Consider the following 42494-nt stretch of genomic DNA (forward strand, 5'->3'; position numbering starts at 1 on the left):
AATGGGCTTTGTTCTTTTGGAAAATCAAGACGGAATGCCCCCAAGACTTGAAGATCAGGCGTTGCTGCCGTCACTTTATCCGCCCACAAACGCCAACCCGCATCATCTTGCTGCCAGATAATATCGACTTCACCTTGTTTGATATTCAGCGGAGCTTGGAATACATCGCCGTACGGAAAGACATCATCAATGACGGTGACTTTTGCTTTAGCTTGATTCACATCCCCCGATACGCTGCCCTGTACGTGATGAAACCCGGGTAGGAGCTCCCATTGTGTCATCGCGAGTTCATCCAGTTCAGCCGAGTAGCGTAAGGTGTCTAAACCACCGTTCATTGACAATCGGACATCTTCGACCCGACCTTTCGGTGCTAGTTTGTTAATAAGGTCACTGGTCGACTCTGACTCTGGAGCCAGCTTAATGAGCGGAATGAGTGCTTCAATGTCGAGTTGAGAGAGATTAAGCATCCAGCCGTTTGGTTGCCAATCAAACGCGACGTCTAGCTCTGGCCAAGGGGTATTATCGGTTCTGATCTGAAGTGAGTGGCCATTTACTTTCCAGCCTTGTTTATCTGGTCGAAGATTGAAAATTCCAGACTCAATAAACAGCTCATGATGTCCATCTTCATTCCACACCAACTCGGAAGGCAGCAATTCAACATAAGCATCATGCGGTTGGCTATGTTTGAGCGTTAGCCAAGTATTTAAGCTGACTTTACCCGACTCTGCTCCTGACTCTTCTTGCATGTAAGTGGTCAGCCAAGGTGTGACCGAGACATCTTGAGCACTCACGTAAAACTCACCAGATACATCGCGCAACGAGCCATGATCTTTAAAGTTAGCGCTTACTAACAATGAATTCAGGCGAACATCGGCAATGCTAACCGTGCCTTCGGCTACGTGACGTTTCCCTTGATTGCTCCAACGAAGCTGCTCAATATCTAAACGGCGAGTTTCACCAGACACCGACTTATACCAAATCCGTGAATCGCTAATAGTGAAGTCTTCGAACTGACGTAAAAGAAGTGAGTCGAGTTGGTCAATGAGTTTCACTTCGCTCTTATCCACTTCAGGCTTCGGATCTTGACGATGAGAAGTCGGCAGAATGTCTACCGTGTGAATGTCTAAAGCGAGGTTATGAATGGTAAGGTCTGCAACTACAGGTTTAAGTTGAAAAAGAGATTGAATAAGGTCGAACTCAATTTGGACTTCTTCTACAGCGAAGCGTGCATCTTGCACGTTTGGTAGATTTGCCTCTAAACCCAGTAACGCAATTGAGGGATGATTATTGCGCCACGTCCCTGCGACATTGGCAATAGAAACGTCAAAACCTGTGCCTTGTTTGACCCAGGTTTTGATCTCATCTTGGAAATGGTTAAGTTGCGGCAGTGTGACGCGAAGCGTGGTTACTAATATGGCTAATAACACCAATACAGTAACTAAACTCCACGCACAAAAACGCCCAAAACGGTTAACACCAGAATTCACAAATGTTCCAAATTACATCATTACGACGTCAAACTGTTCCTGAATGTACAGGGGTTCAGCCTGAACTCGCACTTGCTTGCCAATAAATACTTCGAGCTCAGCCAACGCATGAGACTCATCGCCCAATAGCGCTTCAGCAACAAACGGCGATGCGTACACGACAAAATTATCGGCGTCGTAAGCACGGTTCACACGAGTAATCTCGCGTAATATCTCAAAGCATACAGTTTCGACCGTTTTCACGCTGCCACGGCCTTCACAAGTAGGACAGCCAGAACACAAGATATGTTCAATACTTTCTCGTGTGCGCTTACGCGTCATTTCAACTAAGCCAAGCTGGGTAAAGCCGTTGATGTTGGTTTTTACTCGGTCTTTCGCCAGCGCCGTTTCCAGTGAGGTAAGTACTCGCTGACGATGCTCTTCGGATGCCATATCGATAAAATCAATAATGATGATACCGCCGAGGTTACGTAAACGTAGCTGACGCGCAATGGCTTGCGTTGCCTCTATATTGGTATTGAAGATAGTCTCTTCGAGATTACGACGACCAACAAATGCACCCGTGTTGATGTCGATGGTGGTCATGGCTTCGGTTTGATCGATGATCAAATAGCCGCCCGATTTTAGCTCGACCTTGCGCTCTAAAGAACGCTGAATTTCGTTTTCGGTGTCGTACATGTCAAAGATTGGCTTGTCACCTTCGTAAAGCTCAAGCTTATCTGTTAACTCCGGTACATACTCAGAAGTGAATTCTTTCAGGTTCTCGTATTCAAGGCGGGAGTCGACCATGATCTTATCGAGCTCTGTGCCAACAAAGTCACGCAGAATGCGTTGAGCTAAGCCGAGTTCACCGTAAAGTGTTGAACGCGTTTTGTATTTTGAGCGACGCTCCATGACTTTTAGCCACAAACGCTTTAGAAATGCCGCATCTTGAGATAGCTCTTTTTCATCAGCGCCTTCTGCCGCGGTACGAATGATAAAACCACCGTGCTCATCGCAGTAATGGTTCACCACCTTTTTCAAACGCTCACGCTCTTTCTCACTTTCAATACGCTGCGAAACACCGACATGGCTGGCCCCCGGCATAAAAACAAGATAACGCGAAGGTAAGGTGATATCCGTCGTTAAACGCGCACCTTTCGTGCCGAGCGGATCTTTGACCACTTGCACAACAATGTCTTGTCCCTGGCGTACCAGTTCAGAGATATCACGGACTTGAAACTGCTGTTTTTCGTTTTCTGCCACACATTCGGTATGAGGAACAATATCTGACGCATGTAAAAACGCCGCTTTATCTAAACCAATGTCGACGAAAGCCGCCTGCATACCTGGTAACACTCGGCTTACTTTGCCTTTGTATATATTGCCCACAATACCGCGACGCGATTCGCGCTCGATATGTATTTCTTGTAGTACTCCACCTTCAATCATGGCCACACGAGTTTCACTCGGGGTCACGTTAAGCAGCAATTCTGCACTCATGTGCACACCTCAAAACAATTATAAAAATTCTTGAATTAGCTGATCGGTTTCGAACAAAGGTAAGCCTACTACAGCGTGATAACTGCCTTCGATTCGGGTGACAAATCGCCCTCCGAGTCCCTGAATACCATAACTTCCAGCTTTATCGCATGGCTCTCCTGACTGCCAATATTGTTCGATTTCTTCGTGAGTCAGTGGTTTGAACCACACGTCAGTGGTAACGACCACTGAATGTTGTTGTTCCGATGATACAACGCTCACCGCAGTCATCACTTGATGGCGACGACCCGATAAGTCAGTAAGCATACGCTTTGAATCTTCAAAACTTTTTGGTTTTTCTAGCACACGGTCATCGCATACTACGACAGTATCAGAGCCCAATACAACGGAATCAGGCTTAGCCAACGCTAAGCCTGCCTGAGCTTTTTCCAAAGAAAGACGCAACACGTAATCTCGTGCTTGCTCATGAGCTTGTTTGGCTTCCTCAATATCAGGCAATACGATCTCAAAATCATAACCCAGTTGAGCAAGCAGCTCTTTTCTTCTCGGAGAACCCGAAGCGAGAACGAGAGATAGGCTCTTTTTCACCGCATTACCTTACGTGCCAAGCGCGACGAACTCGTCGCATTAATAAAAACATCCATGGCCAAAGTATACAGTTTATTGCCGCCGTCCACAGAGATAATGGATTAAATACTACGTCCTGGTTCAAATATTCCCCACAGAATATCAAAACTTCCAATAACGCAGTAAAAAAGGCAATTAAAATCGACTGTTGCCACAATGCCATGTTGCGAATCAACAGGAAATTCAGCGCCACAAGGTAGATAACGATCGACATCATCATGCCACGAATTCCAAGCGTTGAGCCGATCAAGATATCCCACAATAAGCCTAACACTAGCGCAGTCCCGACGTTCACTCGGTGCGGTAGTGCCAACACCCAATAACACGTAACAAGGAACAACCATGAAGGGCGTAACACATCTAACACACCTGGCCACGGAATGGTTTGCAGTACCAGCGCAACGAAGAAACTGACGCCAATCACCATTCGGCTACTCAATACATTATTGGCCATCGGTTACCTCTTGTTCTTGCTCTAACCCTTCATCTACATTGGACCGCAGTACTTTGTGTTGACGGTCTTCATTCGGCCAAATCAGCAGTAGGTAGCGTAAGCGATCAAATTCCACAACCGGCTCAGCCTTGATTGAGGCGAACTCTTGACGCGTATCGTGATCCACATTGGTAACCGTCGCGACTGGATATCCCTCAGGGTAAATGCCACCTAAACCGGATGTCACCAATAAATCACCAACCTGAATATCTGTGCTGGTTGGAATGTGCTCTAGTTGGATTTCATCCATTTCACCATTGCCCGATGCGATCACTCGGATATCATTGCGGATCACCTGGACAGGAATTGCATTTTTCGCGTCCGTTAGCAGCAGAACACGTGCGTTGTGCGCTGCGACAAACGTGACCTGACCAACAATGCCTTTCTCGTTGATAACAGGCTGACCAACGTAAACACCATCAATACGGCCTTTATCGATCACCACTTGATGACGATAAGGTGAAGTATCCACCGCCATTACTTCTGTCACGACTTTCTTTTCATCACGGACAAATGAAGATCCTAACAACTTACGTAGGCGTTGGTTTTCTTCTTTATATTGGTCGAGCAAGATAAGCTCGCTTTTCAGGCGTAACACTTCTCGCTTTAAGCTGCGATTGCCTTCAACTAATGCCTGATGAGAATTAAAACGTTCAAATACGCCATCGAACATACTACGAGGCAAATTCGCTGCGTACTGAATCGGTGCAACCATACTGTTTAGTAGGTATCGAACGTTGGAAAACGTATCTAGACGACTATCGGCCAGCATTAAGCTCGCCGACACGATGACAGCAAAAAACAGACGTAATTGCAGAGACGGACCTCTGCCGAAAATCGGTTTCATCTTGTTTTTGACCTGATTGCTTCCATGATTATTGAGCCTTACTTGGCAACCTAAAAATACTTAACTAAATACTTTTAGGTATGGAGCATGTTTGAATTACAGAGAGAGCAGAAATGAAGGTGAAGCCCGACATGAGCTTCACCTAAACCTTTATTCTTCAGAGAACAGATCGCCACCGTGCATGTCGATCATTTCTAGTGCTTTACCGCCACCACGCGCAACACACGTTAGTGGATCTTCCGCGATAACCACAGGAATACCAGTTTCTTCCATTAGTAAACGGTCTAGGTCTTTAAGTAGTGCACCACCACCGGTTAGTACCATACCGTTTTCAGAAATGTCTGAAGCAAGCTCTGGTGGACACTGTTCTAGTGCAACCATGACTGCTGATACGATGCCAGATAGCGGCTCTTGAAGCGCTTCTAGGATCTCGTTTGAGTTCAAGCTAAAGCTGCGTGGTACACCCTCTGCAAGGTTACGACCGCGAACTTCAATCTCTTGAACTTCATCACCAGGGTAAGCAGAACCGATTTCGTGTTTGATCTTTTCAGCCGTTGCTTCACCAATCAAGCTGCCGTAGTTACGACGTACGTAGTTGATCACAGCTTCATCAAAGCGGTCACCACCGATACGTACAGACGATGAGTAAACCACACCGTTTAGAGAGATAACGGCAACTTCAGTTGTACCACCACCGATATCGACCACCATTGAACCTGTCGGCTCAGATACGCGTAAACCAGCACCAATTGCCGCCGCCATTGGCTCGTCGATTAGGTAAACTTCACGCGCACCAGCACCAAGTGCTGATTCACGAATTGCGCGACGCTCAACTTGAGTAGAACCACAAGGAACACAAACAAGAACACGTGGGCTTGGCTTTAGGATGCTGTTATCGTGCACTTGCTTGATAAAGTGCTGAAGCATTTTTTCGGTTACGTAGAAGTCAGCAATTACGCCGTCTTTCATTGGGCGAATAGCGGAAATATTGCCAGGTGTACGACCAAGCATCTGTTTTGCTGCGTGACCGACTGCAGCAACGCTTTTTGCAGAACCTACACGATCTTGACGAATAGCAACTACAGAAGGTTCATCAAGGACAATTCCTTGCCCTTTTACGTAAATTAGAGTGTTGGCTGTACCTAAATCGATAGATAGATCGTTAGAAAACATGCCACGAAGTTTCTTAAACATACTCTTCGCTCATCCTGCAAAAATATAGAAGACAAAAATTGCTCTAAATGTACCAATGCCTCGCTGTCACAGCAAGGTATTGGTACACAAACATGAGCAGAAAGCCTCAATTTCTTGCAGTTTCCTAACTTAAGGGCAAAAACCTAAGTTGTTACTGTCCGGTTAACCCTGGCTCACCACGGTAAATCACGCGATCGTTACCTCGATGAATACCAAAGGTGACGACGGAGGATGGGTTTTCTTCGGCAGGAGCTTTTCCGGCAGGTTCTTTTACCCAGTCGTATTTGAGCCATGGGAGATGATTAGATCCCGCGGTAAGATCTAGCCACAATTCCGTTTGCTGACGGTTTGATTCGCTTTCGACCGCGACAATGCTTCTTGAAGTACCTTTGGTAACGACACCTCCACCGTTCAAGCTCACATCTACATACTTAGAGTCAGGCTCATTACCTTTCCATTTATGCTCGAATTTCTCTCTCACACCATAAATAGTAGTTTGACTATCAGAAATGTTTGTCACGAATCGACCATCTTTCCAATATTCCACTGTTAGAGGTACCTGCAATTTAAGTGAATCGGGTTTGTTGTTATCACCTTGCTTACCGCCGACATCAGCCAAATTAACTCGGCCAAAGCGTAAATCCGGCTGGACAAATAGCTCCTTGGTACCAATAGTCACACCAACCTTATCTACTGATGATGAGGAAAGATCAATAGAAATAGACGTATCTGAAGAATTCTCTAAGTAATTTAATGGGCCGTCAGGTTTAGTGACTACTTTATTCCACACCAGTCCACTCGCGCTATATTTCCCGACACTTTGCCCTGAAACATAGGGACCTTTACTACCGTTCAACCAGTTACCAGTGTACGTGCCCGGCGCACTGAACCTATTAACATTGGCATAGTTATCTTCGTACAAGTTAAATTTAGCTTGGTGTCGTGCATCAAAATACGCGTAATTATGTAAGGCACCGTCTCCTTTCGACAATGCTTCAACGTAGAACTGTTTTAACCCAAAAGGCTGTCCCATATAAGCAAATGCTTGGCCATTTGGGTAATCCCATATGTTGTTGTACGAAGTTGTTTGATCGCTACTGTAAACATTGAATTTACTAGGGTAGAAACGTCCAACATTGAGCGTTGCATCGGCAATCTTATACGTGCTGCTTCCCAGATAGGTAGAGAATGCTTCCCCTTCACCACCAACAGGGGCAGTAGCGGTAAACTCGAATGAGCCTACTTCATCAACAGACTGCTTGAAAGACACGGAACCACTAACCCACTTAGCGTCTTCTGGTAGCTTTTCTGTTAGTAACGAGCCATTCACAACATTACCCTTGTTCACACTCGTTGTCGGGTCTGGATAAGTCACTACATGATCAATACTAATATGCGACTCTTGGTAATTTCGGGCAACTTCTCCGTCTGATTGATATGCTGTTACCTGCATTGTGAACTCTTGTCCTGCTGGAATATAGCTTTTGCAATCAGGTAAACACGCACCATTACCACTTACGTTCAGACTTAACTTCTCAGGGAAACTCACAAATGATGCAAAGCCCGCCGAATCCTTCACGTCGTTAACTTTCGCATCGATACGGATTTTACCAACCTCTTTATAATTAACTTTGAGGTAAGCTTTACCATTTGAATCAAAGTAGACATCGGACAAAGACTTAGCAACTTGAGGTTGCAATACGGTATGACCACTCCATTTAGCATTGCTGTCACCCGCTTTTTTGTACCATACCTCAACAGATTTCGTTTTATCGACGGGTGCAATCTCGTGAGTCACTTTCATAGTAACATCTCGGCTTTCGCCCCCAGCTTTTACATGTGATGAGCAGAATGAAAGATGATCTGTACCGGCAGATTGTCTAGCCGAAACCACATCCCCTATGTTTACTCCGAGTACGTTTTGAGAAAACAACACATTACAGTTCTCGACGGACAATTCATCACCGTTATTGATGCGACAACGCGCTCCTTCAAAACCAAACTGAGGTACCGAACTATTCGCGACTCCCATCGTAACCGTACCGGCTTTATACCCCTGTAATAGAAGATCAACTGAATTGTTGAAAGTAATGTCCGTGAGCTTTTCTTGCTCTCCATTTACCCAGTTAGCGACGCTATTGGTGGATGATGGCAGTAAAGTAACTGTCAATGGTTCTAACTCGCCTTCGCTTGCGGCTGCATCTTCTGGATAGGTTTGAGTACACCTTTCATTCATACATGCTTTTAGCGTGACTTTCGAAGGCTGGCACGTACTACCGGATCCTGAATAGTCAAATTCAAAGTGATGGATACCATCCGTTAACTTCTTGTATTTATCTGCACAAACTTGGAAATCATCAATTTCGTGGATATTGGTATATGACCCCGTCGATGCAGTTACAGAAATACGGAAGTTTTCTGGAGCAATAGACTGTCCATAACCATTCATAACATTGAATGATTTGATTAACGTTTCCCAGCGACCACCATCAATTTGACGCTCAATAGAAACCCAAACTCCGCTCGCTCGGTTTTTAACGGTTTTGCGAGAGTCTACAGTCATTCTGTAACGGTGGACCTCATCTTCACCTCGACCATTGTAATAAGTTCCGAATACATCAAGTGCACCAACATCTGTATTATTTTTAATAAATTTATAGCCCCCAAACCAACCTTCTTTGGACTGACCGTTGTACTGGATTGTCTTCTTATAACCTGCTCCGCGAATAGCAATAGATTGTTGGCTACGACCTGGACGGCCATAGTCATTCTCATAATAACTGCCTTCATTCGAGAAGTTACCATACTCATCGATACCAAATGCTAACCAACCGCCGGCAAAACCTTCTAAACCGGGTTTTACACCAAAACCTAAAGGTCCACCAAATGCACCTGTCGCTGGTGGGACATTTGCGTCAGAAAAAACGATACCAACCCCATCTGCACCAGGTCGTGTGGTATTTGAATGAGCATAGTGATTAAACTCCACCTGCATAACGTTATCATCAGATGGGAAGATATAGTTGTAGGCTGATGCTGTTGCTTGATTATATTGGTTGCTTGATAACCTAAACTTGCCACCAGTAATGCTCGGTTTAGCACTATTCTTAAAGCCCATCACAGACCAGTTTGTAAGAGAGCCTGAGTCAAAATCTTCAGGTGGCAACAATTCACATTGAATAGGCTCTGGGTCAGGGCCTGGTGGCGTCATTCCACAATAGTCGTAGAAATCTTTGTATTGAGAGCTCTCACCAACTTCAACGGGACATGTACCTCGAGTTTGAGATGTATCACAGCTCGTATCATTTAGACCGCAATAACCAACCAATTTACCGTTATAAGAGTATGAAGAGTTTGCGGTTCCGCAAAGCGTTGAGTTACTGGCAATACTTACGTCTTTGTGAGTAGGGAAACCAATCGCTTTGGCGTCCGCAAGAATTTTAGCCGACGATAACGCCATTCCCTCATTTTTCACACTCGCAGTACCAAAAACAGAAGAGTTAGTCACGTGCAAGTATTTCTTGGTAGAGACGTCATCACCTACATATGAATTACTAATATTTGCCCCTTCATGCGAGCTGGAAGCGACACCACATACGTAGGAACTTTCGATCACATGAAGATATTTCTTAACATCAACATTACCTTTGATTTTTGAGTTCTTGACCTGACCACCTTCATTAGTGCTCGACACAACACCTGAAACTTGAGAGTACTGAATGTCGACATAGCCTTTCGCTGTAATGTTGCCTCCAACTCGACTGCTGACGATAGCCATGCTCTGGTTACTGCCCTGTGTATTATCAACATTCCCATCCACACTTGAATGAGAAACACTAACGTAGCCTTTAGTAAGAATATCACCAGAAATCGACGAGTTATTGGACACAGCAATCGAAGAACTTCCGTTGCTTTGAGAAGTCAGGCTTCCAGTGACGTTTGAGTTATTTAACTCAATATAGTCACCAGCAGAGATAGACTGGTTAACTTTATAGTTGGTCACCTTAACCGCCTCTTTAGCGCTTATATAACCATCTATTAGTTTGGTAGCACCTGATGTTGTAATTTCCACACCACCATTAGAGGACAATATATACCCTCCTATGGATCCATCTGTAACTGTTATTTGATTCTTAGCCTCGATATATGAACCAACATTAACGGCACTAAATGTTACGCCGCCATTGTCACTTACAACATATCCGCTAATATTGCTTGCGCTGCCACTTATTTGCGTTTTTGCTAAAACGTTCTGCCCAATGTTAGCATTTGTAAGTTTGATTCCATTGGTAGAACTTCTTAATGAGCCTAATATCGTTGATTGATTTAGTTCAATATAACTGCCGTTATCCACGTGACCATAAACGTATAGTCCATTGGCAGTGAAAGAGTTCCTTTCCAGATCTAAAGAAAGGTTCCTACCAGCACTACCAATCGTATTATTTCCCTTAAACGTAGAGTAACCTTCCAAATATAACTGTGATGTGGGGCCTCCGGTAATAATGCTATCGCCATCATTCAACGTAACATTACTTGAACACTTATAAGAAGACAGCCGCCTGCCAGTATAAGAACCGCTATTTGGGCATGGACTATTAGTAGCGACCCATTTCCAGCCCCAGCCTTCCCTAATCAATGTCGGAGTAATATCGTACTCTTTCGCGAGGACGTTAGCCGTACTCGTCATCCATATCAAGGCTAAGAAAATCAGTTTTTTCATTCTTATTATTACTCCCTTACCCAAATCTCTTGCTGTCGCTGAACTTTTGATAAGCCCGAGCCACAAACGGCCAGACTTCTAACAACATATAAACTTATATCTTTACCACTATTGGTATCCGGTAACTGACCAACAGACTTGCATTTTAGAGTCGCCTCACATTTCGGATCTATCAGACTGCTAGGAATAGTGACACTGCCGCTACTTATAGCGGCACAGTTAACAGAAACCGCTGGCGAAAGACCCAGTGGATAAAACTTTGTTAACACCCAATCATTACTCGATTGGGCTGTAAACCATGCTTTTGTACCCAAAAAATCACGAGTTAAACCACTTTGATTAGACCAAGTCACTTTCATTAGTGACGCAGCCAAATACCCCATTACGATAATGACAAAGAGCGTCACAATTAACACATTGCCTTTTTGCTTATTATGGAACATTCAGCACCTGCACATCTTGTTGGTACACACTACTTTCACCGGACTGTTCAAACACGAACCTCAGATGCACGAGCCCGCCTCGATGAAGCGATGTATCGTCATATTTGAAATAACTCTGAGATTGATCATCAACATAAATAAGATTGTCGGCAATTATTTCGCCGTTACGCTGTATCTGTGTGCCTACAAAGCAATATTTCACTGACTTAGATGGATCATAGAGATAGTGTCGATTAGAAACGGAGCGACTAGTTACTGAACTAGCGCCGTTAATGATCTTGTATGATTTATTCGAATCTGGAGAAAGGGCTCCGACATCAACACTATGAGTGGATGAGGTTAAATCACTTAACCGTGTTGGGTTAATCACCATTTTCAAGCCACTATCAAATTCGGGAGCATTATTACCAAAAAAACCCACCACAAACTGTATATCATTACCAGAAATCGCATAAAAACCAGAGTGCTCTATAGGCATAAAAATCAGGCAGTTTTTTTCACTCTCATCAATAAAAAAGCTATTCGGCACCGCATGACGAATCTCTCGAGATATTTTCTCAATAACGAATTGCGCCTGAGTTTGTAGTCTCTGCCTATCAATAGTATCAGCATAGCCCTTTGCTCCTAACTGCAAATAACCAGCAATTCCGAGCATGATAAAACTACTAATCACAATAGTGATGACCATTTCTATTAAAGTGAAACCACAATTTTTCATTAGTAATTTCCCCTTATCGCAGACAGTGTTAAAGGCTGTGTTTGTCCGGCGTAAATAGTCATAGTGACTCGTTTATAAGGCGTGATATCTTCCTGTGAAGGATTATTGACACCCGTTCCATCTGATTCAACGTATTGCACTTTCACTTCAACTCGAAAGTTCTTGTAATCATTTGCCATAGACGTGCCAAGAACGTTACTCAGCTCGTATAACGGCGTAGAGTTACAGCTGGCCTTTGTACCTTGTGTATACCAGCAACCGATATAGTCATCGACATCATTAAAACTAGCTGGGTTTGATTCACCGCTATCTGCCCCAAGACTTGTGGAACAATCCTTACCACCAAGGACAGTCTCACTACAGCGTACTAAACCACCATCAAAGTCGCTGTTTTCATCGAAGCCTCGCGCCAATATCTGAGACATGAAACCTTGGCCTAATGCGGCCGCGCGGGTTTGATAATGAGGGATGGCGGAATCTCGAATTTGAGGGACAAGAAAAGAAGTAAACGCCACCATCGCAATGCCCATTAAAACAATCGCGATGATCATTTCTATTAAAGTCATGCCACTAGATTTCTTCATGAGCATGTTCCTTTAGAAACATAGCCTTGAGTATTAATTTCAACTTGGCAGCGGCTTCGACCATGTTTATCTTCAATTAAGATGTTTACAGCACCACTTACAGGATTGCCGAGAAGGTTAAAATTAATTGTATTTGCGGCACCGCTGATAACGGAAAACTTTGCGGACTTATCGATAACCACGTCACTACGGGCATCTTGTGCACTACCTATTAGTGCGCAGGCAGCAACTGAACCAACACATGAGCTAGAAACTTGCAAACGAAAGTTATCATCAGGTTTCTCAACATTCGACTGCATACGATTCACCTGCACTTGGCGAATCACAGAAATCACACGTTCTTGTAATGCATATGCAGAAAAACTGCCAGAGCCCATAAAACGGCTGGCTGCAAAAAGTGAAAGGATAGAGAGGAGAACAATCACGAGGATTAACTCCATTAACGTGAACCCTAATGCAGAGCTGCGAATTTTCATAACCCAACCTTAGGCTTAGAACAAGCGAGATAAGTATACGATGAAATTATGAGATTAATGATAGGTTTATAATTTTTCGATTCGAAGTGTGAACAGACGAACAAATAACCAATGTCTAGTTATTTTGCCCTTTTGAACGACCAATCTCTTCTTCAATTCGATCGTAAGTTTCTTTATTGCTCAGCGTTTCAGAAACGTGCTCAGCGGTTTGCTTGGTTTGCTCCCACTTTGCTTCGTAAGTTTCTGGCTCGAAGCTGATAAATCTTGGTAATACCACATAACCGATCACACCTAAGATAATCAGCACAACTACAAACTCTATTGCACTAAGACCCGATGATTTACGCATATGAATTATTCCGAGATTAATCAAAATAAAGAGACAAAGGCCAGCCAAAACGACTGACCTTTACAGAATAATCTAGCACTTGTCGCTAGCAATTACAGTTTTGGCAGCCTTATCTGCTGTTGTACCTGTTGCTTCAATGTAACCAACGTAACAACCTACATTTTCCTTAGTACCTGTTGGGTCATATACCCAATCACTATCCGCTTTTTTACCTTTAAATGTATATGCTTTATTGTTATTTACAGTAATTTCATCCCAATCATCAGACAAACCTGTTACAGCAGTTTTTAAGCCTTCAAACGTTGGATAACCAAAAGTTATTTTAATTCCTTCTACTTCAGGCTTATCATCTTCATCAGCTTTACTAGCGTCGATAGTCTCTTTACCTTCTACTGCAGCCTTACCATACGCAATACCGGACGCACCATCAATGGCACCTTTCAAACCTTGCAATGAAGCTTTGCGAGCATCATCTTGCAGGTTAAGGAAACGTGGTGCTGCAGTGACCGCTAGAATACCTAGGATTACAATTACCACTACCAATTCGATAAGGGTGAAACCACCTTGTCTTTTCATTGTTTACTCTCTCTATGTAAGCATGCAGTACAACTGCAAAGTTTTGTTTAGGTCACGCGACCATTTTGGATATTGTCAAAACGGTTTGGGGCAGCAACGTTCACTAAAACTGACCGTGAAGTGGATACTGTATCTACCGCTTGAGCAGAATGACGATTCGCCATTATTCAGTTCATGCTGCAATGAGAAAAACACATTATTGTTTACCCACTATTACAGCCTGTTACTTATGGTAATGATTGCATTATACCGACTTTCATTACCAATTATAGTGATTAGGTGTCAAAAAATTCACTCTGCCGACATTTCGACGTCTATTTTCAGTTGATTAGCAGTTAAGATAACTACAATCGACTGACCATTTTCATAAGTGTAGTGACAGACATAACGATCAGTTTTGATGGCTCCACTGATATCTATTAACTTGTTGGTCATTATTTTACGTTGGGGGTAATGCACCGCTAGCCAATAACCACAATCTAATACACCTTGCTGAGTAAAGGGAGACACTAACCCGTCCTCAGTCATAGTAAGGTTAAAACCATCCATCAGCATATGCTCTGGCTCGCCTTGTACTAGCCAAGCTTGACGATAACGCTGAACACTATCTTGCATCCAAACTCTCGCCAACTTAGCCCCAGTTACTTGTGCTTGCTCGGTCACAGGACGTAATTTGATCGCCAAACCCACCGCCATAATCGTAGCAATAACCCCAAACACAATAAGCGTTGCTCGGCTTTGATTTTCAACCACCTATTAGCCGCCTTTGATGATGTCGAGCATTCCCCACATTGGTAAGAAGATACCCAATGCCAGCACCATGACCATGCCTGCGACAATCACCAAAAGTAATGGTTCTATTCTTGCGGTCAGCGTTTTTAGATCGTAATCGACTTCTCGATCGTAAAAGTCCGACACCTCCAGCAGCAACTCATCAATACGACCAGTTTCTTCACCTACTGCAATCATCTGAATCACCAATGGGGTAAATATTTTACTGTTGATGGCCGTCACTGAAATGGTGCTACCCGCTTCAATTGCGGACTTCATCTCAAGAATTCGGTTTTCTAAAAAACGGTTCCCTAAGGCTTCCCCGGCCAAAGCCAAAGACTGGTTAAGTGGCACCCCTGATTTCAGCATCAACGAGAAGGTTCTGGCAAAACGAGAAAGCTGCGCACGATTAACGATATCGCCTACAATTGGCAGCCGAAGCCGAAACTTATCGAACTTCTCCCGACCATCAGCCGTCGCCACCCACGCTCTGAACACCGTAAACGCGCCAATCATTGCCACAACCAGCAACACCCAATAATTAACAAAGAAATTAGAAGTCGCGATCAAAATACGCGTCGGCAATGGTAGCTCAACCCCAAAGCGCGTGAACATCGATGCAAACTCAGGGATCACCAAGATATTCAATACAAACATGGCGATGGTGATAAAGATAATGACAAACGTTGGATAACGCATCGCCGCTTTAATGCGTTTGCGAGTCTCAAGTTCCTGTTCGTAGTAATTCGCCAGTTGCAATAGCGCTTGGTCAAGCCGACCCGTATTCTCACCGACGTTGATCATAGAAACGAACAGTGGGCTGAATACTTTACTGTGTTGCTGCATCGCAGAAGACAAACCTCGGCCATTACTCAGTTCAGAAACGACATCTTCTAGCGCCTCTTTGAGCTGTTTGTTTTCGCAATTTTGCAACAAGCCACGCATAGAGCGCAGCAAAGGTACGCCAGCTTTAGTCAAACTAAACAACTGGCGAGAGAAAAGAATAATTACTTCCAACGGAATAGCAGGCACAAACAGCTTAGATAAGCTCACTTGGCTTTTTGCCGACTCTTTCTCTAAACGTACATTGAGCGGGATGACCCCTTTATTCATCAATGCTTCCGCCGCAGCTTCTGAGTTCACTGCTTCGATTTTGCCGTTAGTGGATGAGCCGTCTAGCGTGCGGCCTTGATAACGAAAAGTTGGCATTCACTTACCTATATGAAAATGGGATCAGTCTTACCAGAAGCATCACCCTCACCTAGGGTCATCACTTCATCCAAACTGACGGTGCCTTGTAGCGCCAGTTCCATTGCAGAAGCAAGCAGTGGCTTATAGTTTTCTGAGCGGCGCGCGGCTTGCGCAAAGCCAACCGCATCATTGGCGCGCAATTTATCCATCATCTCTTGCTCAAGTTCGAGCATTTCAAACACACCGATTCGGCCTCGATAACCAGTCAAGTTACAGTTTTGACAACCTGCGCCTTTATAAAAAATGGTGCTAACTTGATTTGGGAAACGCCCAGCTAACCACTGCTGGCGAGACTCATCTAAGTGGTCTTCTGTTTTACAATCTGGGCAAACTCGGCGCACAAGACGCTGCGCCACCACGGCTCTGACTGCACTAGCAACCAAGTAACCCGGCGCTCCCATATCGATCATACGTAACGCACTGTCGACAGCATCGTTGGTGTGGAGAGTACTCAATACTAAGTGACCCGTTAGTGCAGCTCGCAGACCAATTTCTACCGTCTCTTGGTCACGCATCTCACCAACAAGAATGATGTCTGGGTCTTGACGTAAAAAGGTTCTAAGAACACGCGAGAAAGTTAGATCGATCTTACTGTTAACCTGTACCTGAGTGATGCGAGGCAGACGATATTCAACCGGGTCCTCTGCTGTAATGATCTTTTTCCCAGGTTCGTTGAGCTCACTCAATGCGCCGTAAAGCGTGGTGGTTTTACCGGAACCTGTTGGCCCGGTAACCAAAATCATGCCATGCGGACGCGCCAGCTGTCGACGTAAGCGAGCAAGCAAGTCTGGCGGCAAGCCTGACTCTTCTAACGGACGCAAACCAGCGGACTGGTTAAGCAGACGCATTACCACAGATTCTCCGTACTGCGTTGGTAACGTCGACATACGAATATCAATTGATTGGCCACGAACTTTGATATTGAATCGGCCATCTTGTGGCAAGCGCTTTTCAGAAATATCTAGGTGTGCCATCAACTTCAGTCGAAGAACCAAAGCCGATGCAATATTCACTTCATTTAAGAGCGTTTCATGCAATACGCCATCAATACGCTGGCGCAAACGCAATACTTGATCGTCTGGCTCAATATGAATATCCGAAGCTCCAACCTGTACCGCATCTTCAAACATGGAATTAACCAGCTTTACAACGGTAACCTCTTCACTATCGGCTTCATCAATACCGTAATCAAAGCTTTGTACATCTTTATGCTCTTCATGCAGCTGCTCAGCAAAGGAGGCGATTTCTTTAGTACGGCGGTAATAGCGGTCAAAGCTTGAAATGAGCTGACGCTCTGAAGCCACAATGAACTCAAGGTTGTATTGGCCCAACAAGTTCATCAATGATTCTTGGATGAACAAGTCCGCAGGGTCACTCATAGCAACGCGCAGTGTGTCCCCATTTCGAGCAACGACCATCGCACGTAAGCGACGTGCGTGTACCTCAGGTAAAATCTGCACGGCTTCGGCATCCACAGGTGCACGACCAAGATCGATCAGTGGCAAACCAAGCTGCTGAGACAAGAAGTCCAACATTTGCTTTTCGGTAATAAAGCCAAGGTCAATTAACGCATCCCCTAGCTTCTGCCCGGTACTGCGTTGTGCGTTTAGTGCTTGCTGGATTTGTTCTTCAGAGACGATACCCTCCTCAACCAGAAGATCGCCCAAGCGTTTTCTCAACTGAATTTTCATTGTGCGCTCTCCAACTCTTTCAAGATGCTCAAACGGTCACGGATAAATGCTTGCGATTGATTCGAAATGCCAACTTTACCCAGAGCTTGGTTGTAAGAGTTGATCGCGGCAGTAAAAGCCAGGGCGCGCTCTTGTTGAATAGCCAAACCTAACCACCAGCGCGCGTTTTCCGGCTCACGCTGAGTTAGGAGTTGATAGCTCTCAAGCGCAATGTCATTTTGCTTGTGTTTTTGTGCCAATGCCGCACGCATCGCCAAGTAATCTCGACTTGGTACTGGAGGCAAATGAACAAGCGGGCTCAGCGCCGCTTCAGGTTGATTAGCTTTCACTAACAACTTAGACAAGGCCAAGCGAAGTACTTGGTTGTTCGTATCTAGGTTGATACCTTCTTGAATAATCTCATATGCTTTACGCGTGTCACCTTTACCAAAGTACAACGCTGATAGCTTTTGACGCGTGTCTGCATTCATTGGCTCATAACGCAACGCCTCGGCATAAGCCGATAACGCCGTTTGCATATCGTTAGCATCGAGTGCTTTTTCCGCTCGACTAACTGCCTTAAGAGAAAGCTGACGATGTGTAAGCTCAACCTGCTCAATACGCATTGAGCTGTTTTCTGATGTCGTGTGGGTTACGGGATCGTATTGCTCCTCGCTCGGCATCGTTGCTAACTGCGCGAGTAAAACTGCATCATCAGAGGCGATATTTATCTCAGATCTTGGCGTGAACCTATCAGTCTCTTGCATGTGAGGCTGTTGCGCTACCGGCTGTGCGGCTGGTTTGGTGTAAACCACTTGAGTTGTATCGGGCGTCATTTTACTCGTTGGCGAGTGAGTGCGCTCCGATGAAACAATTGGTGAGACATTCACAGACGACAGTGGCATAGCGTCGGTTTGAAACTGTGATAGCTCGCCTGAAGGGACTGGACCGCGAGAGACCGCCCAGCTACCAACCGCAAGGCTTAACGAAAAACCGGCGACAAGCCAAAGCCAAGGTTTACTGCGTGAGACACTTGGAATCTCCGCACGAGTAAGCTCTGACGGCGATGTTTTTTCAGCAAGTTCTGATAATGCTTTATTGATGGCACTCAAGGTTGACTCCATCCCCAAAATACGGGTGTTTTAAACTTAGGTTTACGGGCATCAAACGTATCGTGCATAGCGGCGTAAACGTGATGATTTTTTAATAGTGTGCAACGATCATTAAATGCAGCAAGCAACGACTTGTGGCTAATTTGGTTTATCAAGCGCGGAATCCCCATGGATGAACGCCAAATCGCTTTTTTCTGTTCAATAGAAAAAATGTGCGCCCCATTGCCTGCTTTATCTAAACGATTATTGATGTAAGCCACGCCTTCATCGATAGAGAGAGGACGTAACTGGCAGCTAAACGTAATGCGTTGACGAAACTGCCTTAGCTCATGGTTAGCCAATCTTTCATCCAACTCAGGTTGTCCGAATAACACCAATTGAATGAGCTTATCTTGTTCCGTTTCTAGATTGCCAAATAGACGCAATGTTTCTAAAGCTTGTGGGGAAAGAGCTTGCGCTTCATCAACGATCAAGACGGTTTTCTTTCCCAAGGCATGTACTTGAATCAAGTGCTCTTGAATGAGGGAAACGATACGCAGCGGATCATCGTTCTCGATACCCAACTCTCTGGCGACAGCAAACTGCAACTGTTCCCCATTCAACACTGGATTGGGTAAGTAAATAAGCTCAACTTCAGATTCAATCTGCTCGATCAGCTTACGGCATACCATGGTTTTTCCAGTGCCTACTTCTCCCGTCACCTTAATCACCCCTTCTCCCATTTGCACGGCAGCTAGGATGGTTTGGATCGCCTCATAGTGAGGGACTAACCCCAAGAACATTTCTGTATTTGGGGTTAACGAAAAAGGCTGAACTCGGAACCCAAAGTGTGACAAGTACATACTCGAATCACAAACCTATTGAAAAACAGAACCTTTCCCAGCGCTTATTGCGCATCTGGGAACCACTCTTGCAGCAGATCACGAGAGCGCTCTAGCTCTTTCTGCCAAGAGTTCACGCCAACTACGGTCGGTTTTAGCAAGATGACCAATTCTGTTTTCTCAGTTACGTTATTCACGTTGCGGAACAAATGCCCCAGTGCTGGTACATCGCCCAAAAATGGGACTTTAGAAACAAGCTCACGATTTTGCTGTTTCATCAACCCGCCGATAACCACAACATCGCCATCTTTAGCACGAATAACCGAGTCTGATTCACGAATAGAGCTTTTCGCTAATGGCAGTTGGATGTTTTGGAAATCTCCGCCCAAGTTCAATTGCTTCACTTCTTCCGTGACTTCAATAACTGCGGGGTGAACATGCAGGAACACATTGCCTTTGTTATCAATTTGCGGAGTCACATCGAGGGAAATACCCGAGAAGAATGGCGTCAGTTCCACTTCAGGAACTGCATTTGAGTTTTCACCGTTGCCTGCATTGCTCGATAGCTCGGTAACAAAGTACTCATCGGTACCCACTTTGATGACAGATTTTTGGTTGTTGGCAGCGGTAATACGAGGGCTCGAAAGGACGTTCAAGTCACCTTGCGTAGACATGAAGCTCAACACTGCATTGAAGTTACCATCCGAAATAGTCACGTTAGTTTGACCGCCCAATAGCGTGCCAATCGCATCCAATGGTGGTAATGTCGACGCAGGGCGGTTGACTACGATACTACCCGAGTTACCAATTGACGCCGATAAGTTTGACCAGTTGATGCCTTGTTGGTAGCCATCATTCAACGTCACTTCTAGGATTTTAGCTTCAAGAATGACCTGGCGCTGCATGCGCTCCTGCGATACACCTAAGAACTCGCGTACTTCGCGAATATCATCTGGAAATGCTCGAACCGTAATAACTCCCGCTTGTGGCGTTACAACCACACTTTGCCCTTTGCCTGAACCAATTAGATTCGCAACAGCTTGCTGCAGCATCGGCCAGAAATCACTTTCAGTGATGGTTTCAATGCGTGTACCACCCGTAGATGTGGTCGAGCTATCGTTGTTGTTTCCATTGTTAGAGTCTGACGAGTCAGAACTGTCTGAGCTACCACCAGAATTAGACGTACCAGCCGAGGTTACAGAGCCCGTAACAATGCTGGTTAATGAGCGACCAGAACGCTTGAACTGCAGGTAATCGACTGGAATGGTCACCGTACGCATACCTGCTGGGTAGATTTGAATAACTTTGCCAGACTTCACCACGTCATAGCCATACATATTCTGTACGACATTCAGAACTTCATCCAATGTCACATCTGACAAGTTGACAGTGATATTACCTTGTACCGACGGGTGAATCGCCACGCTGTACTCTGTGCCTTTCACCAACGAGGCGAAAAAGCTTCTTGCATCGACCGCATTCGCCTGAATACGAAAACGCTTCGAGGTGCCTTGCTCTGATGCAACGTTCGAGTCTAAATTTGGCATCAAGTCTGCCTCAACAGAAGAAGGGATTTCTTCCAATGTGCGGCTGTTCGCTTGATTGATCGATTCATTGAGCGCTTCTTTAACTTCCACTGGATTCCGATGACCCATTGAACATCCCATTAAAGAAGCAATCGTTATTCCTACAACTAATTTGCGCATATCTGATCGGGCTCTGGTTATTATTGTTTTACGTTTAAATCAAAAAGCTCTAGGTCCCACTGACGGTTACCACGCTTTAAAGTTACAAATTCACTATTAATGCTCGCGACGCGATAACCCTTAAATAGCTCGCCTTTTTCGACAAGTTTGTTATCCATAATCGCGATACAATCAGTACTTGGCTTACACACAATACTGTTGAGCTTAGGCAGTCGGTACCGTTTAACTTTTGGTTTCGCTGACGTTTCAACCGCTGGCTTTTCCCAACCAAGTGGGGCCGTTGGGTCCTGGTTTGCCCAAGCGGTTCCTGCCGCTGCCATAACAAGCAATGAGATGATGAGTTTGTTAACCACCAATAAACTCCTCTCTAGATCCTAGTGTGTAGACTTCTAACACAAGCTTCGCTTTCGGGTACTCTTCGACTTTATAACTAAAGCTGCGCCAGTAATAACTCGCAGGAAGGCTCTCCAATTTATTCAGATAATTAGCAATAGAAAAATAGTCACCAGTCAGTTCCATACGAACAGGATGCACGTAGTAACCAGAGTATTGCGATGCTTCTTTATCTTCCGTTATTGGCTCAGATGGCAAGGTTTGCAGAGACAAAAGGTGAATGCCACTTTGCTGCTCCAACACATTTTCAAGCAGCTCAGCCATTTGCGAAGGTGTAATAAGATGCTCGATGATCTCCGCTAATTGCATCGAAAGATGCTGACTCTCAGCTAACAGATTAGATATCGCGCGATCAATCTCAGCATTTGGATCTTTCTTAAGTTGCGCCTGAATACGTAGCGTATCGATTTCAATCTTTTGATTGGCTTGCTTTAAATTACTTAGTTGCCTCTCATTACTGATGATCTCGTTAAGCTTTGGCTCCAATACCAGCGTAAAGAGCAACATGATCACGACAACTAAACCGCACAATGCGGTGAGCACTTTTTCACGCGTACTCATTTCGCCAAAGCGCCCTTCTAATGAGAGCCAGAATTCGTTCATTTCTCTTTATCCTCGCGCGTTTTTAGTTCAAACGTCACAATATCCTTATCATTTCGACCTATTTTGACGTCGTCAAACGTTCGGCCAACCAAGCTAATTTCATTTTTAAATTGGCTGACCCAATTTGGCACTGAGCTCGGTTTTTTCGCTAGTCCCTTCAGGTCTAAGGTATGGGTATTGATTCGAATTTCGGACAAAGAAATTTCTTGGTTTCCTAGCTTCGCTAATGATTGCATCACGCCAGAGTAACCCGTGCGTTGCGAGTCATCGTATTTCCCGACAGCTTTAAGCGAGTCTCGCTTCGCCTTGACTTCACGCTCTAAGCGGGCTTTAGCTGCCAGCTTATTATTGTCAGGTTGATGCTTACGTAGCTTGACTTGATAACGTTCAAGCTCTGACTTCATGATATCGCCTTTACTTTTTACAATAGCAATCTCATCTTCCAAACCGCTGCTCTGCCAAGTGACATAACCGTAAGAAAATAGAATTGCAGCCGCCGCAACGCCCCAAGATAACACGATATTTTTTAGCGTCAGGAGCTCTTTTTTCGGCTTTAAGTAATCGGGATATAAGTTGACGCGTCGAGTATTTGAAGTAGCCGCAGTGTCAGCCAAAACATGTCCTGATAGCTCATGTTCTGGTGGTAATAACGGTGAAACCTTAGTACTTAAACGGTAGTTCAGAGCCTGAACAAGCTCGCTCTCATCCTCTTCATCGCAGCACACTTTCAATTGATGTAATTGCACGTGGCGTAACTGAGATGAAAGATAATCAATCGAACGTTGCAGTTCTAACGACAGACTGTCCATCTGTAAATCGCTAGACGGAACCCCCGTTAACGGTGGCGTCACACTGCGAATAGAGCGGTGGAACGCAATAGTATTTTCAACAAAAGCGCTTATACGGAAATGACCACGCACACTGCGTTGTAACAATAGGAAGTTTCCTAGTTCACCCGCAGTCTCTCCCCAAATATCGTCTTCAGGAAGAATAGCTTCTAATGGTAACTGGGCTCGGCTGGCCAGTAACACAATCTTATCCAATATTTTTCGCGATAAGACGTATGCTTGCACTTTGGTTGAATTCGGTAACTCGACCGCATCGGCAATAATGTCGATAGCACGCTCAGAGATCAGTTCTTTCAACAAAAATGGTAATGCGGCTGGCCATTCTTGACGCGGCATGACCGGTTTGTCGATTTGGTACATCTGGTAATAGTTATGAGAAAGAACAACCGTTAATGAATCATACGCACTTGCTGCAACGCTCAATGCTTGCTCAACGGCTTTTTCCCAATTGGACTCAGAAATATCAAATTGGTATGGACGACTACTTTTGATTGAAGATGATAAATAAACGGCGTCTGGCTGAATAACCAAAAAGCAGGAGCGACCACCACTAGATGATCGCTTAAGCTTGTCGAATAGTGCTTTGAAATCCATGATTATTATCTTTATTTTTTCCGCCAGCGATTTCGTCTTCCCAATTTAACTTGGGATTCTGATTGAGAATTCGGCAACGCTTGGGGACGAGGAAGAAACTGCTGCTCCGCAGAAAAGTAACGCCCTTGCCCACCATAAACCCCGAGCTCAATTAATGTGTTGAGCTCGTTCTGATTCTCAATTCCCACTGCTATAATTTTAGTTTTACTGTTTGCCGCCGCACCTAGCATACTGCGAACAAATAGCTGGTTTTCATGACGTTGGTCGATTTTTGCTACTAAACTGCGATGAAGTTTAAGGTAACGAATGTCCACTTCTTTTAAATAGTGAGTGCTGACTATGGTACGCCCAGCCTGCCCAACCATTAAGTGGCACCCTAAACCGGCCAGCATTTTAGCGACTGGTCGCATAAAGTCTAAGTGTCTTACAAATTGTGCTTCAACAAACTCAAAACTGAGACACTTTCTCTGCTCACGTGACAACTGTAAGAGTTCATCACGAAACCATTTAAAGTACTCTCGGTTAGAAAATGGCGTTACATTCAAATTGAGCGCATACGATCTTGAGTTATCAAAATTATCCTTAAACTCTCTTAAGAATTTATTAATAACCGACTTATCCATTTGCGCTTCATAACCAACCTGTCTGATCGCAGAAATGAACCGAGACGCTTTAACAATCCCATTCTCAGGATCGCGAATCCGACATGTTAACTCTTCATATAATGATTTTTTATGCGTCGCGTCACTTATTGGGTGCACAGATTGTGCGTAGAGTATCACACTTTCAGGTGTAAGTGCTGTGTCAAATAACGTTCTCCACCTCACACTTCCGCGAGCTTCTTCATCGTGGTTCCATTTTTTGAAGCGACTCCAATTATTGTTATTTTGTAGTTGCGCACTACGCAAAGCAGTCTCGGCTTCATCAATGATTTGGCTGTGTCGCTCACCTTCTTTATAAGTGGTGATGCCAATATGGCACCAGTTGTCTGGATCAAGTGGCTCTGGCGGCATTAACTTTTCTAACTGGCGAATGCATTGCGAGGCAAGGTTAGCCACATCTTTCGCACTTTGGTGCGGTAGAAAAAGCGCAAAATCAGCATCGTAATAACGGGAAAATACAACATCTGGGTATCGTTGAACTAAATTGGACAATAAACTCCCAACTTCAACAATAAACTCATCCGTAATTTGCTTATCTTGCTCTTCTTCAACCAGTTTCCAGTCTTGAATACGCACTAGCAACACGGCGCCGCGAGCCCCACTTTCTAGTAACGCCGATTCCAACTTGCTATCAAATAACACTCGGTTAGCGGTACCGGTTAGCTTATCAAGGAAGGTTTGAGTTCGAATAAAGGTATCAAATCGGCTTCGCTCTTGACGCGCATCTTGTAACTCTTCGATTAATACATCGAGCGCTTCACTGGCGGTGTAAGGCCATTCTTTTTTGTCACCTTTGGCATACTGCTCCACCCTGCCAGCCAGGATCATTCTGCCTCGCTCTTCGAGCATTTCGGAGCCTTCTAATTGCTCTTTAAGCCATGCCACGCCGCGCATTAAGCAGAAGATGATCAATACAACGGCAAGCGTGATCGACCAAAGCGCCTGCATTGAGTAGCTGTAACCTAAGTAAGGGGGAATTGCTTTAAAGTGAATCGTGTAATCTTGATTGTGAGTCAACTGGTACTCAGCCTCAAACAAGACTGACGCTTCCATTTGATGAGAAGTATCTTTGAAGCGATAAACAACGGCGTTGTTGGTCGACAACGTCATTTCGACAATATTGGAAGCCTGCAGCATCTTCGGCATCCAGCGCTGCATAGAATAAGCAGCGTCAGGATCTTCCATCTCCTTGTCGACCACCTCTACGATCCCTTCTAAATAATGGGTGAGATATTCCTGCCCAAGACGTTTAAAAGAGAGGGTGCCACCGACAAACAAGATAAACATGGCGCAGATAACGATCATGGTGACAAAGGCCACCAGCCGTGTGCTTAACTTAAGAGTTGGGGTATACCTCATGAATACCAAATTCCTTTTTTATTCATCATATACCTTATTGAAATATTTATACTTGATAAGAGTTCATCAAACAATCGGATTAGTCTGATAGTGAGAGGCTGGAGCATAAAGAAAATCACACTCATTGATAAGTTTTATTGTTACGCCTAACCTTGCCAAGATAAGCCTGTGAGATCATTAGATTGCGACAATAAAAAAGGCCGCGATATTCGCGGCCTTTTCGATTCAAGCATAAGCAGAATTTAGAACGGGATATCGTCGTCAAAATCCATTGGTGGCTCATTGTACTGCTGCTGTGATTGCTGCGGAGCCTGTTGTTGTGGTTGCTGTTGCTGAGGCGCATTGTACTGCTGCTGAGCTGGCTGTTGAGGCTGACCCCATCCACCTTGCTGCTGCTGTTGACCGCCCATAGGTGCGCCGCCACCTTGAGCACGACCGCCAAGCATTTGCATCACACCATTGAAGCCTTGAACAACGACTTCAGTTGAGTAGCGATCTTGACCACTTTGATCTTGCCATTTGCGAGTTTGCAGTTGCCCTTCAATGTAAACTTGAGAGCCTTTACGCAAATACTCACCTGCTACTTCCGCAAGTTTGCCGAACAACACAACACGGTGCCATTCCGTTTTTTCGCGCTGTTCGCCAGTCGCTTTATCACGCCATGAATCAGAAGTCGCAATAGTAATGTTTGCTACTGCACCGCCATTCGGCATGTAACGAATTTCAGGGTCGTTACCTAGATTCCCCACCAAAATAACTTTGTTAATTCCACGGCTGGCCATGATGTGCTCCGTTTCACTCTGGATATATAAAATTTTAGCGCATTAGAATAGCACGCTTTAATGTTTTGATTAAAGTCTAATACCATTGTGATCTATTGAGTCATCCTCTAGAACCCAAATCGTATTTCAACTTACGTGTGTAGCATTTTTGATTCGCGTTGCAGACATCGTTTCGTGAAGCTTTGAATTCGAACGCATTTATTCAGTAAAGCGATGGTTATGGCCTCTCTTTAATGCCAGTTTATGGCTTCTATTGAACCCAGGGAGATTGGAACACGTGAGAAAGTCGGCTTACGCAAGAAAGCTATTTCTGATCAGTATGGAAGATAATGCGCAAAAAAAAGTGGCGGCACTCGAAAAGTACGTTGATATGAGCATCCCGGTGATTTCAACCGCAGCACTCATGGAAGCCAAGCCACAACACCGTAATAAAATTCTACTGATCGACTTCAGTGAACATAAATCACTTGTTCAATCGATCAAAAACTTGCCTCTTGTATGGAAAAACTTTGAAACCGTTGTCTTCAACGTGCCTAAAAGACTAACCACAGATGAACTTCTTTCATTTGGTCAATTAAAAGGTGTGTTTTATTCTGAAGATACGCTAGAGCAAATTGGAGAAGGGTTAAAAGGCATTGTTAACGGTCAAAACTGGCTGCCGCGTAATGTAACCAGTCAACTTTTACACTATTACCGCAATGTCATTAATACTCATACTGCACCAGCTACGGTAGACCTAACCATTCGTGAGCTACAAGTACTGCGTTGCCTACAAGCTGGCGCCTCGAACAGTCAGATGGCCGAGGAGTTATTCGTCAGTGAATTCACCATCAAATCGCACTTGTATCAGATATTCAAAAAGCTATCCGTAAAGAACCGAGTACAGGCAATCGCCTGGGCAGACCAAAACTTAATGTCATGATGCAATGTGAGCGGCTCTGATAACTGAAATGACGAGTCGCTCATCTTTTTTCCGCACCGAGTCTCACATTTTTTCCTACTTTATTCATGATTCATTGATACCTCTCGTGTTAAAGTTATGCGCAGATTCTTGATAAAAACGAGATAGGATATTCCCCCAATGATAAAAAAATGTCTGTTCCCTGCTGCAGGCTATGGCACACGCTTCCTACCGGCAACGAAATCTATGCCAAAGGAGATGATGCCAGTCGTGAACAAACCGCTTATTGAATACGGTGTCGAAGAAGCAATCCAAGCTGGTATGAACGGCATGTGTATTGTGACAGGTCGTGGCAAGCACTCGATCATGGACCACTTTGATAAGAACTACGAACTGGAACATCAGATTAGCGGTACCAACAAAGAAGAGCTGTTGGTAGATATCCGTGAAATCATTGAATCTGCAAACTTCACTTATATACGTCAACGCGAAATGAAAGGCTTGGGCCACGCGATTCTAACTGGACGAGAATTGGTAGGCGATGAGCCATTTGCTGTTGTTCTTGCTGATGACCTTTGTGTGAACGAGCAAGAGGGCGTACTGGCTCAGATGGTGGCACTATTTAAGCAGTTCCGCTGTTCTATCGTTGCAGTGCAAGAAGTACCAGCCGAAGAAACGCACAAATACGGCGTTATCTCTGGTGAAATGATCAAAGACGACATCTACCGCGTAGACGACATGGTAGAAAAACCAGAGAAAGGCACGGCACCTAGCAACCTTGCGATCATTGGTCGCTACATCCTGACTCCCGATATTTTTGAACTGATCGAAAACACCGAACCAGGTAAAGGTGGTGAAATTCAAATCACTGACGCGCTGCTGAAGCAAGCAAAAGCGGGCTGTGTATTGGCTTACAAATTCAAGGGCAAACGCTTTGACTGTGGTAGCGTTGAAGGTTACATCGAAGCAACTAACTATTGTTTTGAAAACCTGTATCTAAAAGATGAAAAAACCTCTGAGCTAGGTAAGCACGCAACACAAAAAGCAGTATAAAGCATCGTCTTAGTACGAAATTACTGTATCGAAAGCCCAGCACAACGCTGGGCTTTTTACTTTACTGTTTTTTTATCCAGTAATTTTCTTTGCACATTTCTCACACTATGTAATACTTGCCCCACTTGGTTATACATAGAGCAAAAACGATGGATAAAATAGAAGTTCGCGGTGCCCGAACCCATAACCTTAAAGACATTAATCTTACAATCCCTCGCGATAAACTGATTGTCATTACTGGACTAAGTGGCTCCGGTAAATCCTCTCTCGCTTTCGATACATTGTATGCAGAAGGCCAACGACGCTACGTAGAGTCTCTCTCTGCCTACGCTCGTCAGTTTTTGTCTCTGATGGAAAAACCCGATGTCGACCACATTGAAGGGTTATCACCTGCGATTTCTATTGAACAGAAATCTACTTCTCATAACCCGCGTTCAACCGTCGGTACAATTACCGAAGTCTACGACTACTTACGTCTATTGTATGCTCGTGTGGGCGAACCCCGCTGTCCAACGCACCATGCCCCTCTTGCTGCGCAAACCATCAGCCAAATGGTGGACAAAGTCCTAGAGATGCCGGAAGGCAGCAAAATGATGCTATTGGCGCCTATTGTCAAAGAACGTAAAGGTGAGCATGTTAAAACGCTTGAGAACTTAGCGGCTCAAGGCTTTATTCGTGCGCGTATTGATGGAGAAACTTGCGATCTTTCCGATCCTCCAACCCTTGAACTACATAAAAAGCACACCATTGAAGTTGTGGTAGACCGCTTTAAAGTTCGTACAGACTTACAACAGCGCTTGGCCGAATCTTTCGAGACAACACTCGAATTATCAGGCGGAATTGCAGTTGTCGCGCCAATGGATGGCGACGGTGAAGAGATTATTTTCTCCGCCAACTTCGCTTGTCCACAATGTGGTTACAGCATGCAAGAGTTAGAGCCGCGACTTTTCTCATTCAACAACCCTGCTGGTGCATGTGGCACTTGTGATGGCTTGGGTGTTCAACAATACTTCGATCCAAGCCGAGTCATTCAAGATGATTCATTAAGCTTGGCACAAGGTGCGATTCGCGGTTGGGATCAAAAGAACTACTACTACTTCCAAATGCTCACCTCATTGGCCGATCATTATGGTTTTGACCTCCATGCCCCTTTTAATTCTCTGCCAAAGAAAACGCAAGATGTCATTCTAAAGGGCTCAGGTCGTACTGAGATTGAGTTTAAATACATCAACGATCGTGGCGATATTCGCGTTAAACGCCATCCATTCGAAGGTATTCTGAATACCCTAGAACGTCGCTATCGTGATACAGAGTCCAACTCTGTCCGTGAAGAGCTTGCAAAATACATCTCCACTAAATCTTGTTCAAGCTGTGGCGGTACTCGTCTACGCCTCGAAGCACGTAACGTGTTTATTGCTGATACGACACTACCTGAGATTGTTGAACTCAGCATTGCTGATGCATTGGAATTCTTCCATTCCTTGAAACTGGAAGGTCAACGCGCCCAAATCGCTGAAAAAGTGATGAAGGAAATCAACGACCGCCTGCAATTCTTAGTTAACGTCGGTTTGAACTACCTAAACTTATCACGCAGTGCAGAAACCTTATCAGGCGGTGAAGCTCAACGTATTCGTTTAGCAAGCCAAATTGGGGCGGGTCTTGTTGGTGTGATGTATGTTCTGGACGAACCGTCGATTGGTCTCCACCAGCGTGATAATGAACGCTTATTAAAAACGCTCACTCATTTGCGCGATTTAGGTAATACCGTACTTGTGGTAGAACACGATGAAGATGCGATTCGCTGTGCAGATCATGTCATAGATATTGGTCCTGGTGCTGGCGTACATGGTGGTAATGTTGTTGCGGAAGGCACCATGGAAGAGATAGTCGCGAATCCGAATTCTCTGACAGGTCAGTACTTAAGTGGTGTTAAAGAAATCGCAGTACCGAAAGATCGCACGCCGCGAGATCCGAAAAAAACGGTTGAGCTATTAGGCGCAACAGGTAATAACCTTAAAAACGTTAACCTTTCAATTCCCGTTGGGTTATTCAGCTGTATTACAGGAGTATCTGGCTCAGGTAAATCAACGCTGATTAATGATACTTTCTTTAAAATTGCGCATACCCAACTTAACGGAGCGACAACGGCTCAGCCTTCACCTTATAAATCGATTAAAGGTCTAGAGCACTTCGATAAAGTCATCGATATCGATCAAAGCCCAATTGGCCGTACACCTCGCTCTAACCCTGCAACCTATACGGGGATCTTTACACCAATCCGTGAACTGTTTGCAGGCACACAGGAGTCGCGTTCTCGCGGTTACAAACCGGGCCGTTTTAGTTTTAACGTACGCGGTGGTCGTTGTGAGGCCTGTCAGGGTGACGGTGTTATCAAAGTAGAAATGCACTTCCTACCAGATGTTTATGTGCCATGTGATGTGTGTAAAGGTAAACGCTACAACCGTGAAACGCTCGAAGTACGTTACAAAGGTAAAACTATTGATGAAGTGCTAGAAATGACGGTCGAAGATGCACGCACCTTCTTCGATCCAGTTCCTGCCATCGCTCGCAAACTACAAACACTGATGGATGTCGGTTTGTCGTACATACGATTGGGTCAAGCGGCAACAACACTCTCCGGTGGTGAAGCACAGCGTGTGAAACTGGCGCGAGAGCTATCCAAACGTGATACAGGAAAAACCTTGTACATTTTGGATGAACCAACAACCGGCCTTCACTTCCATGATATCCAGCAGTTGCTCACTGTACTGCACAGACTTCGCGACCACGGAAATACTGTCGTGGTGATCGAGCATAACCTGGACGTCATTAAGACTGCGGACTGGATTATCGATCTTGGTCCTGAAGGGGGTCAGGGTGGCGGCGAGATAATCGCTCAAGGCACTCCGGAAGATGTGTCGCAAATCGAGGGTTCGCACACAGCTCACTTCCTCAAGCCTATGTTGAAGTAGAAAAAACAGGTAAAGTATCGAGACCAGCAAGTGCTGGTCTTTTTTCATTCAAAACAACGCAATAACTATGGCTACTATACATGTAAGTGGAACAAAGCTTTCTCCCGAAAAAGTACAGGTTCCCCTCAATCGCAAGTTTCTCATTGCCTTGGCAACACTATTTGTGTTGGCAATGCACTTTTTCATGCCCAACCCCGGCGGTTCGGGGCTTTCGCTTTCGTTCAATGCGACAACTTGGATTGCTTTTAGCTTTGCATTAGGCATTGGGTGTTACCAACTTGCGAATAATCGAGTACTACGTTACTCAAAATTAACCATCGGCTTGTTCATTAGTGCTCTTATCATGACGGTGCCCATTCTGTACCCAAATGCGAATAGCAGTTTGGCAGCCAATAAGCTCATTGGCCTGTGGTGTGGTGTCCTGTTCTTTATTGTCTTACAACAATTTCATTTCAGTAATAAACATCGCCAACGCCTATTATGGTTCATTGTCCTTGCGGTTGTTATCGAAGCCATTTTTGGTTTGACACAATATCTGTATCTCAAACCAAGCAATCCGTTTGGTTACGACACGGTGGCCAATCGTCCTTATGGTATTTTCCAACAGCCCAATGTAATGGCCAGCTTTCTTGCGACAGGGTTGGTGATTGCCAGCTATTTACTTGCACGTCAGCCCTACAAATACGATCGTAAGTTAAGCGATGTTTACCTTCTCTATGCCGTACCAGTTTTAACTTTACCACTAATTGTGGCGTTGGCTTCACGCACTGGTTGGTTAGCCTCGGTCATCGCCGTGTTGTTGGTCATTCCATACATGTACCGCTTTGCAACCAAAGGGCGCTTTATCCGCTGGGTTGTGTCACTTGTAAGTGGGCTCTTACTCTCAGTCGTTGTCATGCATCTTGCCTTTCCTGATGGAGGTGGGTTAGCCGCGGAAAAAGTAAATATGGAGTCTCCTCGAGCGTATACTTTTCCACAAACATTAGACATGGTGATTGAAAAGCCTTTTACTGGTTATGGATATGGCAAGTTTGAATCTGAGTACATGCTGTATACGGCTCGTCAACATGCCCTAAATGAGAATTACCCAGCTGGTTTGCCAGCCATGGATCATCCGCATAATGAGCTACTTTACTGGGGAGTAGAAGGTGGCTTGCTGCCAATACTCGGCATCTTCTTAGCGATGGCACTGGTACTGTATCGAATCTATCAAGCCAAACGCGGAACTCGCCTTGCGTTGCTGGCCTTGTTTATACCTATCGTATTGCACTCGCAACTGGAATACCCTTTCTACCACTCTCTCGTGCATTGGTTGATCTTCGTTATCCTACTGTACTGGGTCGATCAGCGCGTCTCTCGTTATCGACAAGTCGGCTTTAGTAATGTAACCAAAAGCTTGCTGCGTGTTTTTAGTTTGGTACTTCCCGTTGCGTTTACGTTTTACATGGTAAGCGCATTACATACGAACTATGTATTGACGAAGTTTGAGACCACTAGACCAACTAACCCTGATATTCTAAATCAAGTCAGTAACCCTGTAGTTTGGAAAGACAGATTTGATTGGGATGTCTATAGCACGTTTTTAAACCTTGGGCTGTACCAACAAGACGCAACCTTGATTCAGCCTTATATCGATTGGTCGCTAAAAATCATCAAAGATAAGCCTCGCCCTGCATTTTATAATAATTTGATTTTGGCCTACCAAGGCTTAGATGACTCAAGTAAAGCGGAGCAAATTAGAGCTGAAGCACAGTTTTTGTTCCCGAAGATTGATTTCAGTGACGTCAATTACCAACCACCTTCTCAAGCAATCTCTGCCTCACCAACCCCCACTTCAGGAGCTGAGTAAGAAATACCAAAAAGCGAAGGGATGACCTTCGCTTTTCTTTATCTCATTGCTGTATGATTTTATTCAGTGAGTGACTCTTCTAACGCTTTTAAGCACAGCGCAACGTTTTCAGATCGAGCGCCGTAACCCATTAAGCCAATACGCCACGCTTTACCAGCTAATGCCCCAAGGCCAGCACCAATTTCTAGGTTATAGGTTTCTAGCAAGTGAGCACGAACTTTTGCTTCATCAATTCCTTCAGGCACGTAAATCGCATTTAATTGTGGCAACCGATGGGCTTCGTCCACAACAAATTCAAAGCCTAACTTTTGTAAGCCATTTTTGAGTTTTTCATGCATCAGTTGGTGACGAGCCCAAGCGTTTTCTAATCCTTCATTTTTCAGTATCAATAAAGCTTCATGAAGCGCATACAAGCTATTAACTGGCGCCGTATGATGGTAACTACGCTTGCCTTCTCCACTCCAATACCCCAAAACTAAACTCTGATCGAGGAACCAACTCTGTACTGGTGTTGTTCTTGCTTGAATCTTTTCAATCGCGGCAGGAGAAAACGTCACTGGTGAGAGCCCTGGTACACATGACAAACATTTTTGACTGCCAGAGTAAACCGCATCCAGTTGCCATTCATCCACTTTTAACGGCACACCACCAAGCGATGTCACCGCATCAACAATAGATAATGCATTATGCTGTTTCGCCAGCTTACCCAATGCTTGAGCATCACTGACTGCACCAGTTGAGGTTTCCGCATGCACAAAAGCAAGAATTTTTGTATCTGGGTGCTGTTCGAGTGCTTGCTCGACTTTATCAATGGAAACAGGCGTCCCCCATTCATCATCGACGATAACAACTTCACCACCAGCACGGACGACATTTTCGCGCATGCGTTCACCAAATACACCGTTACGGCAGACGATCACTTTGTCGCCTTTCTCGATCAAGTTTACAAAGCAGGTTTCCATCCCTGCACTACCAGGGGCTGAAACCGCAATAGTGAATTCATTGTCAGTTTGAAAGGCATACTTCAATAGCTGCTTGAGCTCATCCATCATACCGATAAACAGAGGATCAAGGTGACCTACAGTAGGACGACTTAGTGCTTGTAACACTTGAGGATAAATATCAGAAGGACCAGGTCCCATTAAAATACGGTGAGGTGGAATAAAGCTTTGGATCGACATGTCAGCTCCTTGATTATCTTTTATCCTGAGCATTCTAAAAGTTCTATTCAATAACATGGCTCAGGTGTAGGGTTCTTCACCCTAATAGATTTTTCCTCTATCAGCAATTAGCCGTAAGTATGGAGGTCAAACCAGTGTCACAAAATCGTTAATAAAAAACACCATAAAGGTTGAAATATTGATTGACATTAAGGCCTCAAAACCGTTCAATGTTTGAGCTTTATGTAGAAGAGGAGCGCTACCCAGGTAGATGATTTGTGGAACCGCAATTCCAACACCAATCATTGAGGGGGAGTAGTGCCGAGGTAAGTCAAAGTTGCAGGATTTGACTTGTCGGTTGAATTGGGCTGAATCCCATCAACTGTCATCAGCGCAGTCTGATGAAGGGCTTCTGAGGGTAAATTTTTCAAATAGCATTCTAAATACCTCTCTTTTTGCTCTGTTCCTTTTCTCACTAAACATTGGATGTACAATTTTTTAGGAAGTCGTGGGAGAACGCAGTGAGCGCATTTAACGTAGCTAAATTCGGTGGAACCAGTGTTGCCAACTTTGAGGCAATGAGTCGTTGCGCCACCATTATCGAAAACAATCCAAATACTCGCCTGGTCGTGAGCAGCGCTTGCTCTGGCGTCACCAACCTATTGGTAGAACTCGCCAACGGCGTTCAGGATCAAACGCACCGTACTGAGCTGCTGCAAAATCTGGCCAACATTCATGACGCCATTTTAACTCAGCTCGAAGACAGCACGAAAACTGCTGCCGAGGTGTATGGCATATTAGATACCGTAACCAGCCTGGCCGAGGCTGCATCTATCCAAGCTAGTGCGAAGTTAACCGATCATTTAGTCGCATGTGGTGAACTCATGTCGACGCACATTCTAACTCAGTTAATGTGTGAGCGAGGCATTCAAGCAGTGCGCTTTGATATCCGCGATGTGCTGCGTACTGATGACAACTTTGGTCGCGCGGAGCCAAACATTGAAGCAATTTCGACGCTTGCGCAAGATAAACTCGTACCACTTTGCCAACAATCCGTTGTTGTTACTCAAGGCTTTATAGGATCTGACGAAGCCGGTAATACAACAACATTAGGTCGAGGGGGCAGCGATTACAGCGCCGCCTTAATTGCTGAGAGCGTTAAAGCGGCAGGGCTAGAAATCTGGACTGATGTTCCGGGTATCTACACAACAGACCCGCGAATTGCACCAAAAGCCTCACCAATTCCCGAGATCAGCTTTAGTGAAGCTTCAGAAATGGCTAACTTTGGCGCTAAAATCCTTCACCCTTCTACGCTAGTACCTGCATTGCGCCACGACATTCCGGTATTTGTGGGGTCATCGAAAGAGCCTGAAAAAGGGGGAACTTGGATTCGCCACCAAGTCGAAAGCTCACCGTTATTCCGTGCGCTAGCTTTGCGTTGTAACCAAACCATGGTAACGCTACGCAGCGCCAATATGTTCCACGCATACGGCTTCTTAGCAAAGGTCTTTGAGATCCTTGCAAAGCATAAGATATCTGTCGATTTGATCACAACATCTGAAATCAGTGTATCGTTAACACTTGATCAAACCGATACATCCGGCGGCGCGCCGCAGCTGCCGCAAGCTGTACGAGAAGAGTTAGAAGAGTTATGTAAGGTAGAAGTTGAACGTGACCTATGCCTCGTTGCCCTAATTGGTAACAACATGAGTGAGAGTAAAGGCTACGCGAAACAGGTTTTTGGCACGCTAGAAGATTTTAACCTACGCATGATTTGTTATGGCGCTAGCCCTCACAACTTATGCTTCTTGCTCCATGAATCAGTATCGAAACAAGCCATACAAAAACTCCACACTGAGTTGTTTGAGAAGTAAGTTCAACTCAATAAAACAAAGGGCTGCGTATCTGCAGCCCTTTGTCGTTTCATTAGTTGTTACATTTGGACGAGGTAAACATCAATTTAACCGTTAATGTTTGGCCCTAACCATTTTTCAGCCTCGATCCTATCCCACCCCTTACGATCGGCGTAACTCTCTAGCTGATCTTCTTGGATCTGTGCGATCGCAAAGTAACGTGAGTCAGGATGAGAGAAATACCAACCAGAGACTGACGCGCCCGGATACATTGCATAGCTGGAGGTTAGAGTCATGCCAATATTCTCTTCCACATTAAGTAGCTCCCAAAGCGGTCCTTTTTCAGTATGCTCAGGGCACGCTGGATAACCTGGTGCAGGGCGAATACCTTGGTATTTTTCACGAATGAGATCATCGTTAGATAAATCTTCATCCGCAGCATAACCCCAAATTTCTTTGCGGACACGCTCATGCAAATACTCAGCAAACGCTTCGGCTAGGCGATCCGCCACCGCTTGAATCATAATTGCGTTGTAATCATCTCCCTGTGCTTTGTATTCATCAGCAAGCTCTCGTTCACCAATACCACCAGTGACAGCAAATGCCCCTATCCAATCATGTTTACCCGACTCTTTAGATGCGATGTAGTCGGATAAACAATAGTTGAATCCTTTTGGTTTCTCGGTCTGTTGTCGCAAGTTACGTAATACTTTCACAACGTCGGTACGAGTTTCATCAGCATAAACTTCAATGTCGTCCCCCACGCTCGCAGCAGGGAATAAGCCACACATTCCACGCGCTTTTAACAGGCCTTCTCGCTCAACTCGATCAAGTAACTCGTTGGCATCTTCGAATAAACGTTTTGCTTCTTCACCAACTTCTTCATGTTGGAAAATTGTTGGATACTTACCTACAAGTGACCAAGTCATAAAGAATGGTGTCCAATCGATGTATTGACGTAATATAGCCACATCAAAATCATCGAAGATATGAATGCCAGGCTTAACAGGCACTGGAGGGGTGTAAGCTTCCCAATCGATAGCAACTTTATTCGCTCGAGCAGCTTCTAATGTCACTGGTTTGGTTCTCGGTTTCTTTCGATTATGTTGATCACGTACTCGTTCGTAATCAGCTTCAAGTTTTTCAACAAATTCAGGGCGACGTTCATCTGACAAAAGAGAAGTACATACGCCCACTGCACGTGAGGCGTTGTTCACGTAAACCACTGGATGCTTGTAATTTTGCTCAATCTTAACTGCTGTATGGGCTTTTGACGTTGTTGCGCCACCGATGAGAAGAGGTAAGTTAAAGTCGAGACGCTCCATCTCTTTTGCAACATGCACCATTTCGTCTAATGAAGGCGTGATCAACCCTGATAAACCAATAATATCGACGTTTTCTTCTTGCGCTACTTTTAAGATCTTTTCGCAAGGAACCATGACACCAAGATCGATAATTTCGTAGTTATTGCACTGCAATACAACGCCAACGATATTTTTCCCGATATCATGTACATCACCTTTGACCGTCGCTAGCAAAATCTTACCGTTTGTTTGTCCCACCTGCTTTTCTGCATTGATGTAGGGCTCGAGATGCGCGACTGCTTGCTTCATCACTCGTGCAGATTTTACGACCTGAGGAAGGAACATTTTACCTTCACCAAACAAGTCTCCGACGACGTTCATCCCATCCATTAGTGGGCCTTCAATCACCTCTAATGGCTTTGAAGCGTTGACACGAGCCTCTTCGGTATCATCAACGATGAACTCAGTTATTCCTTTCACTAACGCGTGCTCTAAGCGCTTTTCAACAGGCCAAGTTCTCCACTCAAGTGCAGAGGCATCCTCCTCTTTACCTACCCCTTTGCCTGCATATTCCGCCGCGATATCTAACAATCTCTCAGTGGCGTCATCATGACGGTTAAGAACGACATCTTCCACAGCCTCACGCAATTTTTCAGGCACGTTATCGTAGATTTCTAACTGACCCGCATTCACAATCCCCATATCCATACCATTTTTAAAACAGTGGTAGAGGAACACCGCGTGAATCGCTTCACGTACATAGTTATTGCCACGGAAAGAGAATGAGACGTTAGAAACACCACCCGAGATCATCGCATGTGGTAAATCACGTTTGATATCGCCAACGGCTTCAATGAAATCCACCGCGTAGTTATTATGCTCCTCGATCCCCGTAGCAATGGCAAAAATGTTTGGGTCAAAAATGATGTCTTCTGGTGGAAAGCCCACTTCATCAACAAGAATTCGGTAAGCGTTGGTACAAATTTCTACTTTGCGCTCACGTGTATCTGCTTGCCCAATCTCATCAAACGCCATCACAATCACAGCCGCACCGTAACGGCGGATCAACTTAGCTTGTTCAACGAATTTCTCTTTGCCTTCTTTGAGAGAGATCGAGTTAACAATGCCTTTGCCTTGGATGCACTTAAGACCGGCTTCAATAACCTCCCACTTGGAAGAGTCAACCATGATTGGTACTTTTGAGATTTCAGGTTCTGACGCACAAAGGTTTAAAAAGCGAACCATACAAGCTTGTGCATCCAACATGCCTTCATCCATGTTGATATCGATAATTTGAGCGCCATTTTCAACTTGTTGACGAGCCACATCGAGCGCTTCATCGTACAGCTCTTCTTTAATCAAGCGCTTAAAACGCGCAGAACCGGTTACATTCGTACGCTCACCGACATTGATAAATAAAGAGTCTTTATCAATCGTGAGCGGCTCTAAGCCAGACAAGCGACAAGCAACGGGAAGTTCAGGTAATTGACGAGGGGCGATATTTTCAACCGCGAGTGCCATTTCGCGAATGTGCTCAGGAGTTGTACCACAACACCCACCAATCAAGTTTAAAAAGCCACTTTGAGCCCACTCTTTAACATGCTTAGCCATATCTTCTGGCGACAAATCGTATTCGCCGAATGCATTAGGAAGCCCAGCATTTGGGTGAGCGGAAACAAAAGATTCTGATATACGCGAGAGCTCTTCAACATAAGGACGCAGTTCATCCGGGCCAAGTGCACAGTTCAAACCAAACGAAATCGGTTTAACATGACGTAATGAGTTGTAAAACGCTTCTGTGGTTTGACCGGATAATGTTCTACCGGAAGCATCAGTAATAGTCCCCGAGATCATCACAGGTAACTCAATACCCATCTCTTCAAACACACTTTCAACAGCAAATGAACAAGCCTTAGCGTTAAGAGTATCGAAGATGGTCTCGATAAGAATAAGATCAGAACCACCTTTAATCAGCGCTCGAGTCGATTCAGAGTAAGCCTCAACTAACTCGTCGAAAGAAACATTTCGATATCCGGGGTCATTTACATCAGGAGAAATAGAACAAGTTCGGTTTGTCGGCCCTAAAACCCCTGCGACATAACGTGGTTTATCGGGTGTTTTTGCGGTCCATTCGTCTGCAACTTCACGTGCAAGCTTGGCAGCTGCAAAGTTAATTTCTTCACTTAGGCTTTCCATCTCGTAGTCAGCCATCGCAATGGTTGTTGCGTTAAAAGTGTTGGTCTCAAGAATATCTGCACCCGCTTCTAAATATGCAGCGTGAATTTCCTTGATAAGTTGAGGCTGACTTAGAACCAACAGGTCGTTGTTACCTTTTAGATCACAATGCCAATCCGCAAAGCGCGTTCCTCGATAGTCTTGCTCTTCAAGTTTGTACCCTTGAATCATGGTTCCCATACCACCATCAATCAAAAGAATACGTTGCTTCAATTGAGCTTCAATCTGTTGTCTTACGTTACTTCCCACAGTACAGCCTCATTCCTTTAGTTATCTTTCCATCCTATCACACAAACTTCAGGAGTCTAGACGTCTAAACGTGGAATTAATGATTATTTTATCTCCTTCTTAACTTACAAAATAATCACGAAAAAATGTTTGCTATTTAAGCAGCATCAGCCGAGAATTCCATTCATAAAATGTTACAAATAGAGAGCTCTATGTCGGTCTATCATACTTTATGTTTTCTATCCGCAGCTGCGATGCTAATTGCTTTTGTAAACAGCAAGATAGGAAAGATGCAAACCACCATTGCGATTACCGCAGGTTCAATGGTGCTTTCACTTCTAATCTTAATTGCGGGTCAAAACAACTGGTTCCATCTCACCGAAATTGCGACGGAGACGGTCACAAGGATTAACTTCGAAGATTTCTTGCTCAAAGGCATTCTTGGCTTCTTACTATTTGCTGGTGGACTAGGCATCAAACTCCCGAACCTTAAAGATCAGAAGTGGGAGATCACTGTTTTAGCCCTTGGAGCTACACTGTTTTCTACGTTCTTTATTGGATTTGCACTGTATGGGTTTTGTCAGTTAATTGGCATCCAATTTGATTTGGTCTACTGCTTACTATTTGGTGCTCTAATATCGCCAACTGACCCAATCGCTGTATTGGCTATTGTTAAAAAACTCGATGCTCCCAAACGTATCTCCACTCAGATTGAAGGAGAATCGCTCTTCAATGATGGCTTCGGTTTGGTTATCTTCGTCACTCTATTTACGATTGCATTTGGCACTGAGGCACCAACTGTAGGTAGTGTCACCTTACTCTTCATCCAAGAAGCTATCGGTGGTATCACATATGGTTTCGTCCTCGGTTTGCTATTCCACTACTTGATCAGTGCCACCGATGATCACTCAATGGAATTGTTACTTACCATTGGTGTCCCAACGGCAGGTTACGCATTTGCTGAATACATCCATGTATCAGGCCCACTCGCAATGGTTGTATCCGGTATTATGATTGGCAACTGGACACGCTTTATTGGCTTTTCAAAAGAGAGTGAAGATCACCTTGACCATTTTTGGGAGCTTGTTGATGAATTCTTGAATGGCGTGTTATTCCTACTGATCGGTATGTCGATGCTGCTATTTGAATTCCACAAAGAAGACTGGATCATGATGGCTATTTCGGTCCCTCTTGTACTAGCAGCTCGCTATCTAAGTGTATTTCTTTCTTACATAGGCTTTAAACGTTACAGAAAATATAATCCATGGTCAGTGCGTATTTTGACGTGGGGCGGCTTACGCGGGGGCCTTGCATTGGCAATGGCACTTTCCATTCCATCTGGTATTTGGGTGATTCAAGATAAGTTAATCGATGTAAAAGAGATTATTCTTGTAATGACCTACTCCGTCGTTGTTTTCTCTATCCTCATTCAAGGCTCAACAATCACTCCAATGATTGAAAAAGCAAAAGCAGAAGAGAAGAAGATGGAAGAGAATAACCAAGCAATAACCACTCCGGAACATACGGAGCCATTGGACTCTTAAAGACACGTAACTTAATAAATAAAAAGCAGCTACCTAGCTGCTTTTTTCATAACTAATTTTCAGACTCCCCTTCAAGGACGAATGCTCCTTATTCTTTGATATACCCTCAAATATACTAAGAATCGCTACGCTACATTTTCATAGATACTAACTATTGCCGATAGATAGTATTCATAGACGAGCCTTTTAATTTACCCATTTTCATCTGTATCACTTCTCTTCCCTTGGCAATATAGGCTCCTCGCAAACATCAAAGCTAAACTTCCACAATACTTAGCAATGAGCGAGTTTGTATTTTTATGAGAAAGAGACATTTAGGGTGATTGCGTTCAGAACCCAAACAGGTTAGCAACCTCACCAAGATAAAACTGAGCTAGCATTCAGTAGATCAAAGCCTTAACAGAAATTTAGCCCCCTCCCTCTTGATCTCAGTGAGACTAAACTTGTATTCAAAGTCATCCTATTTTCAAATTAGAAACAAGCGACACTTCAAACAATTAAACTCTGTCACATAACTACATTTTCTAATATCGAATAAAAGGAGCTTTGGTGAATGAAGAGGCTCAAAACTAGCGCTCGAGACTGCAGAAACCACACAAAACTGCGTTCCACTTCACTCATGACAGGGCTTAGAAAGCATCGCCAGAGGGAAGCCTGCCTCTCGATGCAAGGTTTCAATATGAAAGTGGGTTTAAGGTAAGTCAGGTAACCAAAACGAAAAAAGCCCCAGTCTTTCGACTGAGGCTTAATATAAGTGGCGGAGTGGACGGGACTCGAACCCGCGACCCCCGGCGTGACAGGCCGGTATTCTAACCAACTGAACTACC

General features: G+C 44.6%; 32 protein-coding genes and 1 riboswitch (1 of these 33 only partly in view). Of the genes, 6 read left to right on the forward strand and 26 right to left on the reverse strand.

All coding sequences use genetic code 11. From position 1 onward, the window contains the following. The 24 genes from R7D93_RS21560 to R7D93_RS21675 form a co-directional block, all read right to left on the reverse strand. Positions 1-1487: the beginning of a YhdP family protein gene (locus R7D93_RS21560; RefSeq protein ID WP_225497111.1), read on the reverse strand. 2395 nt of this gene lie to the left of the window's left edge; 1487 of the gene's 3882 nt are visible here — the first part of the coding sequence; the start codon lies at positions 1485-1487; its stop codon lies off the left edge, out of view. Positions 1488-1499: 12 nt separating this feature from the next. Further along, entirely contained in the window at positions 1500-2969 is a 1470-nt protein-coding gene (gene rng, locus R7D93_RS21565) for a ribonuclease G (RefSeq protein WP_005381138.1), read from the reverse strand. 18 nt (positions 2970-2987) lie between these two features. After that, the gene (locus R7D93_RS21570) at positions 2988-3557 is read right to left on the reverse strand and encodes a Maf family protein (protein ID WP_005381139.1); all 570 of its coding nucleotides are present in this window, start codon (positions 3555-3557) and stop codon (positions 2988-2990) included. A gap of 4 nt (positions 3558-3561) precedes the next feature. Beyond that, entirely contained in the window at positions 3562-4050 is a 489-nt protein-coding gene (gene mreD, locus R7D93_RS21575; protein ID WP_005381141.1) for a rod shape-determining protein MreD, read from the reverse strand. Then, the gene (mreC, locus tag R7D93_RS21580) at positions 4040-4936 is read right to left on the reverse strand and encodes a rod shape-determining protein MreC (RefSeq protein ID WP_005381142.1); all 897 of its coding nucleotides are present in this window, start codon (positions 4934-4936) and stop codon (positions 4040-4042) included. The genes mreD and mreC overlap by 11 nt, the downstream gene beginning before the upstream one ends. 150 nt (positions 4937-5086) lie before the next feature. Further along, the gene (locus tag R7D93_RS21585) at positions 5087-6130 is read right to left on the reverse strand and encodes a rod shape-determining protein (RefSeq protein WP_005381144.1); all 1044 of its coding nucleotides are present in this window, start codon (positions 6128-6130) and stop codon (positions 5087-5089) included. A gap of 151 nt (positions 6131-6281) precedes the next feature. Then, complete coding sequence (locus tag R7D93_RS21590) at positions 6282-10850, reverse strand: DUF6701 domain-containing protein (protein WP_225497109.1); 4569 nt, start codon at positions 10848-10850, stop codon at positions 6282-6284. Positions 10851-10858: 8 nt separating this feature from the next. Further along, positions 10859-11293, reverse strand: a complete 435-nt coding sequence (locus tag R7D93_RS21595) for an MSHA biogenesis protein MshP (RefSeq protein ID WP_225497107.1) — start codon at positions 11291-11293, stop codon at positions 10859-10861. After that, positions 11283-12011 (reverse strand): PilW family protein, encoded by a 729-nt coding sequence (locus R7D93_RS21600; RefSeq protein WP_042523494.1) that lies wholly within the window; start codon positions 12009-12011, stop codon positions 11283-11285. Before R7D93_RS21600 ends, R7D93_RS21595 begins: the two co-directional genes overlap by 11 nt. Beyond that, positions 12011-12595 carry a prepilin-type N-terminal cleavage/methylation domain-containing protein gene (locus tag R7D93_RS21605; protein WP_017636196.1) on the reverse strand — a complete coding sequence of 195 codons (585 nt, stop codon included), beginning with the start codon at positions 12593-12595 and terminating at the stop codon, positions 12011-12013. Before R7D93_RS21605 ends, R7D93_RS21600 begins: the two co-directional genes overlap by 1 nt. Further along, complete coding sequence (locus R7D93_RS21610) at positions 12592-13071, reverse strand: type II secretion system protein (protein WP_048626843.1); 480 nt, start codon at positions 13069-13071, stop codon at positions 12592-12594. The genes R7D93_RS21605 and R7D93_RS21610 overlap by 4 nt, the downstream gene beginning before the upstream one ends. A gap of 115 nt (positions 13072-13186) precedes the next feature. Beyond that, positions 13187-13420: a type II secretion system protein gene (locus R7D93_RS21615; RefSeq protein ID WP_005388453.1), complete on the reverse strand. Its 234-nt coding sequence runs from the start codon at positions 13418-13420 to the stop codon at positions 13187-13189. 72 nt (positions 13421-13492) lie between these two features. Then, positions 13493-13996 carry a type II secretion system protein gene (locus R7D93_RS21620; protein WP_017821317.1) on the reverse strand — a complete coding sequence of 168 codons (504 nt, stop codon included), beginning with the start codon at positions 13994-13996 and terminating at the stop codon, positions 13493-13495. A gap of 291 nt (positions 13997-14287) precedes the next feature. Beyond that, positions 14288-14749 (reverse strand): MSHA biogenesis protein MshF, encoded by a 462-nt coding sequence (locus tag R7D93_RS21625; RefSeq protein ID WP_213891955.1) that lies wholly within the window; start codon positions 14747-14749, stop codon positions 14288-14290. Positions 14750-14752: 3 nt separating this feature from the next. Beyond that, positions 14753-15976, reverse strand: a complete 1224-nt coding sequence (locus R7D93_RS21630; protein WP_005381186.1) for a type II secretion system F family protein — start codon at positions 15974-15976, stop codon at positions 14753-14755. Between the two features lie 8 nt (positions 15977-15984). After that, positions 15985-17709: a GspE/PulE family protein gene (locus R7D93_RS21635; RefSeq protein WP_005381188.1), complete on the reverse strand. Its 1725-nt coding sequence runs from the start codon at positions 17707-17709 to the stop codon at positions 15985-15987. Next, positions 17706-18800 (reverse strand): tetratricopeptide repeat protein, encoded by a 1095-nt coding sequence (locus R7D93_RS21640; RefSeq protein WP_225497105.1) that lies wholly within the window; start codon positions 18798-18800, stop codon positions 17706-17708. The genes R7D93_RS21635 and R7D93_RS21640 overlap by 4 nt, the downstream gene beginning before the upstream one ends. Next, positions 18797-19642, reverse strand: a complete 846-nt coding sequence (locus R7D93_RS21645) for an ExeA family protein (RefSeq protein ID WP_005381192.1) — start codon at positions 19640-19642, stop codon at positions 18797-18799. Before R7D93_RS21645 ends, R7D93_RS21640 begins: the two co-directional genes overlap by 4 nt. A 44-nt stretch (positions 19643-19686) precedes the next feature. Beyond that, positions 19687-21327 (reverse strand): pilus (MSHA type) biogenesis protein MshL, encoded by a 1641-nt coding sequence (gene mshL, locus R7D93_RS21650; RefSeq protein ID WP_005388471.1) that lies wholly within the window; start codon positions 21325-21327, stop codon positions 19687-19689. 20 nt (positions 21328-21347) lie between these two features. Next, the gene (locus tag R7D93_RS21655; RefSeq protein WP_005381196.1) at positions 21348-21680 is read right to left on the reverse strand and encodes a hypothetical protein; all 333 of its coding nucleotides are present in this window, start codon (positions 21678-21680) and stop codon (positions 21348-21350) included. Beyond that, positions 21673-22323: a type II secretion system protein GspM gene (gene gspM, locus R7D93_RS21660; protein ID WP_005381197.1), complete on the reverse strand. Its 651-nt coding sequence runs from the start codon at positions 22321-22323 to the stop codon at positions 21673-21675. Before gspM ends, R7D93_RS21655 begins: the two co-directional genes overlap by 8 nt. After that, positions 22320-23765 carry an MSHA biogenesis protein MshI gene (locus R7D93_RS21665; RefSeq protein WP_225497103.1) on the reverse strand — a complete coding sequence of 482 codons (1446 nt, stop codon included), beginning with the start codon at positions 23763-23765 and terminating at the stop codon, positions 22320-22322. Before R7D93_RS21665 ends, gspM begins: the two co-directional genes overlap by 4 nt. 11 nt (positions 23766-23776) lie before the next feature. After that, the gene (gene csrD / locus R7D93_RS21670; protein WP_054728884.1) at positions 23777-25786 is read right to left on the reverse strand and encodes an RNase E specificity factor CsrD; all 2010 of its coding nucleotides are present in this window, start codon (positions 25784-25786) and stop codon (positions 23777-23779) included. Positions 25787-26028: 242 nt separating this feature from the next. Further along, the gene (locus R7D93_RS21675) at positions 26029-26568 is read right to left on the reverse strand and encodes a single-stranded DNA-binding protein (protein ID WP_005381235.1); all 540 of its coding nucleotides are present in this window, start codon (positions 26566-26568) and stop codon (positions 26029-26031) included. 277 nt (positions 26569-26845) lie between these two features. On the opposite strand from R7D93_RS21675, the gene R7D93_RS21680 reads away from it, so the two are divergent. The 4 genes from R7D93_RS21680 (at position 26846) to R7D93_RS21695 (ending at position 33343) form a co-directional block, all read left to right on the forward strand. Next, positions 26846-27490 (forward strand): LuxR C-terminal-related transcriptional regulator, encoded by a 645-nt coding sequence (locus R7D93_RS21680; RefSeq protein WP_005381237.1) that lies wholly within the window; start codon positions 26846-26848, stop codon positions 27488-27490. A 159-nt stretch (positions 27491-27649) separates the two neighbouring features. Then, the gene (gene galU, locus R7D93_RS21685; RefSeq protein ID WP_005381239.1) at positions 27650-28522 is read left to right on the forward strand and encodes a UTP--glucose-1-phosphate uridylyltransferase GalU; all 873 of its coding nucleotides are present in this window, start codon (positions 27650-27652) and stop codon (positions 28520-28522) included. 149 nt (positions 28523-28671) lie between these two features. Continuing rightward, positions 28672-31494, forward strand: coding sequence for an excinuclease ABC subunit UvrA (gene uvrA, locus R7D93_RS21690; RefSeq protein ID WP_213973533.1), 2823 nt, complete (start codon positions 28672-28674; stop codon positions 31492-31494). A 67-nt stretch (positions 31495-31561) separates the two neighbouring features. Continuing rightward, positions 31562-33343, forward strand: coding sequence for a PglL family O-oligosaccharyltransferase (locus R7D93_RS21695; protein WP_213868929.1), 1782 nt, complete (start codon positions 31562-31564; stop codon positions 33341-33343). A 59-nt stretch (positions 33344-33402) separates the two neighbouring features. On the opposite strand, the gene R7D93_RS21700 is transcribed toward R7D93_RS21695, so the two are convergent. Then, complete coding sequence (locus R7D93_RS21700; RefSeq protein WP_017821323.1) at positions 33403-34524, reverse strand: pyridoxal-phosphate-dependent aminotransferase family protein; 1122 nt, start codon at positions 34522-34524, stop codon at positions 33403-33405. A gap of 220 nt (positions 34525-34744) precedes the next feature. Then, positions 34745-34923: riboswitch (Lysine riboswitch) on the forward strand. 101 nt (positions 34924-35024) lie between these two features. Here R7D93_RS21700 and lysC point away from each other — a divergent pair. Beyond that, positions 35025-36377 (forward strand): lysine-sensitive aspartokinase 3, encoded by a 1353-nt coding sequence (gene lysC / locus R7D93_RS21705; protein ID WP_053350596.1) that lies wholly within the window; start codon positions 35025-35027, stop codon positions 36375-36377. Between the two features lie 86 nt (positions 36378-36463). Here lysC and metH read toward each other — a convergent pair whose 3' ends face one another. Continuing rightward, a complete protein-coding gene (gene metH / locus R7D93_RS21710; protein WP_225497101.1) occupies positions 36464-40144 on the reverse strand; it encodes a methionine synthase in 3681 nt (1226 codons plus the stop codon). Positions 40145-40335: 191 nt separating this feature from the next. On the opposite strand from metH, the gene R7D93_RS21715 reads away from it, so the two are divergent. Continuing rightward, positions 40336-41667: a cation:proton antiporter gene (locus R7D93_RS21715; RefSeq protein ID WP_031781147.1), complete on the forward strand. Its 1332-nt coding sequence runs from the start codon at positions 40336-40338 to the stop codon at positions 41665-41667. The last annotated feature ends 827 nt before the right edge of the window (positions 41668-42494 follow it).

The sequence above is a fragment of the Vibrio sp. YT-15 genome, from assembly GCF_033337445.1.
Classification (GTDB): domain Bacteria; phylum Pseudomonadota; class Gammaproteobacteria; order Enterobacterales; family Vibrionaceae; genus Vibrio; species Vibrio alginolyticus.

Excerpts from the sequence above, each read along its gene's own strand:
- rng (WP_005381138.1), bottom strand. The coding sequence starts at position 2,969 with ATGAGTGCAGAATTGCTGCTTAACGTGACCCCGAGTGAAACTCGTGTG.
- mreD (WP_005381141.1), bottom strand. The coding sequence starts at position 4,050 with ATGGCCAATAATGTATTGAGTAGCCGAATGGTGATTGGCGTCAGTTTC.
- mreC (WP_005381142.1), bottom strand. The coding sequence starts at position 4,936 with ATGAAACCGATTTTCGGCAGAGGTCCGTCTCTGCAATTACGTCTGTTT.
- R7D93_RS21585 (WP_005381144.1), bottom strand. The coding sequence starts at position 6,130 with ATGTTTAAGAAACTTCGTGGCATGTTTTCTAACGATCTATCTATCGAT.
- R7D93_RS21590 (WP_225497109.1), bottom strand. The coding sequence starts at position 10,850 with ATGAAAAAACTGATTTTCTTAGCCTTGATATGGATGACGAGTACGGCT.
- R7D93_RS21595 (WP_225497107.1), bottom strand. The coding sequence starts at position 11,293 with ATGTTCCATAATAAGCAAAAAGGCAATGTGTTAATTGTGACGCTCTTT.
- R7D93_RS21600 (WP_042523494.1), bottom strand. The coding sequence starts at position 12,011 with ATGAAAAATTGTGGTTTCACTTTAATAGAAATGGTCATCACTATTGTG.
- R7D93_RS21605 (WP_017636196.1), bottom strand. The coding sequence starts at position 12,595 with ATGAAGAAATCTAGTGGCATGACTTTAATAGAAATGATCATCGCGATT.
- R7D93_RS21610 (WP_048626843.1), bottom strand. The coding sequence starts at position 13,071 with ATGAAAATTCGCAGCTCTGCATTAGGGTTCACGTTAATGGAGTTAATC.
- R7D93_RS21615 (WP_005388453.1), bottom strand. The coding sequence starts at position 13,420 with ATGCGTAAATCATCGGGTCTTAGTGCAATAGAGTTTGTAGTTGTGCTG.
- R7D93_RS21620 (WP_017821317.1), bottom strand. The coding sequence starts at position 13,996 with ATGAAAAGACAAGGTGGTTTCACCCTTATCGAATTGGTAGTGGTAATT.
- R7D93_RS21630 (WP_005381186.1), bottom strand. The coding sequence starts at position 15,976 with ATGCCAACTTTTCGTTATCAAGGCCGCACGCTAGACGGCTCATCCACT.
- R7D93_RS21635 (WP_005381188.1), bottom strand. The coding sequence starts at position 17,709 with ATGAAAATTCAGTTGAGAAAACGCTTGGGCGATCTTCTGGTTGAGGAG.
- R7D93_RS21645 (WP_005381192.1), bottom strand. The coding sequence starts at position 19,642 with ATGTACTTGTCACACTTTGGGTTCCGAGTTCAGCCTTTTTCGTTAACC.
- mshL (WP_005388471.1), bottom strand. The coding sequence starts at position 21,327 with ATGCGCAAATTAGTTGTAGGAATAACGATTGCTTCTTTAATGGGATGT.
- gspM (WP_005381197.1), bottom strand. The coding sequence starts at position 22,323 with ATGAACGAATTCTGGCTCTCATTAGAAGGGCGCTTTGGCGAAATGAGT.
- R7D93_RS21665 (WP_225497103.1), bottom strand. The coding sequence starts at position 23,765 with ATGGATTTCAAAGCACTATTCGACAAGCTTAAGCGATCATCTAGTGGT.
- csrD (WP_054728884.1), bottom strand. The coding sequence starts at position 25,786 with ATGAGGTATACCCCAACTCTTAAGTTAAGCACACGGCTGGTGGCCTTT.
- R7D93_RS21675 (WP_005381235.1), bottom strand. The coding sequence starts at position 26,568 with ATGGCCAGCCGTGGAATTAACAAAGTTATTTTGGTGGGGAATCTAGGT.
- galU (WP_005381239.1), top strand. The coding sequence starts at position 27,650 with ATGATAAAAAAATGTCTGTTCCCTGCTGCAGGCTATGGCACACGCTTC.
- uvrA (WP_213973533.1), top strand. The coding sequence starts at position 28,672 with ATGGATAAAATAGAAGTTCGCGGTGCCCGAACCCATAACCTTAAAGAC.
- R7D93_RS21695 (WP_213868929.1), top strand. The coding sequence starts at position 31,562 with ATGGCTACTATACATGTAAGTGGAACAAAGCTTTCTCCCGAAAAAGTA.
- R7D93_RS21700 (WP_017821323.1), bottom strand. The coding sequence starts at position 34,524 with ATGTCGATCCAAAGCTTTATTCCACCTCACCGTATTTTAATGGGACCT.
- R7D93_RS21715 (WP_031781147.1), top strand. The coding sequence starts at position 40,336 with ATGTCGGTCTATCATACTTTATGTTTTCTATCCGCAGCTGCGATGCTA.